Here is a 57,671-nt window from a genome sequence, read left to right on the forward strand (position 1 = left end):
AGTAGTGCTTGATGACCAATTGCAGCATCATAAAAAGAAGCTAAATGCCTTGAAACACTTGACTTCTGGTAGAAAAAAACATGGGTGAGAAATCACTCATGTTTTTTACATCCAACCTAATGCACTTACAGCTGCATATACAACTGATCCAACCATTAAAATGACCATTAACCACGACATAACTAAAATCATTTTTTCAATGCGCGTGCGTGATTTTTTTTCGATTTTAGGGACGCGGTGCTGATTGAGTTGTGCATCAATCTCTGCTTGTAATTTTGCGTTTACCGGTCGTTTATTTTGGTCATCTGCCATTGATTTCACCTCTAATTTATTCTTATTTAGTGTATCATAAGTCACAAAAGATTTGAAATTTTTTATAAAATTAGTTAGAGTTAAAACACGAGGTAATTAAAAATGCAATGGTGGTATTGGCCATTAGGTGGCTTACTTTTTTGTTTGATATTAATAGGTGCTAATCAGTGGACAGCGATGAAAAAAATACGCTTGCATGTTTTGGACGTTATTACGTTACCTGTCTGGGTAATTGCACATTACACGATGGGATATGCGCTAGGCGTTAGCTATATCGAGTGGATTTTGCTTTTCTGGTTTGCTTTTGGGGCTATTTTAGCTTGGTTCTTATTACAAAAAAATTGGGATTGGCGCCATTTTTGGCATCGATATTGGCAATGGAGTGGCCTTTTTGGCATTGCGGTCATAATAGTTGTCATGATTTTGGGCTTTATTAACCACTGACCCCCACTTTTATAAAAGCAGTACTGTCATTGATGGTACTGCTTTTTTTACGTGAAAATTTACTGATTGATGACAAATTTCAAAATAAGGTGGAGAGAAGTGGTGGAATGTGGTAAATTAATAGTATAGAATTTTAATGGAGGTGGTCCTATGTTTATGGGCGAATATTCACATACGCTCGATACGAAAGGACGCCTAATTATTCCGGCAAAATTCCGTAATCAACTTGGTGAAAAATTTATTGTTACTAAATGGATGGAAAAGTCTTTACGGGCTATGCCATTATCCGTTTGGGAAAAGTTAGAAAATCAGTTGAATCAATTACCAACTGGAAAAAAAGACGCGCGCTCGTTTAGACGTTTTGTCATGGCCGGCGCATTAGAAGCTGAGTTTGATAAGCAAGGTCGAATTATTGTACCAAGTAACTTACGAGAGTACGCATCACTAGAAAAAGATGTTATTGTAACTGGCGTTGGTGATTCTTTCGAAATTTGGAGTGCTGATACATGGGCTGCGTACACAGCTGAGACAGCCGAAAACTTTGATGATATTGCTGAGGGGTTAGTTGATTTTGATTTTTAATGTAACCAAATAGGTTGCCAGAAGGAAAGTGAGCTGAAATGACATTTGAACACGTTACGGTGCTATTGCATGAGGCCATTGAATTATTAGATATCAAGCCTGACGGTATTTATGTGGACGCAACGCTTGGAGGCGGCGGGCACACGGGTGAGATTTTAAAGCAATTAACAACTGGCAAGCTGTATAGTTTTGATCAGGATGATACAGCAATTCAATACAATATGACCCGCTATGCAGATGACATTGCACAAGGAAAATTAGTTTTGATTCATCAAAATTTTAGGACATTAACTTCGGCGCTAGCAACACGTAATATTCAGAATGTTGATGGCATTGTTTATGATTTGGGTGTCAGTTCAGTTCAATTTGATGATGGACAACGCGGTTTTAGCTATAACTACGATGCTGAATTAGACATGAGAATGGATCAAAGACAAACTTTGACTGCTAAAACAATTGTCAATGAATGGTCGTTTAATGAGCTGTTAAGAGTGTTGAGTCGCTACGGTGAAGACCGTTTTCCAAAACAAATTGCCCGTAAGATAGAGCAACATCGAGAAAACGGCCCTATTAACACAACGTTTGAATTGGTTGACATCATTAAAGAAGCAATTCCAGCGCCTGCCCGCCGTAAGGGAGGACATCCTGCTAAAAGAACATTTCAAGCGTTAAGAATTGCGGTTAATGATGAATTGGGTGCATTAGAAGACTCTTTAACGCAGGCATTGGACCTAATTGATCATAACGGTCGCATTAGTGTTATTACATTTCAATCATTAGAAGATCGTCTTGTAAAGCAAATGTTTCGTGAAAAAACTAGCGCACCTGAATTACCTGCCGGTTTACCTGTATTACCCGGACAATTTGAAGCTGAGTATGACGCACTGACCAGAAAACCTATTTTACCAAGTGCTGCCGAAATGAGTACTAATCATCGATCGGAATCAGCTAAACTACGCGGTATTCGACGCAAATAACTTAATTTAAGTTTTAAAACTAATTGTTACATCATCAGATTTTTGGAGAAAAAGCTATGGCACAAAATGCATACGAATACTCATCAGCTGCTGCACAACAAGCACCACTCACGCAACCACGCTATCGCCAACGCAAAGCAATTAAATATAAAGCAGCAGTTTGGACCAAAAAGGAACGTGGGCTAGTTATCTTTGTGGCTGCAGTTGTCTTGTCATTGATGGTTGGTGCTGTTTTTACTAGTATGCAAATTACAAAAGCGACTAATAGTACGACGGCTATTGAAACAAAAATAAGCAATACGAAACAAAACAATGATGATTTACAAACTAAGATTCAAGATGTCACTAGTAAATCAAATCTAGATAAGGTTGCAAAAAAATACGGCATGACACTGTCAGATGATAGTGTACGCAATATTAATCAATAATTATGAAAAATAAAGTGAGACGGATACCAAATAAAAGAATCACGAAGAATGCCAAAATTTTTGGTGGGTTGTTGCTGTGTGGCACAACAGTGGTGATTTTAATGCTTGGTATTCGTCTTTTTGTTATTGCAGGGAATAAAGCCGTTGATGGGCATAACCTAACAAAAGCGACACGAGAAGCTTTTATGGGGAAACAAAACATTATTGCTAATCGTGGTAAAATTTTTGACACCAATGGACAAGTATTAGCCGAGAACACAACGGTTTACAATGTCTACGCAGTCTTGGACAAAAATCAAAAAGACGCTGACGGCAAACCAGATTATGTGACGGATGCGAGTGAAACAGCTCAGAAATTAAGCACGGTCATTAACCTAAAAGAAAAAGCGATTTACAAACGATTGAAAGCTAAGCAATTTCAAGTAGAGTTTGGATCAGCTGGTAAAAGTCTGACAATTGCACAACATAAGAAAATATTGGCTATGAAGCTTCCAGGCATAAAATTCACATCACAAGCAGCGCGTGTTTACCCCAATGATCAAATGGCATCTCATCTGATTGGAAACATTAAGTATAGTGAAAATGTCAGTGGTCAGTCAACAATGACTGGCATGATGGGAATTGAAGCCGCCGAAAACTCGGTATTAACTGGTAAAAATGGTATTAAAAGTTACGAAGGTCAAAAAGAGAATAACAAAAATAGTCGAACCGTAAAAAATGGGGATGACGTGTATCTTACTTTAGATGACAGTTTGCAAAACACATTAGAAACCCGTATGGATACATTGATTAAAGATACGGAGGCAAAAACAGCAGTTGCAGTATTGATGGAAGCAAAAACAGGGCGAATTGTTGCAGCAACACAAAGGCCAAATTTTAATGCTAATGACAAATCTTCGAATCCGGAAACTTGGCAAAACCTACTTGATCAAGGTGCCTTTGAGCCTGGTTCAACTATGAAAGCTATCACGTTGTCGGCTGCTATTGATACAGGAGAGTGGCGACCCAATGATACCTATCAATCGGGAACATTTTTAATTGATGGCAAGAAAGTTGTTGATGCTTTTGGCCAAGATGCTGGTATGTTGACCTATCGGGAAGGATTTTGGCGATCGTCTAACGTTGCTTTTGCCCGCACTGAACAAAAGTTGGGTGCGGTAACATGGCGTAAGTATTTGACTCGGTTCCGTTTTTTACAGTCTACTAAATCAGGTCTCAATGGTGAAGAAGCTGGTTCTATTTCATTTACTTATCCGATTGAACAGGCCAATACAGCTTATGGTCAAGCCATCAACGTGACACCATTACAACTGATTCAGGCGTTTTCAGCGATTGCCAACAATGGTAAGGAAATTAAACCTTATTTTGTCGATAAAGTAGTTAACTCTGCGACTGGTGCAATTGTCAAGGAAGGAAAAACAACAACTGTTGCCCACCCAATTAAAGCAAGTACGGCTGAAAAAGTTCGTGAATATATGATTGATGTTGTAAATCAGTCTACTGGAACTGCTAAGGAATTTGATTTGCGAGATGCTGGATATCAGATTGCTGCTAAAACTGGAACTGCTCAAGTGGCAGAAAAAGGTCAATACCTAGATGGTCTGAAAAATGCAATTCATTCAGTCGTTGTATTAGCACCGGAAAAAGATCCAAAATATATTTTTTACATGGCTGTTAAACAACCAAAAGTTTTCCCAGATGCAACAATTCAAACCACAATGAACAAAGTATTTAGGCCGTTAATGCTTCAAGCTTTGAATAATAGCAGTAGCGCTGTAAAATCTAAGACAACGAAACAGACGGTGCCTAATGTTGTGGGCCAATCAATCACTGCTGCCAAAACAACATTAACTAAAGCAGGTTTCCGAGTGGCTGTTGTTGGGACAACTGGAAAAATTAAATCGCAATCGCTGTTACCTGAACAAAAAGCATTGACCAATCAATTAGTCATATTAAAAGCGCAGGGTACCACGAATATGCCTGATATGACAGGGTGGAGTTTAACAGATGCACAGTCGTTTGCAAAGCAAATTGGCTTCACGTTGACTTGGAAAGGGTCTGGCTACATTACGAGTCAAAGTGTTGGTGCTAATCAGTTGGTTGTCAAAAGCAGTCAAGTAGCGATTGTATTGAAAGAGAAGGAGTAACAGGGAGAAATGACAGAAAATCTATGGACTTTCGCACGATCGTTTATCGTGACAGTTATTTTTATGCCAGCATTGATTAACTTTTTGAGGCATTCTAAGGAGCAGGCAGTAATCCGTAAACTGGGTCCTGATCATCAGGCCAAAGCAGGGACACCAAGTATGGGCGGTGTATTATTTGTATTAGCTGCTGTGATCAGTGCCGTTGTTGGTGGGGTAGCAAGTGAGGGGTGGCATGGCTTCATGTTACAATTGATGCCGATTTTGGCATTTGTGGCGTTTGCCATTATTGGAGGTGTGGATGACACACTGAAAATATTGAAACATGCAGATGATGGTTTTAGGTTTAAGCCAAAATTGTTAGCACAAACACTTAGCGCTTTGGTAGTCATGATTGTTATGTGGTTTATGAATGTGCCGTTTGTACTTAATGTACCGTTTGTTGGCCATATTTATTTGGGTGGTTTTTATTTCATTTTCATGTGGTTCTGGCTGGTAGGGTGGTCAAATGCCACTAACTTAACAGATGGGCTTGATGGGTTACTAACTGGTATTAGCATTATTGTTTATGGCACCTATACATGGATTGCAATGGCAATGCATAGTCAGTCGATCGTGATTTTTAATATCGCAATTATTGGTGCATTGGTTGGCTTCTTGATTTATAACAAACCTAAGGCCAAAATTTTCATGGGAGATACAGGATCGCTAGCTTTAGGCGCTGGATTGGCAATTGAGACAATCTTGTTGGGTATTCCATTTTCTCTAGTTTGGTTTGGTATTGTCTTTGTAATCGAAACGTTATCGGTCATTATTCAAACCATAGGTTATCACTTTTGGCACAAGCGAATCTTCCCAATGGCACCAATTCACCACTCATTTGAAAAATTTGGTTGGCGTGAATGGCAAATTGATATACTATTTTGGATTGTAACTCTCCTAGTAAGTATTGTAGGGATTTTATACATGAGTTGAGACGGTGATAGCCGTGTACATAAATAAAGAAATCAGGTTAAATCATGCAGGCACTGGATTTTAAAAATGAAAAAATTATGGTTTATGGTTGGGCACGTTCTGGCAAAGCAGTGACTAAGCTTTTATTAGCACTTGGTGCTGATGTTACTGTTGCAAATGACGGCGATTTTCAAGAAGACGATGATTTTCTGACTTTGCAATCTCAAAGAGTTACTTTTATATCGCAAGCTCAAGATGTGCATCTTGATAACAGTTTCAAATATCTGGTGAAAAATCCAGGTATTAATTACGACCAGCCATTGGTACAAAAGGCGCTTGTCTTGAAAATTCCAATTTTAACAGAGGTTGCCGTGGCGTTGAGTACATTCAATGGCCGATTAATTGCGGTGACAGGATCCAATGGTAAAACGACAACGACTTCCTTGATTCGTGATATGCTCAAGTCGGATGAACAGCCGGTCACGACAGCCGGCAATATTGGCACGCCGGTCAGTGAAGTCGTTGCTAATTTAACTGAAAAAGATACATTATTGTTAGAATTGTCCAGTTTCCAACTAATGGGTATACCAGATATTCGACCAGATATTGCTGTTGTGACCAATATTTTTTCTAATCACTTGGATTATCACAAAACTAGAGATAATTACGTAGCTGCCAAATTTCAGATTACACGCCATCAAACTAAAAATCAGTATTTAATTTTAAATGCTGATGGCCCAGATACCCCAAATTTTGCTGCTAAAACGCACGCGAAAGTGCTAACGTTTTCTCGTCAACAAAGTGGTTTGCAGGCAGAAATTAAAGATGATCAACTATTGATTAACGGCGATGCAATAATGCCTGTAACTGACATAAAGCTAGTGGGACCCCACAATTTGGAAAATGTTTTAGCAGCAGCAACAGCTGCCAAACTAGCTGGGGTGAGTGATCGCGCGATTAAAGATGTGTTGAAGACTTTTGGAGGGGTTGAACATCGTTTGCAGTATTTATTTACTGTGAATGGTGTAAAGTACTATAATGATTCAAAAGCCACCGACATTGAGGCAACACAGACAGCATTAAATAGCTTTGATCAACCAACAATATGGATTGGTGGTGGGTTATACCGCGGTGATGATTTGTCACGCATGGTACCTAATTTAAAACATGTGAAAACCGTAATCGCTGTTGGACAAACGCAACAAAAAATTGTTGATTTGGCAAACCAAGCCGATAAAACAGTCATTACTGTTAAGGATGTTATGGCAGCGGCGCCAGAAGCAGTGAAGTTAGCACGTCCGGGCGACGTGGTATTACTATCACCAGCTCATGCCAGTTGGGATCAATTTAAGACATTTGAAGAACGCGGTGAAAAGTTTGTCGCTGCACTAAAAGAAGCACTTAAAATTTGAAAGGAGTCGTTATGAAAATTATTTTATCTGGTGGTGGAACAGGTGGTCATATTTATCCGGCGCTTGCTTTAGCTGAAGTGATTCAAAAGCATGAACCCGATACAAAATTTTTGTATGTGGGATCAGAGCGAGGTGTTGAATCTAATATTGTTCCTGCAACAGGAATGGCATTTGAGCGCCTAACTGTTCAGGGTTTCAAGCGGTCACTATCTTTAGATAATGTTAAAACGATTTCTCTGTTTTTAAGAGCCGTTCGTGAGGCAAAAAAAATTCTTAAAGAGTTTCAGCCGGATGTCGTCGTTGGCACTGGCGGATACGTCAGTGGGGCAGTTGTTTATGCAGCCCAACGATTACATATTCCAACGGTCATTCATGAACAAAATTCAGTTGCTGGTGTTACAAATAAATTTTTGTCTCGTGGTGCGACGCGTATCGGTGTTGCTTTCGATGTTGCGTTATCACAATTTCCCAAAGGAAAAGCAACGGTGGTTGGAAACCCAAGAGCACAGCAAGTTGCTTCACTCAAGTCAAATTTCTCATGGCAACAGATTGGCTTGCGCGATGACAAAAAGACTTTGCTAATATTTGGTGGGTCTCAAGGTGCGCCAGCTATTAATTTAGCAGTTATTGATGCTTTAGAAACATTTAATCAACGAAGCTATCAAGTTGTGTTTGTTACTGGGCCAAAACGTTATGATAATGTCCTTGCAAGAATGACTACACAACCAGCTGAAAATGTCAGAATATTACCTTATATTGACAACATGCCAGAAGTTATGGCACAAACTGATGCGATAGTGGCAAGGGCTGGCGCGACATCAATAGCAGAAATTACAGCGCTGGGTATTCCGTCTATTTTAATTCCGAGTCCCTTTGTGACAGGTGATCATCAGACTAAAAATGCGCAAAGTTTGGTTGATGCTGGTGCTGCATTGATGATTTCCGAGCCATCTTTGTCAGCAGTTACGCTAACTCAAGCTGCCGATACATTGTTATTAAATGACAAGGTGAGTGAGGCGATGGCAGCTCAGGCAACTAAAATTGGTGTGCGCGATGCTGGCGAAAGACTTTATGCACTGATTCTTGATGCAATTGGAGAATGATGAAAGAAGATGTACCACAATTAAAACATATTGTAAACAAGAAACGACCGTTACAACTTTGGCTGAGTTTAGCGGTTTTTGCTGTTTTGATTGGCGGTTTAATATTGATTTTACAACCTTGGCGTACGATTAAAAATGTGTCAGTTGCGTCAACGGTCGTTTCTAAAGAGCAAATAAAAAAATATGTTAATGTTGATCAAACGACACCGTATTGGCGTTTGGTTGGACAACAAGCTTTTATTGAAAATCGACTGCAATCACAAAACAATAAAATAGACTCGGTAAAAGTGACTTTAAATGATGGCGATGTGTTGTTTACTGTTGTTGAAAGAGTCAATGCTGGATTTGTTCAACAAAAAGGACAGTGGTATGCTATCAATCAGCAAGGAAATCGTCATTCAGTCAGTCAACCAGATGGTGATGCACCAGTTTATACAGGCTTTAAGAGCGATGACACATTGGCTAAAACGGCTGTCACATTTTCCAATTTTGAAGCATCTTTGCGACAAAATATTAGTCAAATAATATTTTCGCCTACAAAAGAGAACCCGAAACGCCTAAAAATTATCATGGCTGATGGTAATACTGTGCTGGCAACGACAACAACATTTGGTCAAAAGATTGTTTATTATCCTGGTATTGCAGCACAAATGAAAGCAAAAGGTGTGGTTGACCTACAATTTGGCGCTTTCTCATATAACTATAAATCTTAAATATGAAACGTACTGAAAAACTAGAATTGGGTCGCAAAATATTGCGATTTTATGTTACTATTAATATTAGGTATATTTTGTAAAAATAATTAACAAAGGGGCACAACGCATGAATAATTCAGGCGTGACGGTTGGATTGGATATTGGAACCACTTCAATTAAAGTTGTCATTGAACAAACTGCTGGGAATCAATTTAATGTGATTGGTGCGGGAAGCGCCCCTTCACGTGGCTTACGCCGTGGCGTGATTGTCGATATCGATACGACTGCCGCTGCGATTCGTGAGGCGATTGATCAGGCACAAGAAAAAGCAAATATTAAAATTACCGATGTTGTGGTTGGTGTTCCAGCTAATCAAGTTGAAATTATCAATGTTAATGGTCTGGTATCTATTGCCAACCAAAATAAGCGCATTACTTATCAGGATGTTCAAAATGTAGCGCAACAAGCATTATCAAATGGCTTGCCCGCAGACCGTGATGTGATTGAATTAGTCGCTGAAGAGTTCGTTGTTGACGGATTTGATGGCATTAAAGATCCTCATGAAATGATAGGTGTAAGGCTTGAAATGCATGGGGTGGCCTATGTTGGACCTAGCAAGATTCTTGATAATACGCGAATGGCAATTCAAAAGGCCGGACTAAATTTGCAAGAATTTATTCTGTCACCATTGGCTCTTGGTACAACTATCTTGAATGACGGCGAGCAAGACTTTGGTACTGTTTTGATTGATTTAGGTGGCGGACAGACTAGTGCTGCTGTTATCCATGATCGCAAATTGAAGTACACGTTTGTCGATATTGAAGGTGGTGATAGTGTCACCAAGGATATCTCAACTGTGCTTGGCACTTCTTACATCAATGCTGAAAGAATAAAACGTGATTACGGCTTTGCTGATCCATTGCAAACCGACCAAGACAACGATTTTCCAGTCGAAGTTATTGGTGAGGTTGTACCAAAACAATTTGACGAGAAGTATTTATCGGAAATCATTGCGGCTCGCTTAGAGCAAATGTTTACGCGAATATTTGATCATTTACAACAGGTTAATGCTTTGAATATGCCAGGAGGCTTTGTTTTAACTGGTGGCAATGCAGCGCTGCCAAAAATGGTTGATTTTGCCAAACAATTATTGGGCGATAATGTTCGTTTGTTTGTACCAGATCAAATTGGTTTGCGACATCCTTCGTACACGCGTGCTTTGGCATACTCAGTGTTTGCATCTAGAGAAAACATGGTGCAACAGGTGATTAAACAAACGATTATGAACCGTCGTGAGGTTACACCTAATCCTGAACCAACACCAAGTGAGGCACCACAACAAGAATCATATGACAGTTATCAATACGTCGATGATGCCACTGTGGCACCTCGTGAAGGCTGGTTTGGAAAAATTCGCCAAAAGATAAACAATTTATTTAACGAAGATTAAAAAGACACTTAAGGAGACAACTCATGGATTTTTCAATTGATGATACCCAAGAAGCGGGTGCAATCATAAAAGTTATCGGTGTTGGTGGTGGTGGCTCAAATGCTGTTAACCATATGATTGAAGAAGGCGTCAGTGGCGTTGAATTTATCGTAGCCAATACTGATGTACAAGCACTAGATAAGTCAAAAGCCGATACAAAAATTCAAATCGGTCCTAAATTAACCGGTGGCTTGGGAGCAGGCTCGAATCCAGAGCGTGGTACTAAAGCTGCTGAAGAATCAACTGAAGATATTGCTAATGCCTTAGCTGGTGCCGATATGGTTGTGATTACTGCAGGTATGGGTGGTGGAACTGGTAATGGTGCAGCTCCTGTCGTTGCACGTATTGCTAAAGAACAAGGCGCATTGACCGTTGCGGTCGTTACACGACCATTTAAATGGGAAGGCCCAAAGCGCGGACGTTTTGCTGCTGAAGGATTACAGGCTTTGTCAGAGTCTGTTGACTCATTAATCGTGATTACTAACGAACGTTTGAAAGATCGTATTGACCTTCGTACACCACTATCTGAAGCATTTAAAGTAGTTGATGAAGTTGTGGCACAAGGTGTTCGAGGCATTTCTGAGCTGATTACCAATCCTGGTTTCATTAACTTGGACTTTGCTGATGTGAAAACTGTCATGCAAGATGCCGGACCTGCTTTGATGGGTGTTGGTCAAGCAAGTGGCGAAACCCGTGCAGCTGACGCAACAAAACAAGCTATTTCGTCACCGTTGCTTGAAGTCGACATGTCAGGTGCGGAAGACGTTTTGCTTAATATCACCGGTGGTCTAGATATGTCGTTGTTTGAAGCACAAACGGCTTCAGAAGTCATTAGCCAAGAAGCAGGACGTGACGTGAACGTTATATTTGGAACATCAATTGATGAAGATCTTGGTGATTCAATTCGCGTGACAGTTATTGCGACTGGTCTTCAAAATACTAACGATAAATCCAAACAATCTGCAGCCAAGAATGTAGCACCAGCTGCTTCAGTTTTTGGCACAGCAACGTCGACTGAGTCGGCAGCGCCTTCGTCTGCTTCATCAGTTTTTGAAAAACCAGCGACAGCATCACCAGCCCCCAAAGTGACACCAACACAAAACGATCCATTTGCTGATTGGAATATTGGCGGCACAACCAAAGACGCGTTTGCTGAAGATGATCGTTTTGATGGCGTTCAGAAGCAATCATTTGATGTCTTTAATACACCGAGCTCAAGTGCTGCGGTGGATTTGGGCAATGATGACGACACTGACCAACCACCATTTTTCAAGAAACGTTAAGGAGAACTCATGGCATTAGGGGACACAATTAAACGTCTATTTAGTAATGAGGAAGATTATTACGAGGATGAAGGGTATGATCAACGATCATACCAAGAACAGCCACAACCACAGCCTGTTCAGCAACAAGCAAATACTTCCCAACAACGATTTACACGACCATCAACTACTACACAACAAGCCAATTCAGACTTTAATAGTGCGAATAGTAAAATTGCATTGTTTGAACCAAAAGTATATTCTGATTCTCGAGCGATTGCTTCACAAATTTTGGGTGGTGAAGCAGTGATTGTCAATTTCACGCAGATTGATGAAGCACAAGCTAAACGAATTCTTGATTTTCTGGGTGGTGCTGTTTATGCTGTTAACGGTGAAATCGAACGTATTGGACAATCAATTTTCTTGGTCACACCAAATACGTTTGAAATTTCTGGAACTTTGACAGATAATCTTGAGCCCAACAGTAGGTACTAATTCATGATTGCAGAAATTGTCATATGGTTGTTTCGATTAGTGCAATATTATGAATATGCAATTGTTATTTATATTTTAATGTCTTGGCTACCAGGGGCTCGTGAGTCTGGCTTGGGCCGATTCTTGGGCCGTATTGTCGAGCCATATCTACGAATTTTTAGGTTTATTCCACCAATTGGGATGCTTGATTTTTCACCGATTGTCGCAATTTTGGCTTTGAATTTTGCACGTAGTGGTTTGCTACATTTAGTTTCGATATTCCTATGAGTAATGACGTGCTAAGTATTTCACAACATTTTCGTGAGTACGAGCAGCCTTTCATACAACAAGTTCTGGATTGGGTAAAACAGGCTGATGATGACTATCGCTTAATTCTGACGCGATTTTTAAATCCGAGAGAACAATACATTCTACAAACATTGATTAACCGTCAGTCTGGATTGCGAAGTTATTTGTATGGTGGTGTGGATGGCGCCGAAAGTCAAAGGGCAATCATTGCACCAGAAGTATTTGAAGTAAAACAAGAAGATTTTGAAATTGGGTTACTAACTGTACAATATCCAAAAAAGTTTGCCACGTTACATCATTCGACAATTTTGGGCAGCTTAATGCACTTGGGTATTAGTCGGGATGTACTTGGCGATATCCTATTTGATAATGAAGAAACGAATTGGCAAATCATTGTCGATCAGAAAATGTTAGCTTATATCCAGCAAACCGTTACAAAAGTTGGACGAGTTGCTGTTAATCTGAAAGCGCAATCGTTAAGTGAAGCCCTGCCTGTTTTAACTAATTGGCAAGAGCAATTTGCTTTAATGTCATCTTTGCGACTTGATGTTGTCATATCATCTGTTTTTCAACTGTCACGTAGTGATACTAAGACACTTATTGAAAGTGGTCAAGTTCATGTGAATTGGATGCTTGCGCAAAAAACCAATTTGGAAATTGCTGTAAATGATTTGATATCAGTTAGAAAACATGGTCGTGCACAAATCAAGTCACTAGATGGTCGGAGTAAAAAAGATAAATTGAAAGCAATTGTCAATGTTGTACAAAGATAGTAATGTCAGGCTTCTATCTAATTTAGACTAGGCATGATAAAATTATGAAGTACAATCATGTTAAAGGAGAAAGTTATGGCATTATCACCAGATGAAATTTTAAATCACGAATTTACAAAAAAAGGCAGTAAGGCTTATGTTGCGACTGAAGTTGATGCTTTTTTGGATCAAGTCAATAGTGATTATGAAGCGCTAATTGCTGAGCGAGATGCGCTTAAAGTACAACTTGAGCAGTCGCAATCGCAAGTCGAGGCGCTAGAAGCCAAGCGTGAGCAAGTTAATCAGTCTATTTTTGTCGCACAAGAAGCAGCTGACCGATTGAAAAAAGACGCTGATGTTGAAGTGAAAAAGCAATTGACGCATGCACAAGAAGCGGCTACTAAAATCATCAGTGATTCTCGTGTTAAGGCAGAAGCGGAAGCAGAACGTTTAGCACAAGAAAACGCAGAATTAACTAATGAGCAAAACCAATTACGTACAGAAGTTGAAAGTTTTAAAAATTCCTTCTTGCAATTATTAACAGCACAGCGTACACTATTAGAAAATGATGAGTTAGCAGAAGCTGTTCATCGTTTACCAATTGGTCAAGTAACAGCCAATCGCATTGGTAAAGTTGCTGAAGCAGCACCAGTTGAAGTTTCAAGCCAGTCAGAACAAGAGTCAGATGAACAGGAAACAGCAGAAGCCCAAGGGCCGGTTGTAGTGTTTCCAGAATCAGAAGACCAAGCGGACAATCATTAATAATTATAAAAAGCGTAACACAGCAAAGTTGGCATATATACGTGCAGCGAGTCATGGTGGTGGAAGATGACCGTCCCTGATGCCAATCAGATCAGTTACTAGTTTTGTTTAGCTGAAATTTTAGTAAGCTAGAACGGCGCAGGCCGTTAATACTGATTTGAGAGTAATAATGAAGATTAGTTATTACTAAACATTGGGTGGTACCACGTGAAAACGTCCCTATGCAGATGATGCATAGGGACTTTTTTTATCATTATTTTAAATGATTGTTGTCGATTAACTTTTTTAGGAGAATGAAATATGAAGTATAAAGATACGTTGAATCTTGGTAAAACGGCTTTTCCAATGAGAGGGTCGTTGCCTAAGACGGAACCAGAACGTCAGGCAAAATGGTATGAGGAAGACTTGTATCAGCAACGTTTGGCCCAAAATGAGAAGAAACCTCATTTTAACCTACATGATGGACCGCCATACGCAAATGGTAATATTCACATTGGTCACGCCATGAATAAAATTACCAAGGACATTATTGTACGTTATAAGAACATGACTGGCTTTTATGCGCCTTATGTTCCCGGTTGGGATACTCATGGTTTGCCAATTGAACAACAATTGACAAAAGCAGGTCATGATAGAAAAAGTATGCCTAAATCAGAATGGCGTAATTTAGCTAAAGAATTTGCTTTGCAACAAGTTAATAAGCAACGTTCGGATTTTAAACGTTTGGGTGTGTTAGGCGATTGGGAAAATCCATATATTACATTGAAGCCAGAATTTGAGGCAGCGCAAATTAGAGTTTTTGGTGCAATGGCTGGGAAAGGCTACATCTTTAGAGGTGCGAAGCCAGTGTATTGGTCATGGTCGTCTGAGTCAGCTCTTGCTGAAGCTGAAATTGAATATCATGACATTGATTCAACATCATTGTTCTATGCCAATAAAGTAAAAGATGGCAAAGGTATTTTGGACGATAATACTTACTTTGTGGTCTGGACAACAACGCCGTTTACTGTTACAGCCTCTCGAGGTATTACGTTAGGGCCTGAATTCGAATACTCAGTTGTGATACCAGCTGGCGATACGAGACAATTTGTTGTTGCGACTGAACTACTCGATTCAGTCGCACCTAAGTTTGGTTGGGAATCATATGAAACGGTCGCAACCTATAAAGGCCAACAGCTTGATCGCATTACAGCCTATCATCCTTGGGACAGTGAGCATGAAGAATTAGTGATGAATGCTGATCATGTTACGCTTGATTCAGGAACTGGCTTAATTCATACAGCACCCGGATTTGGTGAAGATGATTACAACGTTGGAAAAAAGTATGGCTTACCCGCTGACGTAACAGTAGATTCAAAGGGTTATATGACAGCCAACGCGGGTGCTGACTTTGAAGGCAAATTCTATGATGATGTTGTTGGTATAGTCATCAACAAATTAACGGATGCTGGGTTGTTCTTGGCAAAAGAAAAGATTACCCATTCTTACCCATTTGATTGGCGTACCAAAAAACCAATTATTTGGCGGGCAGTGCCCCAATGGTTTGCTTCTGTGGCCAAGTTCCGATCAGAAATTTTAGCCGAGCTTGATAAGGTTACATATTTCCCAGATTGGGGTAAAGTTCGATTGCACAATATGATTCGCGATCGCGGTGATTGGGTTATTTCACGACAACGTGTTTGGGGTGTACCATTACCAATATTCTACGCAGAAGATGGTACAGCTATTTTGGACGAAAAGTTGATCAACCACGTCGCTGATTTATTTGCTGAGTATGGTTCGAATTATTGGTTTGAACATGATGCTAAAGAACTTTTGCCAGAAGGTTATACTAATGAACATTCACCAAACGGTGAATTTACTAAAGAAGAGGATATCATGGATGTCTGGTTCGATTCTGGTTCATCGTGGAATGGGGTTTTGAATACACGACCTGAATTAGATTATCCTGCTGATATGTATTTGGAGGGGTCTGATCAGTTCCGTGGTTGGTTTAATTCTTCTTTGATCACATCTGTGGCCGTAAATGGCATTGCGCCATACAAATCTATTTTGCACCAAGGCTTTACATTAGATGGTAAAGGCAACAAGATGTCCAAATCTCTAGGAAATACAATTTCGCCACTTGAAGTAGCTGACAAAATGGGAATTGAAATTCTGCGTCTTTGGGTGACGTCGGTTGACACGTCACAAGACATGCGTGTTTCAAATGAAATTTTGAAACAAGTGTCAGAGAGTTATCGAAAGTTGCGCAATACGTTACGTTTCTTGCTGGCAAATACCTCTGATTTTGATCCAAAAGAAGATGGTGTGTCATATCAATCATTGGCAGCACATGATCAATATTTCTATGCCTTAGAAAATAATTTTGTTAAAGATGTGCGCAATGCTTATGATAATTACCAATTCAACGATGTTTTTAAGCGTGTGATTAACTTTGTCAACGTTGATCTATCAGCCTTTTATCTTGATGTGGCTAAGGATGTTGTTTATGTTGAGGCACCTACTGGGCAAGCTCGTCGCTCAATGCAAACAGTCTTCTATAAGATTTTGACTGATTTGACGCGATTGTTGCTACCAATCTTACCTCACACAGCTGAAGAAGTATGGGAATATCTTCCTTATGAAACAGCACAATTTGCTTATTTGACTGATATGCCTGATGTTCAAGATCTAGGTGATACGACAGTTTTGTTTGAACAGTGGTCAACCTTTATGAGTCTTCGTGACGCTGTCAACAAGGCACTTGAAGAAGCACGTGAAACCGACTTAATTGGTAAAAATGCTGAGGCTTCTTTGACGCTTTATCTGACGACTGAACAACAGTTATGGTTAAAAGATTTGAATGCGGATGTCCGTTTGTTGTTAATGGTGTCACAACTTCATTTGGAATCATTGGAAAGTGCGCAAAATGTACAAGACTTTGCAGGTTGGCACATTACTGTTGCTCACGCCACAGGTCAAGTATCGCCACGAGATCGCCTGTATCATGACGATATTGGTTCTGACACTGATTTTCCAGAATTGTCAAAGCATGAAGCAGATATTGTCCGTGAGTTTTATCCAGAAGCCCTAACTGAGGGACTAGAATAGTATCAAAAAACATCACAATTCACAATTGTGATGTTTTTTTGATCGTTTTGGAAAAGTATGAACAAACTGTGAAAGCGTTTACATTTGATTGAAAACATGCTATGATAAGGCTATAAACGAAATGATTTTTTAAAGGAGAAACATATTATGGCAACTAAAACAATTATGCTAGCTTGTGCAGCTGGTATGTCAACATCATTATTGGTAGCAAACATGCAAAAGGCCGCCGCGGCTCAAGAAAAGGATTACGATATTTTTGCAACTTCAACGTCTGATGTTGACGCTAAGCTAAAAGAAAAGCATCCTGATGTTGTGATGCTTGGACCTCAAGTTGCTTATATGAAAAATGAGGTTAAGGGACACACAGATGCCGCTGGTGTGCCAATGGATGTCATCAATATGATGGATTATGGCATGATGAAGGGCGACAATGTTTTGAAGTCTGCCGAAACATTGATGGGAGTTTAAGATGGCCGATTTGATGCAAGACGAAGCACGAATGCAAGTTGTGATGGGTCTGATTATGCATGGTGGCAATGCCAAGTCGCAAGCTTTTCAGGCAATTCAGTTGGCTAAATCAGGTGATTTTGAGGGTGCACAAGCAGCAATTGATGAAGCTGATAAATCACTTAAAGAAGCACATGATGTTCAAACGGACATGCTAACACAAGAAGCACAAGGTAATCATACTGAAGTTGACTTGTATATGGTTCATGCCCAAGATCATTTGATGAATGGTATTACTTTTCGTGATTTAGCAGTTGAAATCATTGCACTTTATCGCAAATTGGCAGAGAACTGATTGAAAGCTCGCTTTTGCGGGCTTTTCTTTTACAAAATAATTGCTAAATGAACCTAAGAACTGGAGAAGATAACAAATGACAACAGGTTATAAAATGCCACAAGATTTTTTATGGGGCGGTGCAGTAGCAGCACATCAACTAGAAGGTGCTTGGAATGTTGACGGCAAGGGTGTCTCAATTGCTGATGTGATGCTGCCGGGAAAAAACGGTGTTAAACGCGTTGTAACAGACACTGTTTTACCAGATGGTAATTATCCTAATCATAGAGGCATTGATTTTTATCACTCGTTTCCGCAAGATTTTGCATTGATGAAAGAATTGGGGATGAAAGCGTTTAGAACATCTATTGCTTGGACGCGAATTTTTCCAAACGGTGATGAGGAAACACCTAATGAAGCTGGCTTGGCATTTTATGATAATATGATTGATACGATGATTGATAATGGCTTAGAGCCAGTCATCACGTTATCTCATTTTGAAATGCCATATCATTTAGTGACTGAGTATGGTGGATGGCGTAATCGTAAAATGATCGACTTTTTCACTAAATTTGCACGTGTGGTATTCGAACGTTATGGTGATCGCGTCAAGTACTGGATGACTTTCAATGAAATTAATAATCAAACCTCTTGGATGGATTCACATCCAATGCTACAAAACTCTGGGTTGAAAGATTATCCAGCAGAACAGGCACAAGAATTGATGTATCAAGCCTCACACCATGAGTTAGTTGCCTCAGCCTTAGCAACTAAAATTGCCCATGAAATCAATCCAAACATCATGGTAGGCGATATGATTGCGATGAACCCCGTTTATCCTGCAACATCAAACCCAGAAGATATTTTGATGGCACAGAGAGCGATGCAAACACGTTATTATTGGGGTGATGTCCATGCGTTGGGAGAATATCCTAACTGGCTGTTGAAATTCTGGTCACACAAAGGGTTCGATATTAAAATGGCACCTGAAGATGCTAAAATCTTAAAAGAAAACACCGTCGACTATGTGGCGTTTTCTTACTACATGAGTTGGACTGTTTCTGCAACTGGCGATGACTATTTAGAATATGATGAAGAAGCTAACCACGGCGATAATCCTTACCTTAAACAATCAGATTGGGGTTGGCAAATTGATCCAACAGGTGTTCGTTATGCGATGAATTGGATGTGGGATCGTTGGCATAAAAAAATGATGATTGTTGAAAATGGTTTTGGTGCTTATGATAAATTGACCAGTTCAGGTGAAATACATGATCAGTACCGGATTGATTACTTCAAAGGACATATCAAGTCCATGGAGCAAGCAGTTGCTTTAGATGGTATTCCTCTAATCGGGTATATGCCGTGGTCTGGTATTGATATTGTTTCCGCTTCAACTGGCGAAATGGCCAAACGTTATGGTTTCATTTATGTTGATTTAGATGATATGGGCCAAGGTACGGGAAAACGCTACAAAAAGGATTCATTTGATTGGTACCAAAATGTCATTGCAACCAATGGTGAAGTATTATAAACTTTCAAAAGCTGGTGAAATGCTAGCTTTTTTGCATTCGATACATGGCTTTGATACACTGAATATTATAAATGTCTAGTATTTGGGGGAGAAAAATATGATTCCAGAAAAAGCCACGCAGCTGCCTAAAACGGCTAAAATTGTTTGGTTAATTCATGATGTCATCGCTTTGTTGTTTTTAGTAGTCGTGGAAATAATTATTTACATGCTTTTTTTGCGCGGTAATTTTCATCAACTAGCAATGATGATTTTAATCATTATGGTTTTGATAGCTATTTTGCCTGTTATACACATGACGCTAATCCCTTATTTTTATCGATTTAGACGTTACGTGATTGATGATCAGGCGGTTTACATTTATCGTGGTTTTATTTTCAGAAAGTCTGAATCAATTCCACTGAATCGTATTCAAAATGTTGATACCAAACAGGGACCGATTTTACGTTATTTTAAATTAATGGATTTATCTATTGAAACAGCGGCACATGGGTTCCAAATTGAGGCTATTGGTGAAGTAACAGCTAAAAAGTTGAGAGGTCAATTAGTCGAAGCGGCTTTACACGCCCGTGAGGTAGCTTCAGATGACTAAACAGCATCAAAGTTGGTTTGCCATTGTTGTTAATTTTTTTAGTCACATCAAAATAATGATTTGGCCAATTATATTGGGCTTGTTCAATATTAAAAACGATGGCGTGATTTTTTTGCCTTTGATAGTATTAGGTATATTTGTCGTATTTGTTGGTAGCGCTTGGATTCAGTGGTTATTTTTTACCTTCGAATTTGATGACAATGAGCTATCAGTAAAACAGGGTATTTTTAATAAAAAGCAAGTTCATGTGCCTTTTGAGCGTATTCAAACTATTTCTAGAACGATGCCATTTTATTATCAACCATTTCAATCCGTGCGTTTACAAATTGACACTTCAGGGCAAGGAAAACCAGAAGTGGTCTTTGATGCTCTGAGTTTGACACAAGCTGATATTATCGAACAAAAAAGACGCAGTGCCCAAAATAAAAAAACCAGTGTTGAAGAAATTAGGCCAAAGCAATCTATATCAGAGCTAAGATATCATGTGACAAATAGGGACTTAATGTTATACGCTGTTACCTCACTGAGTGGTCTCGGTGGCTTTTTAGCTTTATTCACATTATGGACGCAAATTGACGATATTTTACCAAAACATCTCAAAGCGACATTCACGGATTTTGTGAATCATCAATCTATGATAGTATTGAGTTCTTTGATTGTAATTGGTCTATTTATAGGTATTGTCGTTGGATTTTTCAGGATTTATAATCAATATTTTGATTTTAAAGTTTTACATGAAGAAAATCATCTTGTGATTTCGCGCGGTTTACTAGCACGTAAAAGTGTCCAACTTAAGTTTAGTAGAATTCAGGCTGTTCAATTGCGACAAACTTTGCTGAGAAGAATGGTTAAGTTGATGAGTGCCAACGTTTTGCTTTCCGCAAGTCGAGATGAAGATGATAAGAAAACTGTACTGATTCCAGTAGTCAGTAGTCAAAAGGCAACAACTACGTTGCAAAAAGTTTTGGGAGTTGATGACTTTGATATCAAGCAGTGGCAACCTAGCGCTATTAAGACAGCTGCATGGTATCAGGTTAGATTTAGTTTATTGCGGTTGGCAACTATGATTGTTGTTTTGAGTGGTATTGTGATGATCTGGCTACCAAAATATTGGGATTGGCATAATATATTGCTCGGTATTTTGATTGCTTTGGTCGTGGTAGTGTTTTTGATTTTAAAAAACATAATGACAATCAAAGATCAAAAAATAGGATATTGTGAGTCTGTTATTTACTTGCAACGTAGCAATGGCTTAACTAAAGAGGGTTACTTTATCACGCGTGATAAAATACAAGGACTTAATACGCATGGTTTGTATACATTAGCAGCAAAAAAAGCAACACATCTTGACATTATTGTTCGTGATGATAATGGTGAGCACACCATACGGTTACGATATGTACCTGAACAGACAATAACAGTCCTTAACAAATGGCTATTTTTGTAACCAACAACTCATTTTTTAAAATTTTGATTGTAATAATTTAATCTTATGAAGAATTTTTGTTATTTTCTTGTTAATTTGGTAGAATAAATGATATATCAACTGGAGGATTTTTTTATGACGGAAAATGAGCAACTCACTAGTTGGCAGAATCAGCTTGTAAAAATTATTAATGATTTAAATACACCACACACGCTTGGTGGGATTACTAATGAGGCAAATCGCAAACATGATTCTTTTTTGGCGCGCCGTGCTTTAGATAATTTGATTATTTTGAGTGAAGAAATCAATATTGCACGTGAACAGCAAAATGATGTCAAGTAAAAACCCTTGACATAACTTACGAGTAGTGGCATAATTATCTAGTAGAATAAATGTGTATAAACACAAAGATAATTGGAGGACTACCACATGGCAGTTAAAATTCGTTTGAAGCGTATGGGTGCAAAAAAGCGTCCGTTCTATCGTGTCGTTATTGCTGATTCACGTTCACCTCGTGACGGTCGTTTTATTGAAACAGTTGGTACTTATAACCCAATCGCACAACCTGCTGAAATCAAGTTGGATGAAGACAAGATTTTGTCATGGTTAGGCAATGGTGCACAACCATCTGACACAGTTCGCAACTTGTTGAGCAACGCTGGTATTTTGGCAAAGTTTAATGACTCAAAGTCAGGTAAGAAGCCAGCTGCAAAGTCAGCAAAAAAGGCCACTACTAATCCTGCTACTAACAAGCCAACAGAAAAGAATACAGTTGCTGAAATCAAAGCATATTTGGATGCACAAGGTACTGAATATCCATCTTCTGCAAAGAAGGCTGATTTGTTAGCACTTGTTTAATTCAAAAAGTTAAAAAATGTTGCCATTAATTTGGCACATTTTTTTTTTGCCAAAAAATAGATTTTGATTTGTGACAATAGCTAAAAAACTACTGTTTCCAACCACAATTGCAGGTTATTTCTGTTAAAATAGCAGTAAATACTAAAAGGGGATAACAACGCATGGCATTTTTACAAGTTAATTATTATTCGCAGGTTTTGGGAATGGATCGACACATGAATGTGATTTTACCTGAATTATCTGATCACAATCCGAGTTGGACACCCGAAATGTTGCAAGATATACCAGTATTGTATTTGTTACATGGCATGTCTGGCGATCAAGATATTTGGCAGCGTCGTACGTCAATTGAACGATTAGTTCGTCAAACAATTGTGGCTGTTGTGATGCCTTCCACTGATTTGGCATGGTATACGAACACAACATATGGCTTGAATTATTTTGATGCGTTGGCAGAGGAGTTGCCCAAAAAAGTAGCCTCATTATTCCCACAACTATCAACAAAACGCGAAAAAAACTTCGTTGCTGGCTTATCAATGGGTGGTTATGGTGCCTTCAAACTTGGATTAGGAACCAATCACTTCAGTTATGCAGCTTCATTGTCAGGCGCGTTAGTAGGAGAACCACAATTTGGCGCTATACCTGATGAGACGACGCAAGATTATTGGACAGGTATTTTTGGTGATTTGGATAAATTTGTCGGTTCGGACAATGACTTGCTTGCGTTAGCTAAAAAAAATACCCAAAAACCACAGTTGTATGCTTGGATTGGTGAACAAGATTATCTAAAACCAACTAATGATGATTTCATTCCAAAGTTGCGCGATTTAGACTATGATATCACTTTTGAAACGGCACCCGGTAAGCACGAATGGTATTATTGGGATAAAAAAATTGAGCGTGTCTTAGAGTGGCTACCAATTAATTATGTACCTGAAGAAAGGCTAAGTTAATGACGCTCAATATTTTAATGGGGCGTGCTGAGCATGACATGCGTGGTGACATGTTGGTTGATATTCAAAAACATCTCCAAAAAAATGCTAGTTTAACCATATATTATATTGTCCCTAATCACGTTAAATTTGACAGTGAAGTTGATGTGCTTCAACGTTTTTCTGTAATCAATGGTCATAGTCAGGCGCAACGTTATTCGCAGAGTCGGCTGCAGGTATATTCTTTAACACGGCTGGCTTGGGCCCTCATGAAAAATACACCGACAAAGCAGCCGGAAACAGTTTCGACAGCCGGATTATTTATGCTGGTGACTGATATTTTGCGAGAGAAAGCAAGCCAATTACCAGTTTTTGCACGTCTACAAGCCAAGAGTGGTTTTGTAACAGCTTTAGTAGCGCAACTGATTGAGCTACGTGTCAGTCGTATATCACCTCAAGATTTGCTTGATATTGTTGCCAAATCTGCGGATAATATTTTTTTACGACAAACTTTAAACGCTAAACTTCGTGATTTGGCGATTGTCGCTGAAGCATTCGAACAAAAACTAGGGCAACAACGAATAACTGCACAAGAATCTTTGTTGCATTTTGTCGGGGAATTGAATGACTTAGAACTGTCAAATACGATGTTTTATTTTGATGGTTTCAATGGTTTTACAAGTGCGGAACAAGCTGTTGTGAATGCTTTGATTGCTCGTTATCCGGTGACAATAGCACTTCTGGGTGATATATCAAAATTAGGGACACAGCAAGCTGGAGATGTTTTTTTTAAGCCGATGACAACTGCCCAACAGTTGATTGCATGGGCATCAAGCAACCAACAATCAGTGAATACTCGTAGTGCAAGCACTTTACGAAAACTATCTTCCGCTAATTATCAAGTCTTATCAGCATGGGAAAAGTTAGGGGAATATCGTTCATTTCAAGTGACCGATGATAAAACTGCATTCAAGGCTTTTGTAGCTGAAACGCCGATTGTGGAAATTCAGGAGGTAGCCAGACGCATCAGGCGCGCTTTACAACAGGATCCGTCGTTACATTTAAGGGATATTTTGATTTTAGCCCGCGATTTGGGACCCTATCAATCACATATTCCAGCCGTGATGGCTGCATTTGAGCTGCCCTTTTTTCTGGATACTGATGTCACAATGATGAATCATCCATTGGTAGAGCTGATTCTAACACTTTTGTCACCACAAAAATTTAATTATCAAAATGTATTAGCAATTTTAAAGACAGGTTTGTTGTGCCCAACTATCGATGGCAAGTCTGTTGCTAGTGATGAATTTTTTGATATTGTAGGTTATTTGGACAATTATTTATATGCTTATCGACCCTATGAGTCCACTTGGCGTCGGTTTGATCGGCCTTTTCAACTATTCCAAGTGACTCGTGATAATGATGAAACAGAAATTTCACAAGATCAAAAAATTAATCAACGGCTCGAGTTTTTGCGTCGCTTTGTGGTTAAATCGTTTGATCAGTTAGATGATGGCCTTAAAAAAGCAACGACATTCCGTCAAGCAGCTACTGCGTTGATTGAATGGCTACAAAAAAATCATGTTGTTGATGTTTTGATTAATCAACGCGATAATTTAATGGCGCAAGGGGATTTAGTACACGCCCAACAACACGACGAAGTCTGGCAGATGTTTAGCCAGACATTAGATGATATGGTTAGTTTTAAAGGCGATGATGATTTCGTTTTGACGGACATGGTTGATATTTTGGTTGCTGGCTTTTCCGGTGCTAAATTTTCAGGCATTCCAAACAGTCTAGACCAATTAACAATATCTGAAGCTGGAATTGTGCAAAGTACGAGCTATCGGGAATTATTTTTTATTGGCGGTACGCGCCAAAACTTGCCGGCACAAACTAAAACAACAGCTTTAATTAATGATGCCGAACGAACAATGGTTATGCCAGACTTACAGTCAGGCGACCAGCCACGTTACCTACAAAATACAGCGCAGCAGCAGATGGCCGAAGAAAACTTGTTATTTTATGGTAGCCTGATGTCAGCGACTGACCATATCACGTTATCTTACCCAATCTTGGATAGCAGTGGACAAATAGCAGAAATGTCGCCATTTTTCAAACGTTTGGTTGATACCTTTAGCATTGAAGTGATAACCGTCAGTGGACAGCCAGTTTCTAGTTCAGCCTTAATTAAACACTATATTGGAACGCCGCAAACAACGTTATCTGAATTAGTGAAAATTTTACCAGTTGCTAGGCAAACTTCTGCGTTTAAATCATTGAAATCCTTGCTTGAAACCACGGTAAAATCACGACTCACTCGTGTTTTTTCTGCACCAAATTATCAAAATAAGCCAGTCCAATTGCGCCCAGAATTTGTGGCAGCACTATTTGGCGAACAGTTAAATGTCTCAATTTCTCAATTAGAAAGTTACTATCATAATCCGTATGCTTACTTTTTGCAGTATGGGCTGCATTTAAAAGAACGCACAACAAACACACTAGACGTGGCGCAAACAGGCACACTCTATCATGCTATTTTTGAAAAGGTGTTAGCGCACCTCATTCAAAATAATTTAAGTTTGCGTGATTTGACCAGCGATGATATCAAACATTTGGTGTCCAAACAAATGGGGCAGTTAATGACGTCGCCAGTTTTCGAAATACTCACCGAAAATGGTAAAATGCGTGCTACCAGTGAGTATTTGACACGTGTTAGTGACATTCTATTATTGAATTTGCAAGCAGCGGCACGTGAAAACACGAGTCGGCCATTAGCGGTTGAACAATTATTTGGTTTTCCAAAAGCTTCTTTGCCAGCATTACAGTTGCCAAAAATACATGTCCGTGGTAAGTTGGATCGTTTAGATTTGCAAGACAGTGCGGGTGAATTTGGGACAATTATTGACTATAAATCAAATGGCAAACTATTTAGCTGGGCACAAGCTTATGATGGTTTGCAAATGCAATTGTTGACTTATTGGGATGCTGCGCAGCAAAGTGCTAATCAACTCGGTTTTGATAAAGTGGGTGGTGCTTTCTTTGCAAAAATTGTACCTGATAAGACATCATTAACGAGTAGCACGGACATTGATGCGCTGTTAGAAGGTAGAATTTTACCAGAAAACTTCAAATACCGCGGTTTATTCATTTCAGATTCAGCTTATGTTGATGCGCTTGCTGACATTGAACCATCAGAAAAGTCGCCACATTATCCACTGGCGCGTCTCAAAAATGGTGATTTAGGAAAATCAGGTGTTGACGCTGTATCACCTGAAGAATTTGAAGCACTCTTAAAACGGAATCGACAAAACATTGTGACAGCAGGACAACAAATATTAGCTGGTCACTTTCCACTTTCGCCAGTTGAGGGTGGTTTAACCTACTCACCATATCTTGATATTATGCGTTTTGATCGCGCGCTTGGTGACCGTTATCGTGAGCAAACCACGGGTGATAAGAATCGTATTTTAGAATTATTGAAAGATGAGGATGAATAATGGCGACCACATTTACAGCTAATCAACAACGCGCTATTGATGAAACAGACCATAATATTCTGGTGGCTGCCTCAGCCGGTTCTGGTAAAACAACAGTTTTAATTGAACGCATTATTCAAAAAATTTTGGCCGGGACGAGCGTTGACAATTTTTTAATTGTGACATTTACTAACGCCGCTGCTCATGAAATGCGACAAAGACTAGAGGTAGCCATTGAGAAGCGTTTAAAGACGGCAACTGGGAAACAAAAACGATTTTTACAAGAGCAGTTGTTGTTGTTGCCCGCAGCTAATATTTCCACTATTGATGCGTATGCTTTACGACTTATTGAAATGTACTATCACGTGATAGGCTTAGATCCACAATTCCGTCTTTTATCTGACACAGCCGAGCGTGAGCTGATGCGTCAAGATGTTTTAATAGAAGTGTTTGCTGAATTTTATGCGGAAGAAAATGACAACCACCAAGATTTTTTAGCCTTGGTCAACAATTTTGGTAATCCAAATCATGATGATGCGTTGCAAAATATTGTCCTAAAATTAGCGGATTTTGCGGAAGCACGAGCTGATGGCACGCAATGGTTAGAAAATTTACGCAATCCGTACCGTATTACTGGTGAACCGTTGGCGAAAACTGATTTATTTATCAAACACATCAAACCATTTTTGAAGGCGGATATCGCTGATTTAACGCAAAAAGTGCAGCAGATTCAGCTCGGTGCTGATGGTGTTGACGAATTACAAAAAACACAAGATGCTTTTGAAGAAATAGCGACATACCTGTCGTCAGTTGCTCAGCAGATTGAAAAGGGGTCTTGGGACGCATTGCAATCTGCTATTTTAGCGGTGCCAGCTGCTAAAATGAACACGCAAACCAAAGCAATTAAAGAAGATCCTGATCTGTCTGCATTGGTGGCCGCCGCGCGGCAAGTACGGACACAAGTCATTGGGTCAAAATCACAATTAAAGCCATGGTTGGAAGACTACTTCATATTAAACGAGTCGGCGTGGTTACGTGTTCAAGGGCTGGCCTTTCAATTAATTGACACGTTAGTTATTGTGACGCAATCTTTCCGGAAGTCCTTTGAGCAAGCAAAACGAGACGCGAAGTTACTCGATTTTCCAGATTTGGGGACGTTAGCCTTACAAATTTTATCTGATGACGTTACTAAACAAACGATACAAGGCCAATTTCAAGAAATTTTAGTTGATGAGTATCAAGATATTAACCAGCTCCAAGAAACTTTACTAACCAGTGTTTCCAACGGACACAACATGTACATGGTTGGCGATGTGAAGCAAAGCATTTATGGTTTTCGTCAAGCAGAACCATCATTATTTACTGCCAAGTACAAAAAGTTTGCACAATCGGGAAATAATGACAGTCGGATAGATTTGGCTGATAATTTCCGTTCACAAAACAATGTCACGCGTGTGACGAATTTAATTTTTACCCAACTTATGGATGAAACGTTGGGCGATATTGCTTACGTCGGGGATGCCAAATTAGTTCCCAAAGCTTCATATCCGGAGGAAGTCGCACCTGTCTTTCATCTTGATATCATAACCCAAGATAATGATGACGAAACGAGCGAAGAAGATACATTTGAAAAACGTCAAGCACAATATGCCTTACTGGCCAACAAAATATTAGCTTTACGCGGTACAACTATTTATGATCACAAAGCTGAGCCAGCGGGAATGCGACCGGTTGCCTATGGTGATATTGCAATTTTAACGCGTTCTAAAACTGGCTATATTGATTTGGTCGCGACGTTGCGACAAGCAGGTATTCCAGTCCAAGTGGATGGTGTTGGTAATTATTTTCAGGCTATGGAAATATACTTGATGTTGGATGTACTACGTGTCATTGATAATCCACATCAAGATATTCCGTTAGTAGCAATATTGCGTTCGCCAATGTTTGAATTTAATGAGAATGATTTGGCAGCCATTCGGACGGCGGATCAGCAACATGATTTTTGGACAGCATTCAATCGCTATGCCAAATCAAACGAACAAGCTGAAAAAGTGATTGCATTGATTAACAAATGGCACGATATTGCGATTCAAAATGACCTCGTGACACTTATTTGGACCATTTATGACGAGACAGCTTGGTTGGATTATGTTGGGGGGATGGCGGGTGGTTCCCAGCGCCAAGCTAATCTACACGCTTTGTACACGTATGCGCAAAGCTACCAAAATAACACACATGCTGGGTTATTTCGATTTATTCGTTACATTGAACAATTGCAAAGTTCTGATGGCGACTTGGGTGAGGCACCACAAGAAGCTGACGCACAAGCGGTTCGTTTGATGACGATTCACGCGTCAAAAGGATTAGAATTTCCGATTGTCATGTTACCGGAAGCGGATAAAGCTTTTAACACCAAAGACTTGAATGGGGGACTATTAATTCAAAAAAATGCGGGTGTTGGTCTGGAATATTTGCAACCCGATGCATTGGTTACGATGCCGACCTTGCAGAAATTAGTTGTCAAACAAGCCTTAAAACGGCAAAGCTGGTCCGAAGAAATGCGTTTACTGTATGTCGCATTAACTCGCGCTGAGCAACAACTTTATATTGTTGGGACGATCAAAATTAAAGGTGAAGAGGGCAACGAAGCAATTAAAGCATTATGGCAATCAGCGAAGCAAACTAGCGGTCAATTTTTGTCAGAAAACTTACGATTACAAGCAAATTCATATTTGCAATGGTTGCTGATTAGTTTTGCACGAACTGAGAATCAAGTATTGGACGCGTGGTTAGGCGACGATAGTCTACCGCGTTTGATGGGAAATGAAACACCAACCAACGCAACAGCATCGGTTGCCATCATACCGCAAACAGATATTGTTGCGCCGAATATATCGTCAGAAAGCTTGTCTAATGAAACAGAACAACAAGATGATTACACAGCTGAAGACTATACTCAAGCTAAAGCATTGCTATCGTACCGATATCCCAATATGACAGCAACAAAAACGGCAGCTTATCAATCTGTTAGTGAAATTAAGCGTTTATTTGAAGATCCTGATCGCTTGAATATGAGCACACTGATACTTGATGAACAGGGCAATACACAAGCTGCTAATGCCTACGTGTCAGAGACCTTGCCGTTACCTAATTTTTTGAGTGATGGTCTGCAAAAGCCTTCAAGCGCCGCTATTGGCACAGCCACACACTTGTTGTTGCAACTGATTGATATAACGCAACCCATTGATGCTAAAAGTATTGACGATTTATTGACAAAATTAGTGGCTAGTGAACAAATTTTGCCTAGCGTGGCATCGCTGATACAAGTTGATGATATCTTACGTTTTGTACACACGCCATTTGCTCAAGAAATTGCAGCACATCAGCGTACGTTGCAACGAGAAGCCACATTTGCCATGATTGTACCGGCTAATCAAATTTATCAAGAAGTCAGTGACGACGCGCCTGTACTCATACATGGTATCATCGATGGTTATTTTGTTGACGAAGCGACTAAAAGCGTGACGTTATTTGATTACAAAACAGATTTTGTGCAACCAACGCGCCTTGCAGAAGGATTAGCACAACTAAAGCTACGCTATAAAGGGCAGCTTAATTTATATCAAGAAGCACTAGGACAAGAATATCCAGAATATAAAATAAACCCACCTAAACTGATTGCTTTGAGCGTGGGTGAGGTGATGGATATTGGGTGACTGTAAAAGTTCACAATTTAAGTTAATGAATTGTGATATTCTGAAGTGAGAAGGGATTAAAAATATGAAATATAGTGTTGGATTAGATATTGGAACGGGCTCTGTTGGTTAGGCTGTCATTGGTGAAGACTATCGACTGAAGCGCACAAAAGGCAAGAATTTGATTGGGGTACGCCTGTTTGAAGGAGCTGATACTGCTGCTGAACGACGTGGTTATCGTACTACACGCCGTCGTTTATCACGTCGTCGGTGGCGTTTGCGATTGCTGAATGATATTTTTGCATCGGAGTTATCTAAAATTGATGAAAACTTTTTGCCACGCTTAAAATATAGTTGGGTTAATAAAAATGATACTGATAATGTACACTTTGGTGTAGGGGTTTTTGATAATTCTGAACAAGAAAAGGCTTTTTATCAAGATTATCCAACAATTTATCATTTGCGCCAAAAGCTGATGACAGACAATCGACAACATGACTTGCGTGAAGTTTACTTAGCGATTCACCATATTGTTAAATATCGTGGCCATTTTTTGAATTCAGGTGAAATTAGTGCAAATAGTAGTTTTGATGCGCAAAAATTTCTGGAATTATTGCGTGAATTTGATAATACTTTTTATCCCGATGCTGTTAAGTTTTTAAACTTAGATCAATTGGATTTACCAGATAAAATTTCTTCTGAAATCAGTGATTCGAAAATAAGTAAAAGTGAACGAGTTGACAGGGTTTTGCAACATGTACAATTAGCGAACTCTGGTGCGAAGAAGATACTGAAAGCCATATTAAATGCTGTTGTTGGTAACTCAGTTGACAGTGTTGCTATGTTTTCGCTTAGTGATTTGGATAAGGAAGAAAAGAAAAAAATCAATCACCCTGTAACTGATAGTAAACCCTTTAAGTATTCTGATAAAGAGGTTGAGGCTAAGTTGGATGAGCTCTCTAATTTATTACAAGATGAGCAGAAAATTGAATTCTTGTCGTTGTTGAAATTATCTTTTGATGGATTAACTTTAAAAATGTTACTTGGTAACGCTAAATCTGTGTCTGAAGCGATGGTTGAACGTTATAAAGTGCACAAGGACGATTTAAAATTCATTAAGGAAAATATTTTAAATTCATTTAGTAAGGATAAGAAGAAAGAATTTGATAAATACTATGAGGCTCATTTAGCGGAAAAAGACGTTGATAATGTTGATAAGTATTTTAAGAAAATAATTGACGACTCGATAATTTCAAAGGATAAGAAAATTGAGTTATTGCAGAAAATTGATGATCATGATTTTTTGCCGTCACAACGAAGCAAAATTAATGGGGCTATTCCGCATCAACTACACCGTAATGAATTAGATAAAATTATTTCGCAACAAAGCAAATATTATCCATTTTTAGCCGATTCGTATACACAAAATGGTAAAACTGAAACAAAGCTCGCCGGATTGGTTAATTTTAGAGTGCCATATTATGTTGGTCCACTCGTTTCTAAAGAAAATGCTGATCGTAATAATCCTGACGGTGGGCAAAATCACTGGGTAGAATTTAAAGAAAATACTAGTTTATCTAATCTAACACCATGGAATTTTAATGAAATTGTTGATAAAGATAAGTCAGCAGCGAAGTTTATCGAGCGATTGACAGGAATGGATACTTACTTAATTGGTGAACCGACTTTGCCGCAAAACTCGTTGCTATATCAAAAGTATAATGTTTTGCAGGAACTTAATAACATCCGTGTAGATAATCACAAATTAGATGTGAAAATTAAGCAAGATGTTTTTGAACATTTATTTAAAACCCAAAATAGTGTTTCTGCTAAGGATGTTAAGAATTATTTAATTGCCAATGGTTACGCTGCGCCAAGTATACAAATCACAGGCTTATCAGATACGAATGAAAAAACTTTTAATAGTAAATTGTCTAGCTACAATTATTTGGTTGATAAGCTGGGTAGAACTTTTGTTGAGTCAGTCAAATCAGATGTCTTGGAAAAAATCATTGAATTGCAAACTGTTTTTGAAGATAAGACTGTACTGTTAAGACAATTATCAATGATTTCAGAATTAACATTGGCGCAAGCAAATCAATTAGCTGAAAAACACTGGACCGGCTGGGGACGGCTATCTCGCAAGTTGTTATCTTCAAAAGTAGTTGATGTTAATAAAATCACAAATTCGACATTTTATCCTGCAACAAGTAGACAAACTATCATCGACACACTGTATCATACACAACTTAACTTAATGGAAATCATTAATAATGCAGAGGACTTATATGGTGTTCGTCAGTGGATTAGTGAACAAAATAAAAGTGATAGTTCAGATACTAATGATGTCTATGATCAAATTCAAGAACTAGCTGGAGATAAAAAGATTAAGCGTGGTATTACGCAAAGTTTTCGAATACTTGATGATATTGTTAAGGCGATGGGTGGGGAACCTGAACGGGTTTATTTAGAATTTGCCAGAGAAAATCAACAATCTGGTGTATCTTTTTCTAGGAAAAATTTACTGTCAAAATTATACGAAAATGATTCTCTAAAACAAACATTCAAAGAACTTAAATCTCAACTTGAGAGTGAAACCAAAGAAAATCTACAAAATGATCGCCTATATTTGTATTATTTGCAACAGGGACGAGACATGTATTCCAATGATGAGTTAAATATTGATCAGTTATCTAGCTATGATATTGATCACATTATTCCTCAAGCTTACACCAAAGACAATTCGTTTGATAATCGTGTTTTAGTTTCATCAAAAGCAAATCGCCTAAAACGAATGCTTCTGTGGTACCCAGTGAAGTTGTCGAAAAAATGAAACCACTATGGTTACGAATGAAAGATCAAGGCTTTATTAGTAAGCGCAAATTTGAAAATTTGACACGTCGAGGTGATTTTTCAGAACAACAAAAAGAACGTTTTATTGCTCGAGCACTGGTTGAAACGAGACAAATCATTGTTAACGTATCTTCATTGATTGATTCTCACTTTAATCATACAAAGGCAGTTGCAGTCAAATCAAATATGACGACAGATATGCGCCATTATACGAAAGTGCCAAAAAATCGTGATATTAATGATTATCACCATGCCCATGATGCATTGTTCGTGGCAACAGTTGGTCAGTATATTGAAAATAAAGGCTTTATGAAAGCCGGAAAGTTATCAGATAGCGTCGGGAATGAGTATAATCGTTATACGAAAAAATGGATTGAAACAGCTCGTAAAAACACCAACTATGGTCGTGTTAATCCGTTTGGGTTTGTGGTCGGTTCTATGCAAACGGCAACCCGAGGCAAACTTGACTATGAAACTGGTGAACTGAAAGTTGTTAAAAATAACTATTGGTCAAAAGATGATTTAGATTACTTACTAAAAGTGGTGAGTTATAAGAAAATTTTAGTGACAACAAAGCTTCAAGATAATAAAGGTGCAATGTATGATGCGAATTTAATTAGTGCTAAAGGATCTGGAAAAAAGAAAGCACAATTACAAATTTCAAAGAGCAAAAATATCGACTTATATGGTGGATTTAATAAACTGCAGAATGAATATTCAGTTTTGATTTTAAACCACGATGAATACAGGTGGCTTTCTATACCAATGTATGCTCGCAATAGCAGTGAACAATATCTTCACGATAAATATCCTGATGCAAAAGTGATTTTGAACCATATTCTTGTGGGACAGCCAATATTATTAAGTAATAGTTCAGATCCACAAAAATCAAAGTTTGCTAGCTTGAGAATCGCAACAGGTGGAGATTATCATAATAATTTTGAATTTGTACCTAGTGTAGATGTCAAAAAAATATTGGATAATATTTATCTTAATCACTCAGTAACTGATGATGAATATAAGAAAGTTTTTGAGTCTTTGCTGGCAACATTACACGATAAGTTTGTGTTTGGCATTCATCAGGTTATGTACAACAAAATATTTGATAATAAGTATCTATTTGACAAAATGCCTGATGAAGCAAAGAGAAATGTTATAAATTCCTTACTAAAATTTATGAACATATCAAAAAATCAATTAGGTGCAGTAGGAAAAATTGGCGGTAAAGTTAACGGCGTGCTGTATGGATTCAAAACTGAAACAGAAAAAGGAACGAGTGCTGGTCAGTTAATAAGTAATGGTAAAATGCAGCCACATGACATATTCATTTTCCAGTCGCCAACGGGCATATTTGAAAGAAGAGTCACTGTAGCTGAGTTAGCTAATGTAATAAAGGATGAATAAAGATAAATCCCGTGTTGCAAAGGCAACACGGGATTTTATGTACGGCCATAGGGCCACTCGTAAAGAGTCAATAAGCTTGGCTGACGCCTTGCGTTACTTCAACTTTGTATGTCAGATCAATGGTTTCTATACCCTGAGAGATGACTAGTCTCTCTACGACTATTAAAGCATATTTTAGGAGCGAAAACAAGATGGCATGGCGAAATATCGTTATTACACAACATTGTAAGATTAAGTATAAGCTGAATCAGTTAGTTGTTCAAACTGACTCAGATGTTTATCAAATACCACTTGAAGACATTCAAGCAATTGTGATTACAACAACGCGCGCAGTCATTACAACATATGCGATTGCTGAAATTATTAAGAGCGGTATTAAAATTGTGTTTTCAGATCTTAACGGGGCCCCGATTGGTGAAATTAATGCTTATCATCTTAACAGTAATCGTAATCAGAATATTCATAAACAAATTGAATGGGGAACAAATGATAAAGCATTATTATGGTCAAAAATTGTGAAATGTAAAATTCAAAATCAAGTCGCATTACTTAATGAATATCGAGTGACAGATATTGAAAGTATCAATGCACTTTTGGCAACAATTGAAGTAGGTGATACTAGCAATCGTGAAGCAGTTGCAGCCAGATTATATTTCCCAAGATTATTTGGGAATGATTTTGTTCGTTCAGGAGAAAATATTGGCATCAACGATATGCTTGATTACGGTTATTCTATATTGGCGGCCGCGGTAGCAAGAGAAATTTCTGCTGCTGGGTATCTTACTGAGTTAGCAATTCACCATGAGGGTCCACATAACCACTATAATTTAGCTTCTGACTTTATGGAACCCTTTCGGCCAATTATTGACCGTACTGTTAAACGCTATGCAATGGAGGCACAATTAACAAATGAAATAAAATTTGAGCTAATTGATGTACTAAATCAAAGTCTAAACATTAACGGAAAAGAAATGTTGTTAACTCAGGCCATTGGTGATATTGTACGTACATCTGTTGGTTATTTAAATCATGAATCTGCTTTTCCAGATTGGAATTTTGAAATATGAGGTATCGTATCATGCGATTGATGGTAATGTTTGATTTGCCAGTTGAGACAAGTGAAAATCGGCGAAATTATCGTCAATTTAGAAAATTATTGTTATCAGAAGGTTTTTTAATGATTCAAGAGTCAGTGTATGTACGTGTCACGACAAATAAACAATCTGCAGCTTTACTAGAAAAACGTTTAGCAAAATCAGCACCGTCCGATGGGTTAGTTCAAACACTCATTATCACTGAGAAACAGTATGCTAGCATGAAATTTCTGACCGGTGAATCAAAACAAGATGTACGTAACACGAACGATAGATTGGTGATTATATGAAAATGACACTTTATCCCAATGAACCTATTATAGTTAATGAAGGCGTTACTTTTGTCAATTTCCAGACCGCCAGATATTATTGGCAATGGATACAGGAGCTACAAGTGGGAGATCAATTGATATTTAGTGAAAATGGTCAATTAATTTCCCTTAATAAAGCAGTACAGTACATTGGTGGCATTGAAAATAAAATTGATTTGAGTAAAATTTATGCTAAATCTATTTTGAGTCTTATTGCATGTCATGCTGATGAAGATAATTTAATGCAGCTAGCACGATATGATATGGCGATTAAAACGATTTTCCAACAAATACTTTTTGATAATGATTTACCTTTACGTATTGAACGAGAATGGGATTTTAATGAGTTGATCAAATCACAAAAGGTGCTAATTGATACTATCAATAGTGGGTCGGCATATGATAAAATAGTAGACGTGGTACGTATTATGTCTGACTTTTCAGAGCAGCGCATTTTAGTCTTTAATAATATACATCTCTATTTAAAGCCACTGGAAATTTTGAGTTTACATGATTTTAGCATGACTCACGGCATGAAAGTATTATCCCTTGGAATGGCTGCGTCACCCATCAAAAAAAATGGCGAGGCATACCACGAAGTCTTCTTTGATGAAGATTTTGTTCAATTTGGAAGTGACTAGCCAATGCGAACAGGTGGTCTGCTTCAGATGTATGTCAGATCAATGGGGCTTTATACTCTTTGTATCGCCGGTTGAATACCCCTTTGGCTTCAGATGTATGTCAGATCAATGGGGCTTTATACTCTTTGTATCGCCGGTTGAATACCCCTTTGGCTTCAGATGTATGTCAGATCAATGGGGCTTTATATATTATGGTAATAAAGACGCAGCAAGCCTACGCTTCAGATGTATGTCAGATCAATGGGGCTTTATACAAAACCATAGTTCCCCAAAACAATGCTTCAGCTTCAGATGTATGTCAGATCAATGGGGCTTTATACTCAAACTTTATATAACCGTTTTAAAAAGAGCTTCAGTGGGGCAGGCCAATAATATATTATCCGAATACTTAAAAACCCGCAATTATTTCAAATCGCAATCAAGTTTCAGTGGGAAGCATCACCCAAAATAATTTTTATTTTAATCCTAAAAAAGATTTAAATGAGATATCTATTACAAAAATTTAATGATATTATAAATGGTAACTAAACAGCAGTTTAGCAATTAATATTATCGCAGAATGGAGAAATATTATACCTGCATTTATATTTGCTATATTTTTAACAACTGTTATTGTCATTTTAATTCCCGATATACTTATTATTGAAGTTTTTGGCGGTTTTTTGTTGGTCTTGGGTATTGCTTATCTGCTATGGAAAGTCTTCGGTACTGATTTTAATGAAACAGAATCTGATACATGCAATTCACGAATACGTAAATTATTAAGCCAACTCACATCGCTTAAAGTTGAAAAAAATAAGTAAAACTATTTTGGCAAATAGGGTTAACTTTTAATGCAACAAAATTGTTGAATCATTACCATCATGATAAACTAAACATATGATTAAGTATGAAACAATTACATTTTTGGATGGTCATTTAACTCTTTTTGAGCATGATGGACATTTAGTTTTTATCAGTTTGGCAAACGATGGGGTAGCTGAGTTTCTGTCTGAATATCAGGGATATGAGTTAGAACAAGATACACTGCCGGTTGCGCAACTGTTCCACGAATATGAAAACGGTTTGCCAGTTGACTGGACGCGTGTGCCAATTGATTTTCTTTCGGGTACTGAATTTCAAAAATCAGTCTGGCGAATGCTTAATCAGTTCAAAGGCACATTGACTTATAGTCAATTAGCAGCAAAAGTCGGTCGTCCTAAGGCGATTCGTGCTGTTGCAAGCGCTGTTGGTAAAAATCCACTGCCAATTATTAATGCTTGTCATCGTATTTTGCCTAAAAGTGGTGGCGCTGGCAAATTTCAATATGGTACTTTAGTCAAAACCCAACTATTAACCCTAGAAGGCATTAAAATTGATTGACATGGAGTATAGGTTGTTACTTAAAAACCTGATACAATAGAGTCATGACTAATACAGATAATTTTTTTAAAGTTGGCACAATTGTTAATACGCATGGTATCCGTGGCGAAGTCAAAATTATGGCTATCACCGATTTTGCAGAAGAACGCTTCCAAAAAGGAGCGTCTCTTTTTATTGATACAAAACAAGGTCGCGTACCGGTAACAGTTAAATCCTCACGTTTACACAAAAATGCTTGGTTGGTACTCTTCGACGGTGTCAGCAATATTAACGAGATCGAAAAATACAAAGGTGATGACGTTTATGTAGAAGGTAATTCACGTCCAGAACTTGGCGATGATGAATATTATTATGATGAAATCATTGATAGTGAGGTTGTTGACTTATCAGGCAATCATATCGGTATCGTTAAAGAGATTATGACCACTGGCGCTAATGATGTTTGGATTGTTAAACGTGAAGGTCAATCTGATGCGCTCATTCCGCTGATTGATGATGTTGTAAAGGAAATAAACGCTGACGACAAATTGATTACCATTGATGTTTTAGAAGGGTTGTTAGATTAATGCGAATTGATGTTTTAAGCCTTTTTCCAGATATGTTTGCGCCAATGCGCCAATCCATTATCGGAAAAGCGATTGACAAACAAGCACTTGATTTTAATGTGACTGATTTCCGAGATTTTACGGACAACAAGCATAATAATGTTGATGATTATCCATTCGGTGGTGGTGCGGGCATGTTATTGATGCCACAACCAATTTTTGATGCGATGGCCGACGTTGAAAAAAAAGCCGGTGATAAGGGACATGTGATTCTACTGGATCCTGCTGGACGACAGTTTAATCACGCTGTTGCACAAGAACTGGCGCAATATGATCATTTGACATTTATTGCGGGTCATTATGAAGGCTATGATGATCGTATTCGTGAGTTAGTGGATGATGAAATTTCACTTGGAGATTATGTTTTGACTGGTGGTGAACTGGGTGCGATGGTTATTATTGATGCCACAGTGCGCTTCTTACCAGAAATTCTTGGTAACGCTTCAAGTGCTGATGATGATTCCTTTCAAAATGGACTACTTGAATTTCCGCAATACACTAGACCGGCAGACTTTAGAGGACGACAAGTGCCGGAAGTTTTAACTAGCGGTAATCATGCTAAAATTGCAGAGTGGCGTCTGAAAGAATCGCTACGACGGACCTACTTGCGACGACCGGATTTGCTAGAAAATCGTCAATTATCCGCACAAGAACGTGATTTACTCGATGACATTAGAACTGAAGAAATGACGGAAGGCTAAGAAAAATCTTAGCCTTTTATTTTACTTATTAATGAGAAAATATGGTACGGTACTAATAAGTAAAGTGGAGGAAGTGTATCACAATCGCTACTGATTGGGTGATATGCAACAATAAATCATGAAAATTGCAATTGCGGGTTTTGGTGCATTGGGTGCGCGAGTTGGTGTAATGTTGCAACGCGCTGGTCATGATGTAACTGGTATAGATGGCTGGGCAGAACACATTGCAGCAATCAACACTAAGGGATTGACTGTGACAGAGGATGACGGGTCATCTAAAAAATATTTTATTCCAGTCATGACATCCAAAGAAGTTACTGGTGAATTTGATTTGGTGATTTTATTGACGAAAACGCCACAATTGGATCGTATGTTAACTGATATTCAACCGCTTATCACAAAACAAACGCAGTTATTAGTCTTGTCAAATGGACTAGGTAATGTTGAAGTAATGGCAAAGCATGTGTCATCACAACAAATTATTGCTGGGGTAACTTTGTGGACATCTGATTTGGTTCAACCTGGTGAAATTCATGTGACCGGTACAGGCTCCATCAAGTTGCAAGCGATTGATCACGCAGATATTACCGCTGTTGTCACTGCTTTGAATGAAGCAGGGCTTAATGCTGAGGTATCCGATAATGTTGTAGAAGCTATTTGGCATAAAGCGGGCATTAATTCTTTCCTTAACCCATTGACAGTCTTACTTGATGCTAATATTGCTGAATTTGGCACAGCAGGGAATGGTATGGATCTTGCATTGAACATTTTAGATGAGATTAAGCAAGTTGGTGACGTGGCTGGCGTTAATGTCGATGTGAATAGTATTTTAAGCGATTTGTCGAATTTGCTAAAACCAGAAAACGCGGGTAATCACTACCCATCAATGTACCAAGATATTCAAGCTGGTAAACGAACTGAAATCGACTTTTTGAATGGCTATTTTGCTAAATTGGGACGTGAAAATCATATCGCCACACCTTTTAATGCACTTGTAACACGATTAATTCATGCAAAAGAAGATATTGAACGTGTTAAATTGGCCAAACAACAAGAAACCTTTGAAATTTGATGACAATTAAAGTAAAATTAGAATAAAATCATTTTACTTTTAATTTGTAAGGAGAAAATAATGGCAATTGAAACAGCAGTATTTGCAGGCGGTTGCTTTTGGTGCATGGTGCAACCTTTTGATTCGTTACCGGGAATTGAAAAGGTCCGTTCTGGGTATACAGGTGGACACACGGTTAATCCAACTTATGAGGAAGTATCATCACACACCACTGGTCATACAGAAGCAGTTAAAATTTGGTTTGATCCCGAAAAAATAACTTATGCAGAATTAGTTGAGATCTATTGGGAACCAACAGATCCAACTGACGCAATGGGGCAATTTCAAGATCGTGGTGATAACTATCGACCTGTTATCTTTGTTGCTGACGAAAAACAGCGCCAAATTGCCGAACAATCTAAAGCGAAATTAGCCGCGTCTGGCCGATTTACCGATCCAATTGTCACAACGATTGAAGATGTTAAACCATTTTATGAAGCTGAAGAGTATCATCAAGAATTTTACAAGAAAGATCCGACTCGCGAAGCGCTTGAGATGGAGCAACGATTAGCTTTCAAACTAGCTAATTGGCAACAAGATTAACAGATTGTTAGGATACTGAAAAACAGTGAAAATGAGCGGAGACGCTTTTTTTTTGTTATAATTGATTTCGTTATGAACGTTAAAAGGAAAGCACGCCGTAGGTAAAAAAACATGCAACTTGAATTTCTTGGAACTGGGTCTGGCCAGCCATCTAAATTTAGAAATGTGACTAGTATTGCTTTACGGTTACTGGATGAACGAAATGCTGTCTGGCTTTTTGATGTTGGGGAAGCCACACAACACCAAATTTTAAAAACGACAATTCGACCACGCAAGGTTGAAAAAATTTTTATCTCTCACTTACACGGGGATCATATTTTTGGCCTTCCTGGTTTTTTGAGCTCTCGCTCTTTTCAAGGTGCTGATAAAAATGAACCATTAACGATCTATGGCCCTAAGGGCATTAAAGATTTTGTCCAGACTGCTTTGCGTGTTTCTGAAACACGCTTGTCTTATCCTATCAATTATGTGGCTTTGCAGGAGGGAATTATTTTTGATGATCCGACTTTTCAAGTGATTGCCGCACCTATGCGTCACCGCATTGAAACTTGGGGATTCCGCGTCGTTGAAAAAGATCATCCAGGAGAACTCTTGGTTGACAAGTTACGTGCTGAAAATATACCTTCTGGGCCCATATATGGGCGATTAAAAGCTGGTAAAACCGTGACATTAGCTGACGGACGCACGATAAGCGGACTGGATTACATCGGGGAAACACAAAAAGGACGTGTCGTGACATTGATTTTAGACACGCGGCCCAATGATAATATTGCTTTATTGGCCCATCATGCTGATGTATTAGTTCATGAAAGCACTTATGGTGCCAGTGATGAAGAATCAAAGATGGCGAGAGCACACGCTCATTCAACTAGTATTAACGCAGCTAATGTGGCGAAAAAAGCCCAAGTTGGCAAGCTAGTGCTAACACATTTATCAGCACGATATGTTGGTCCATTGGTCAAAAATCTCATTCAAGATGTGCGCAAAGTATTTCCAAACACGTATGTTGCACGAGATTTGGATGTGATCGAAATTCCATTTAAGAAAGAAATTCATGAGTCAAAGTAACTGGCATATGTTGCCAAAACCAAATGACAAAGTTGTTAAGCAACTGGTGTCACAATTGAATATTAGCCAACTTTCCGCGATGATTGTTGCGCAAAAAGGTTATGATTCGCCTGAGGCTGCTTTTCAGTATTTAAAGCCTAGTATGTCTACGCTCCATGATCCGATGGCGCTCCATGATATGGCGATCACAATTGAACGTTTGCAGGAAGCCGCGTTTGGCGGAGAAAAAATTGTTGTATATGGCGATTACGATATGGATGGCGTTACTAGTTCAGCCATCATGGTCGAGGCACTAGAGGTTTTAGGCGCTGATGTGACGGCCTATATTCCAAACCGCTTTTCTGATGGTTATGGCCCTAACCTAGCGGCGTACCAAAAACTAATTGCAGACGGTGCGCAGCTAATTGTGACAGTTGATAATGGTGTTAGTGGTCATGAAGCTGTTGAATATGCAATGGCGCAAGGGATTGATGTCATTATTACTGATCATCATGAATTACCCACAAAACTGCCAAACGCTTTTGCAATTGTACATCCAAGACATCCTGAAGGGAACTATCCATTTGGTGATTTGTCAGGAGCTGGTGTGGCATTCAAAGTGGCGCAGGCGTTACTCAGTGATGGTCAAACTGCCGCTGATATTTCTGAGCTACCCACAGAACTTTTAGATTTGGTGGCATTAGGCGAATTAGCAGATATGGTGTCACTAACCGACGAAAATCGTGTCCTTGTTGCGCTTGGTTTGCATCAAATCAATCAAGCGCCACGTCCAGGCTTGAGTGCCGTTTTAAAGAACGCTGGGCAAAAAGATAATGAACCAGTGATTTCAGAAACAGTCGGCTTTAAGATTGCACCACGCATAAATGCGGTGGGACGACTTGGAGATGCTGATTTATCATTAAAACTGTTGATGAGTCAAGATCCAGATGAAGCCACTACCTTAGCTTCTGAGGTTGAAGCATTGAATGCTCAGCGACAAGAAATTGTTGAGGAAGTTTTGGGCGCAGCGAAACAAGTTGCTTTGTCAGATAAATATCAGCAAGATAAAGTGATTATTGTAGCAGGGGATAATTGGCACCAAGGTATTTTGGGAATTGTTGCTAGTCGATTGGTTGATATGCTCCAAAAACCAGTGATTGTTTTGAGTTTAGTTGATGGTATTTATAAAGGATCGGGCCGAACATTTGGTGATTTTGACTTGTATCAATTGATGAATAACTATCGCCATTTATACGAAACGTTCGGTGGGCACAAAAGTGCTTTGGGTTTGGCAATAAAGCCAGATAACTTAAAAAAGTTAATTGAACAAATACGATCACAAAATAATCAAATTATTGTGAAACCTGAGCCAATTGATGTCAATTTAGTTTTGCCACCTGAAGCGATGACAACTGAAATTTATCATGATTTGCAAATGATGGAACCATTTGGAACAGATAATCCACAGCCTGTCTTTGCTTTGAAATCACCAAGTGTTGTTAGTGCTGTCACAATAGGCAATGCTAAACAACATATCAAGTTAAAATTACAAAATAATGTTGAGGTACTTGGTTTTAATCACCCTGACTGGTTGCCGGTAGTCGCACAGCCTAATGGTCATGCCATGGTTGGTACGTTAGGTTTGAATTATTTTCGAGGCAAAAAAACATTACAATTATTATTACTTGATGTTGATTTACCGGTTCAAAAAGATGATAATGAAGAGCATAAAAGGTTTTTTGCAAGTTTATATAAATTTATTTATCACAATCAAACCTTGAATTTTGCCGAAAATTTGGATAAAATTGCCAAACAATTCAATATTAGCAAAACGGACCTAAATATTATGGTGCAAGTGTTTATCGAGTTAGATTTTGTGTCGGTACATGACGGTTTTGTCAAAATTAACCCAAATGCCGCACAAAAATCGTTAACGACTTCCAAAACATATCAAAAATATTTAGCTGGTCGATAATTTAGAAAGTATGAGCTTTGGCTCAGAGAAAAAGAATGACAGTAGATTTACATGATTACGTTGCAACAGTAGAAAACTTTCCTGAACAAGGCGTTAATTTTCGTGACATTTCACCACTGATGGGGGATGGCGTTGCTTACAAACAAGCGGTTGACGCGATAGCAGATTTTGCCAAGCAATTGGATGTTGCTTTAATTGCAGGTCCTGAGTCGCGTGGCTTCATTGTCGGGTCACCATTAGCCTACACTTTGGGAATTGGTTTTGTTCCAGCGCGCAAAGGTGGCAAACTTCCGCGTAAAGCTGTCAGTGCCTCCTATACACTTGAGTATGGTGGCGTCAACGAACTTGAAATTCATGAGGATGCTATCAAACCAGGTCAGCGTGTTTTGATTGTTGATGACTTACTCGCTACTGGTGGCACAATTAATGCGACACGAGAAATCATTGAAAAATTAGGTGGTATTGTTGCCGGTGTTGCTTTCATTATTGAGCTAGAAGATTTACATGGTCGTGAGAAGATCATGGAAGCAGGGGAAGTACCATTTTTAGCGTTGATGGAATATTAAAAGTTTCAAAAATGGGATAGTGGCAGAGCTTGACACCTTCTCATTTATCCTTTAATCTTAATGCTATGGAAAAAAAACAAATTACGAATTGGTTTATTCGCTTTATAAAAGGTGTTTTTATTGCCTTAGGTTTTATTTTACCAGGCGTTTCAGGCGGCGTTCTTGCTGCTATATTAGGGCTTTACGAGCGAATGCTCAATTTTATGGCTCATATTCGTCAAAATTTCAAACGAGATTTTGCGTTTTTTTTGCCAGTCGGTTTGGGTGGAATTGCTGGCATTATTTTACTCAGTCGACCACTTGAGTTTTTACTGGTCTCTTATAAAGCAATGGTGCTTTGGGGATTTGCTGGTGCAATTGTTGGTACATTGCCTGCACTATTCAAGGAAAGTGCAAAAAAAGGGCGCAGTTATCGTGATTGGATCATGTTTGGTGTAACAGCAGTTGTTGGCGGGTTATTTTTGTATAACATGACTGCTATTTTTGGACAAATGCCAATTAATTTCTTCTCTTGGTTGTTGGCAGGGGCTCTCATTGCGCTCGGTGTGATAGTGCCAGGCTTAAGTCCGTCGAATTTTTTGTTATATCTTGGCCTTTTCGATCCAATGTTAGCTGGCTTCAAGCGCGCGGATATGGGTGTCTTCATACCAATTGCTGTGGGGGCAATCGTGACTTTAGTTTCTTTTTCTAAAGTCATGAGTTATCTGTTACAACATTTTTATTCACTTGTTTACCACTTTATTTTGGCGATTGTTGTGGTTTCAACAATCTTAATTGTCATCCCACCAGTTGCTGATTATAGTGGTTTCAACATGACCAGTGTCATAGTTAGTGCGATTTTGTTTGCTTTAGGTATCGTATTAGGCTACTGGATGAGCAGTTTAGAAAAAAAATACAAATAAAAAAACGATTACGTGAGAATTCGTAATCGTTTTTATTTGACTAACCAAACAGCGTCTTTGATAGTATCAAAGGGTTGATGGTTTTGATTGAGAATTTCTGGTTCCGATAAAATTGCATTTTGCCAAAAGTCAGGAGAATTTGTGACACCATTTTGCTCACCAATGACAATAAAATCCCCTGTAAATCCTTTGCTACGCAATGCAGTCAGAACTTGCCAGTCAATGTTTTGAGTGTCAGGAGCCCAACTTAAAATTAAAACATCAAAGGTTCTCTGTTTGACGCTTTTAAGTGCATCTTCTTGTTCAACATAAGTCCATGGTTCTGGTGCCAAAATATCCTGACCGCGCCAATCAAAATTGTCTGTACTGGCAACTTGATCATTGAGTTGGCGAAGCCCAGCAGAAATGACAGCATTGCCAGCCATGATTTCTAATACTGAACGGCCACTGATAAAATGATGTAAGTCCATCAACCATTGTTGATTAGGAATATGCCAAAGCCCGAATGTTGTAATAATTTCTTGTCGAAACATGGCTAAATCATCATCCAGTGGCATTAAAGCAAAATTACTAAAAATGTCTCTTTCTGAAAATGATAATAGGGGTAAGTTGCTTTTAGGTAATTGATGTTGATTCAAGCAGATCATAGCTTCTTGAGCTGCTTGAATTTTAAAAAGAATATCAGAAGTTGTTTCAAACTTTTTGGCCCATTGATTGAGCAGTTCAAGATAGGCTATCATTCTTCAGTCACGTCGCGTCGATTTTTAAAGCTTGCGCCTTTTTTATCAATGTGGACGTTATAATGTTTACCATGATGTTCAAAGTCAAAATCATTGTTTTTGATATCACGTCTAAAGCGCCACATTGTGAGCATAGCGATAATACCACCAATAGCTGCGACAATGAGAGCAAATAATAGTGCAATACCAATGATACTCAAAACAACTGGCACAGCGACACCGATAACGACCAGTAGAATAGGGATGAGAATCAGTAATACAACAATGATTGTGACAATAGCACCAATGAATTGAAATAATTTTTTCATAGATAAACCCTCCAATCATTCAATTATACTACACTTTTATTAGAATTTAGAAAAAGTATTGACATGTAAATATTAGTAGTGTATATTAATATTCATAAAGTAATAGCGCATTCGTCGCTCAAATATAAGGAGTCGTATCATGACAAAGCACATGACCATCAAATTCAATAACGCCCTCCTCCTCAACCTCCAACTCATTTGAGTCTAGTAGGTTGTTATTTGAGCAACATCAGCTACTAGACTATCGTCATTGATAAGTTTGGTGGCTGGTTAGGTAGGAATGTCCTAACGAGCAATCGTTGGGACATTTTTATTTTTCTCAACGATTGTGGGCTCACATTGGAGAACACACATTTAAGGAGAAAGAATTATGGCACAAAATGCAATTACAGCAAAACAGGTAAAATCAGCAAGTAACAAAAAGTCAGCAGCGGTCGACAAAGAATCAATTCGCGATACAGTGTACAAAGTCAGCGCCGCTGTCTCTAATGCAATATTGGTGACGTTGGGTATGGGCCTATTGTTGCAAACAATTGCAGGATTTATTCACTGGGCACCAATGGTACAAATGGGTGCCATCACAAAAGTAATGTTGCCAGCTGCTTTTGGCGCAGCGATTGCTTCACAAATGAAGACCAATACAATGGTTATGTTTAGTGCTATGGCTGCATCAGCGGTTGGTGCTAACGCTGTATTTTTCACTGATAAAGCTGTGCAAGGTGTTACCGCAACTGGTTATGCCGGTGCACAAGCTGCTGGGTCAGCAATTATTACAACTGGACAACCGATTTCGGCTGTATTGGCTGGTTTGATTGCCGTGTTGTTTGGTAAATGGTTGAGTGGAAAAACACCATTGGATATGGTGATTGTCCCTGCTGCAACAACAATTGTTGGAACAGTTGCGGGTTACTATTTGGCCGCTGTAACAACACCAATTTTGGTTGCTATTGGTGCTTTCATTGCTTCAAGTGTTGCAGTTAACCCAATTATTGGAACAGCTGTTGTTGCGATGGTATTCGGTGCTTTGACAATGACACCAGCCTCAGCCGCCGCATTGGCAGTTGCTATTGGTGCCACGGGTGTAACGTCGCCGGAAGCAGCCGGTGCTATCTTGATTGGTACAACCGCAGTATTCGTTGGTTTCCCTGCAATGTCATTCCATGAAAACAAGATTGGGGCAACCATTGCACAAGGTATTGTAACACCAAAAATTCAATTCCCTAATTTGACAGAAAATCCAGCTTTGATTATCCCACCAATGATTGGCGCCGCAATTGCTGCGCCAATTGCAACAATGGTCTTCCATGTGACGGCACCATTCGCGATGGCAGGTATCGGATTTAACTCATTCATTGTGCCATTGGCATTGGCAGGATCTAACCCAGTTGCATTTGCTGCTTATATGGGTGTCGGCGTTGCTGTACCAGTCGTTGTTTCATTTATTGGCTATCGCATTATGCGTAAAATTGGTTGGGCTAAGCCACAACAGTTGCACTTGGAAATGATCTAATTTAACCAAGCTCTAAAATAATAAAAACCACCAAATTTCATTATTCAATGAAAAAATTGGTGGTTTTTTAGTGTATTCTGGTTGTTAATTTGTAGGTACGATTTTGGCCTGGTAGCCATTTGATAGCCGTTAGCGGGTTAGATTTTACACCCCAAATGTCCAATAGAGCAGCAATAGCGATATGAACTGGTGCTTGTGAGTCGAAAGTGACGGTTAACTGATTATAGATACCATCAGGACGACTTTCGGGTTTGACACTGAGTAATTTTTTGGTATTGTGGTAGATGAGGTAGCGATTGGCAATAAAATTACCTGAAATTAACCAACCAAGATGACGAACATAAACAATATCACCGAGATGCCCAAAAGTAAAACTGATGGAGCCAACAATATGGCCACGGTAGTTAAGGGTGAAGCGTGGTAAAATGCCATAAGATGTTTGACGAATACGTACTAGCACATTGCCTGACATGTCTTGAACGTGAAGTTCATCAGACTTTTTACCGGAGCGACCTGAAACAAGGTAAGATGCCTTAAAGTCGGAATCAAAAACGATATTGACACCATCATCAATACTATGTCGCTGTCTCAAATAATATTTTGTCATCTGCTAAGTACCTCTCATTCACCTATTATTTTATCATGAAAGAAGAAAAAAATGCCGTTAACTCATACAACTTGGGCACCAGCCGTCAAAGCAAAACTTACTTCGGATTATTTAGATCGTGTGGCAATGTTTATTAATCAAAACTATCAGTTCGAAGAAAATATTTTTCCGCCTAGAGAGAAAATTTTTGCTGCACTGGAAACACCACCACTTCCTGGGACTAAAGTCGTGATAATGGGGCAAGATCCATATCATGAAATTGGTCAAGCACAAGGTCTGAGTTTTTCAGTTCCTGATGACGTTCCTGCGCCACCGTCCTTGCAAAATATTTTAAAAGAACTGTCAACAGATATCGGGCAGCGTCAGTCTCATGATTTAACCAGTTGGGCAGAGCAGGGCGTTTTATTGCTCAACGCTGTACTAACTGTTCCGGAAGGGCGTGCTAATGCACATCAAGGTTTAATTTGGGAACCATTAACTGATGCTTTGATTCAAATTGCTTCAGAAGATAGTGCACCGAAAGTCTTTATTTTGTGGGGAAAATTCGCCCAATCGAAGCGGCGCTTTGTTGATGAATCAAAGCATTTAGTTATCACGAGTGCTCATCCTAGTCCGTTATCGGCATATCGTGGCTTTTTTGGTAGCCAACCCTTTTCAAAAGCCAATGCTTATTTAAGCACACACAATCGGACGGCCATTGATTGGCTGAAATAGTTAAAACATTCACAAAATAACAACAAAATCGCAGACAATTATGAATTGGTCTGTTACAATTAAGGTGTAAATGAAAATTTAATGATTCACAGTGGTGAATTTGGAGGAATTATGGAACTATTTGAGCAGCTTAAAACTAAAATTAGTGGTCAAAATAAAACAATTGTGTTTCCTGAAGGAGAAGATGTCCGTATTCAAGGCGCCGCAGTAAGATTGGCAGCGGATGGCCTTTTGAAGCCAATTTTGTTGGGAGATAGCAAAGCCATAGCAGCTACTGCAACCGCTAATAATTTTGATTTGTCCGGTGTAGAAGTAATTGATCCTGCCAACTATAACGAAACCGCACTATCTCAATTAAATGCTGCGCTGGTTGAGCGTCGTAAGGGTAAGACAGATGCTGAGACTGCTGCTAAGTGGCTAAAAGATGTTAATTATTTTGGCACAATGCTTGTTTACACAGGCAAGGCTGATGGCATGGTTTCTGGTGCAACACATCCAACAGGCGATACGGTTCGTCCGGCGTTGCAAATTATCAAAACTGCACCCGGCTCAAGCCGGATTTCTGGTGCTTTCATTATGCAAAAGGGTGATGAACGCTACGTTTTCTCCGACGCTGCTATCAATATTGATATTGACGCGCCAACCATGGCGGAAATTGCTGTTCAATCAGCCAAGACTGCCAAAGTCTTTGAAATTGACCCTAGAGTAGCTATGTTGTCATTTTCAACAAAGGGTTCAGCTAAGTCACCATTGGTAGATAAAGTTGCAGAAGCGACCAAACTAGCTAAAGAGTTGGCGCCAGAATTTGCTGACGTGATTGATGGCGAGTTGCAATTTGATGCTGCATTTGTGCCAACAGTTGGTGCAGCTAAGGCACCTGATTCAAAGGTTGCTGGGCACGCCAATACGTTTATTTTCCCAAGTCTAGAAGCCGGAAATATTGGCTACAAAATTGCCCAACGCCTAGGTGGATATGAAGCAATTGGTCCCATTCTTCAAGGTTTGGCAAAACCTGTTTCTGATTTATCACGTGGCGCCAATGAAGAAGATGTCTATAAGGTTGCTATTATTACTGCAGCACAAGCATTGGCCTAAATCGTTTAATTGATAAAAAAGGAATCCAAAAATTATTTTGGATTCTTTTTTTGTGTCACTATGAGCGACGTTCGTTGGTTAAACGTTGAAAATGTGGCTTGTTCATCATCTTTAAAAATTGAAAATAGTTCGGTAGCATTGCTTTCAGAAAGTGACATCGACCAATCACCAATCGTTAAAAAATACTGATCAGCCATGTCGTAAAATTGCAGTTTCGCTATTTTATCTTGATGATCAACCATCAAATCGTATAAAGTCTTTTTTGTCATAAAATTATTCAAATTGGGCATCGTATAGTCGTTTATATATACCTTTCTGCTGCAAGAGAGAGTCATGTGTACCAGTGTACCAGCTTCAGCAACTCGACCATCATTCATCACAATAATTTGATCGGCCTTATGAACAGTGCTTAGTCGGTGAGCAATGACGATTGCCGTCTTTGCAATCATTAAATTGTCAAGCGCATGTTGAATCGTTTTTTAAGATTCATTGCCGCTTTAAAACGGATTCAAACACGAACCGTAACATTTCAACGGCTGTTGTGTCAGAATGGGCGAGTTGCTTTTTAATTTCTGTGGGACTCATACGTCCATTTGGATTTCTCATAATGAAGCCATTATACGCTATTCCATGGGAAATTAGCTACCAATCCATAATTGAACGACCAATGACGATAAGCTCAAATAATAATAAAGCACATAAATAACTAATGCCAGCCATTAACCACCAAGTAATTCGCATATTATCGCCTCCTCAAAAAGTATTCTCTCACTTAAATATAATGCTAAATTGTGAAAAATCAAAGAAAGCGCACTGCCGTTAAGGAAGTGATAACTTTTTTTAGAGATTCTTTATGAATTGAATGACCAACATCAATTACGGTTCACAACAGTGAATTTTTTTGAGGTAATATTAAAAGGCTATTTATTTGACAAGAAAGCGCTTTCATGATAATTTCTAGGTAATCTATTACTAGAATTTTAATGAGCGTAGGAGAGTAAAATGGGAATAAACAATGTTTTGCATCGTCGGCAATATAAAATTGTAATTGATGACACAATTAACGGGTTAAACCTAGATACATTAGGCAATTTAGGTATCTGGAGTAATCCTAAAAACAAACATTATCTTGTCACTTTAAGATCAAATGAAGATCCGAATACGGATATTGGTACATTTATCAAAGCTTTTGAAAAAAAGACCGGATTAACATCGGACAATTTTACAATTCAGTCCCAAACCGGTCCATTAACTTTGCAAAGAGCAGTTGATGATGAGTGGTTCTAAATCATCGAAAAAAACGACTCAACCATGTTTGTGGTAAGGTCGTTTTTTGTTTGAAAAGCAGGGTTTCAGTGATGATAGATGAGATCAAATGGTCTGACGACATATGATTGATAAATTATTAAACCAACATTGATGCAAATAAAAACCGTTCCCTCAACATTTGTGAGAAAACGGGGAATATGCCGATGACAGGAATCGAACCTGCACGATGTTGCCATCATACCGACCTGAACGGTACGCGTCTGCCAGTTCCGCCACATCGGCAAATCAACTCTTTCATTATACCCGAAAAAAAGAGGGTTGACAAATTTTCTAAATAAGGTATTCTAGTGTTACGTAAGAAAAGGAAATTGTAATGACAGAATTCAAAGTCAACTTAGCTTCTTCCTCCACTCAATCACTCGTGTGATTGGGATTCTTTGCGTATGATAACGTGGAATTGCTGACGACATGAGTTTAACAACTGATGTCGTCTTTTTGTATACTGAAAGGAATGGTCATGGCAACGTATAATTTTTCGGCGGGTCCGGGTGTACTTCCGACCCCAGTTATTTCCCAAATAAAGGCAGATTTGGCACAAAATGAATTCACACATCTGTCCATTTTGGAAATTTCACATCGTTCGGCACAATTTGAAAAAATAATGGCCAGCGCGCAGCAACGCCTGCGTGATTTGATGTCTATTCCCGACGAATATGGTGTTGCTTTTGTTCAAGGTGGTGGTTCGTTACAATTCGAAATGTTACCGTTGAATCTGGCAACACACAAACAAAGCATTGCGGTACTTGACTCGGGCAATTTTGCTGCCAAAGCGGCGCAAGCTGCTCAAATGCTGGGCAAAGAAGTGACAATTGTTGGTTCAAGTAAATCACAGCATTATCGTTATTTACCACAATTGACGGGTGATTTTGATGCGAATGCTTATGATTACTTGCATATCACTACCAACAACACAATTGAGGGCACAACCTATCATCAAGATATGTTGCCTCAGACAACTGGTCGTTTAACGGCTGATATGAGCTCGAACATTTTGGCAGAACCCTATGATATCACACAATTTGATGCTGTTTTTGCAGGTGCTCAAAAGAATCTCGGTCCTGCTGGCGTCACACTCGCCATTGTCAAAAAAGATTGGTTAGCTTCGCAATCAATTGAAAACGTCGGTCCAATGATGCGTTATCAAAATTATTTAGATAAAGATTCAATGTATAACACACCGCCAGTATTTTCTATTTATGCCCTTGACCTAGTCTTGTCTTGGGTACAAGCAGAGGGTGGCGTTGATGAAATGACGCGTCGTAATCAATTAAAAGCAGCTAAGTTGTATGATTTCTTGGACGAATCTCGTTTGTTTGAGGCACCAGTAAAGACCTCAGATCGTTCATTGACCAATATTGTTTTCACGACAAATGACGCAAAGCGTGATGCACAAATAACTGCTCAAGCAAAAGAAAATGGTTTATTTAATCTTGGTGGTCATCGTTCTGTTGGTGGTTTTAGAGCTTCACTTTATAACGCTCAGCCAATGGCAGCCGTTGATGCACTGATTGAATTTTTAAACAAAGTAGAAAAAGGATAATCAATGACTAACATAAAAACGTATAATGCAATTAGCCACAAAGGATTGGATTATTTAGCGCAACATGGCTACGATATTAATTCAACAGAACAGCCTAAGGCAATTTTATTACGTTCACAAAATTTATTTGATGAAGTGATTCCAGATACAGTCCGAGCTGTTGTTCGTTCGGGGGCGGGTTTTAATAATATTCCGATTGAAAATTTGTCAAAGCGGGGCATTGTTGTCTTTAATACGCCGGGTGGCAACGCAAATGCTGTCAAGGAATTAACAATTGCTTCATTGATTTTAGCAGCTCGTCCGGTGGTTGGCGCGATTAGGTTTGCTAACCAAACACGTGGTGGTGATGTGTCATTGCGGACTGAATCAAATAAAGGCGGTTACCGAGGCACAGAGTTAGCTGGTAAAACACTTGGTGTGATTGGATTGGGAAATGTGGGATCTAAGGTAGCCAACACAGCTTTGGCTTTGGATATGGATGTGATTGGCTACGATCCGGGTCTAAATGCTAATACAGCATGGCGAATAGACCGACACATTGCTCATGCGCGTAATGTTGAAGAGGTTTTGCGCCGAGCCGACTATGTGACCGTCCATATTCCAATGGAAGAAAAGAACGACCACTTTATTGATGCTGGCAAATTGCAATTAATGAAGCCAGAAGCAGCACTATTGAATTTGTCACGTGGTGGCATTGTTGACGATCACGCGGCTAAAGCCGCATTAGATAGTGATCAACTTCGTATGTATATCACTGATTTTGCCGATGATGTTTTGTTTGATAATCCTAAAGTTATTATTACACCACATATTGGGGGCTCAACAATTGAAGCCGAAGATACTAGCGCCTTGATGGCAGCCAAGGAGCTAGATGAATATTTGACTACTGGAAATATTATTAATTCTGTGAATTATCCTGATGTTAATGAACCATTTACAACCAACTATCGCGTCGGTATAATTCATGAAAATGTACCAAACATGATTGGGCAAATCTCTGCCTTTTTTGGAGATAATGGCATTAACATTGAACAATTGAGCAACCGTGCTGTTGGACAATACGCTTATACTTTGGTGGCAATCAATGATTTTACAGCAGCACAACAGGAACATGTAAAAACAGCTTTGGATGAAATTCCACACGTGATTTTGACAAGACGCTATCAAAATCCAAATATGACAATTGGTGATTAAAGGAGATATCATGACACAAGAATTACAAGAGCAAGCCATTGCGCAGTTAGCAAAGCGTGGCGTTAAAATTGAAGATATTGCAGAAGGCACTCGTACATTTTTGACTGATAAATATCATGATGAACTTGATGAACAGACATTGGCACAAGCTATTTCACGTGTGTTACACAAAGATGAAGTCGCAGATATTATTTTGACAGCGCTTTATTTGGATGAACAAGCAGAAACAATGTCAGATGATCAACCGTTAAAGCCTCGCTTGCAACGAGATGCTAATGGGCACAATGTTGATGAAATTTTAGCGATTGCAATTACCCAGCAATTTTCTGCGGCAGCAACGGTTCATTACGGTTTGTTAGATGATTTAAAGCCAGGTTTGATTGGTGTCATCAACGATAAAACAGATAGTATTAATGTTTATCTTGACGATATTTTAGCAGCATTGATTGCCAGTGCTGCTATGACGTACTTGGAGTTACTTGGTGGTAATAACTATTAAACGCAGTAATGCGTTTTTTTTGGACGCAATTTCTTCATAATACTTAAAATTCTTACTTATCTCAACATGATTAGTTCAATAATTATTCACTTTCATTTTTTAAAATAGAAATATAGTATGACTGGTCAAAAAATGAAGGGGAGAAAGAAGAATGGATAAGGCACCTCAAAAACATTATGTTTGGGTCAATCAGCGACGAACAATTGCATCACTAATGTTAGGGAAAGAAAAAGATTGGGAAGAAAAGATTGATAAAGTTTCTGACAGAAATGCCGCTGAATTTTCGAATCAATTCGATTTTGATTTAATTTTTCATCCTGATGAAAATGTCCGAGATGAAGTGCTTGAGTCAACGCGAAGATTGCAAGTGCCACCACATCTAGTCAAGAATATTGACGTTCAAACTGCTCTGGAAAAATTAAAAAAATGTTTAAGTACAGCAAAATCCAATGATGGATTAATAACAGCTCGTCGATACTTACACGACACAATGCTTGCAGCAGAAAAAGTATATCAGAAGACACTCCGGCAAGCTAAAATGACACTTTATGATGTTACACTAGTTGGTAATGAGACAAAGGTTAGGCAAACAGTATTGGCGTTATCACAGTTATTGCTCCGCCCTGAATCTCATGTTGATGAATTAAAAGCAGCGAGTTCTAAATTGACAAGTACAACTGTTTTGGCACGAATTGATAGAAAAATAGCTTTAACAGACTTGAATGCTGGGCCAAGTATTGGGTTATTTAAAAAAATGTCTGATGAACAGTTATTGCAAACAAACCAAATTAGTGATTTAACAAATTTAGCACCCAAATATCGTCGTGATTTAGGCGCATTGTTAAAGCGTTATAAGCTTTTATCTTCCGAAAATGTATACCAACAGTTAAATACTAAGTTGCTTCAAGCAGCCAAAAAATGCCATGAAAATTGGAATGAATTGTATCAAAATGCTGAAAAAGAACTTGCTGTATTATTGCAACAACGTGAAAAATTTGATCTTCATTTAGAAGAGACAGTGGCAAATATGATGACAAGCAGTGTGGCAATGGAACCTGAAGTGAAAATTGTCATTGAATTTATTCAGGCGATGTATAAGGGCGCCATGGCAGATGAACAATTTGTTCTTAAGTTATTATCTGATCGGGTGACACAAGCAACAGTTGAACGTGAAAAAGCTGTTAAATTTGCTGAAACATACCTTAATGGTCTTAACATGAGTCGTTGGTCGGAAGATAATGATGTCCAAATTGATGCACTCGTACTAGACAATACATTGTACGACAGCAAGGCGACAATTGCTTCAATCTATTCTTTAACCAATCGATTAAGAGCATCTGTAAGACGGAAACAAGCAGAATTGGATGAGGCGTTGAAGCTGGCACGGCAATTGCTCATGACAATCCATGGATCTCATCAAGATAAAGAAATTATTAGCGAGATCAATTATCTAAAGCACACTATGAAGTCGGTTAATTCAAAAGCCATCATGGCTGCCTATCAGCAATTGCAAGCCACTCAAAAAATGATTAATGCATCAACTAAAACTGAGAAAAGTCAGTTAGATATTCTTTTGGAGGAAGTTTATCAGAGTAGTGTGGCCAATGAACCCACGTTACAAAAACTAATTGGTCGCATTCATACCTGTGAAGGATTCGCCGCCATGAAAAAGACACACCGTGATTTGTCAGAGACATTTATTGATTTGCAAACGGCTAGGCAAGGCGTGACTGCAATGGCAACAATGCTATTGAAACAATCAAATAGGCGTGTATTTAAGAAAGAATTAATTGTGCAAGAAGCAAAGAAACAGTTGCTGTCTACCTTGGATGATTCATCAACAACTGCTGAAATTTTGGCTGCTGTTAAACGGTTACGTGGTGCCCTTGATCAAGTAAAATTGAGGTTACAACGGTTAGCTCGATAACTATCATATCGGTCAAGCTGGTAAATCGTTCGTTTTTTTGATAAAATAGATTGAATATTTATATTTCAAGGAGATGACACAATGTCAGGACATAGTAAATGGCATAACATCCAAGGTCGTAAAAACGCCCAAGATGCTAAGCGTGGTAAGATTTTTCAAAAGCTGGCACACGACTTATATGTTGCTGCAAAGGCTGGCGGTGCAGATCCAGAGATGAACGCATCATTGCGTTTGGTTGTTGAAAAAGCGAAGGCAGCTAACATGCCAAAAGATAACATTCAACGTGCACTTGATAAAGCATCTGGTGCTGGTGGTGCAAAGTTTGAAGAAGTGACCTATGAAGGTTATGGCACAGCCGGTGTCGCTGTGTTAGTTGAAGCATCAACGGATAACATTAATCGTACAGTTTCTACCGTTCGTAATTCATTCAAACATGCTGGCGGTGCTTTGGGCACATCTGGTTCAGTTGCTTTCCAGTTCGACCGAAAAGGTTACTTAGCAATTGATCGTGAAGCATATCCTGATTTGGATGAAGACACTGTTTTGGAGGCGGCGCTGGAAGCCGGTGCTGAAGATGTTCAAACAGCTGATGAAGTATTTGAAATTT

General features: G+C 38.8%; 54 protein-coding genes, 1 tRNA gene, 1 pseudogene and 1 CRISPR repeat array (1 of these 57 running past the window's edge). Of the genes and pseudogenes, 49 read left to right on the top strand and 7 right to left on the bottom strand.

The genetic code is table 11. The features are described 5' to 3' along the window. Nucleotides 1-105 precede the first annotated feature (105 nt). Nucleotides 106-312 (bottom strand): DUF4044 domain-containing protein, encoded by a 207-nt coding sequence (locus IEU71_RS01540; RefSeq protein WP_004914784.1) that lies wholly within the window; start codon nucleotides 310-312, stop codon nucleotides 106-108. Between the two features lie 102 nt (nucleotides 313-414). On the opposite strand from IEU71_RS01540, the gene IEU71_RS01545 reads away from it, so the two are divergent. The 40 genes from IEU71_RS01545 to IEU71_RS01740 all read left to right on the top strand — a co-directional run bounded on the left by IEU71_RS01545 (nucleotide 415) and on the right by IEU71_RS01740 (nucleotide 45,601). Continuing rightward, nucleotides 415-756 carry a DUF3397 family protein gene (locus IEU71_RS01545; RefSeq protein WP_004914782.1) on the top strand — a complete coding sequence of 114 codons (342 nt, stop codon included), beginning with the start codon at nucleotides 415-417 and terminating at the stop codon, nucleotides 754-756. 150 nt (nucleotides 757-906) lie between these two features. Next, complete coding sequence (mraZ, locus tag IEU71_RS01550) at nucleotides 907-1,338, top strand: division/cell wall cluster transcriptional repressor MraZ (protein WP_004914780.1); 432 nt, start codon at nucleotides 907-909, stop codon at nucleotides 1,336-1,338. Nucleotides 1,339-1,376: 38 nt separating this feature from the next. Beyond that, nucleotides 1,377-2,315: a 16S rRNA (cytosine(1402)-N(4))-methyltransferase RsmH gene (rsmH, locus tag IEU71_RS01555; RefSeq protein ID WP_004914778.1), complete on the top strand. Its 939-nt coding sequence runs from the start codon at nucleotides 1,377-1,379 to the stop codon at nucleotides 2,313-2,315. A gap of 56 nt (nucleotides 2,316-2,371) precedes the next feature. Next, the gene (gene ftsL / locus IEU71_RS01560; RefSeq protein WP_004914775.1) at nucleotides 2,372-2,743 is read left to right on the top strand and encodes a cell division protein FtsL; all 372 of its coding nucleotides are present in this window, start codon (nucleotides 2,372-2,374) and stop codon (nucleotides 2,741-2,743) included. Nucleotides 2,744-2,745: 2 nt separating this feature from the next. Further along, nucleotides 2,746-4,890, top strand: a complete 2,145-nt coding sequence (locus IEU71_RS01565) for a PASTA domain-containing penicillin-binding protein (protein WP_004914773.1) — start codon at nucleotides 2,746-2,748, stop codon at nucleotides 4,888-4,890. A gap of 9 nt (nucleotides 4,891-4,899) precedes the next feature. Then, the gene (mraY, locus tag IEU71_RS01570) at nucleotides 4,900-5,862 is read left to right on the top strand and encodes a phospho-N-acetylmuramoyl-pentapeptide-transferase (RefSeq protein ID WP_004914772.1); all 963 of its coding nucleotides are present in this window, start codon (nucleotides 4,900-4,902) and stop codon (nucleotides 5,860-5,862) included. Between the two features lie 44 nt (nucleotides 5,863-5,906). Next, on the top strand, nucleotides 5,907-7,253 hold the full coding sequence (gene murD, locus IEU71_RS01575) for a UDP-N-acetylmuramoyl-L-alanine--D-glutamate ligase (RefSeq protein ID WP_004914770.1): 1,347 nt from the start codon (nucleotides 5,907-5,909) through the stop codon (nucleotides 7,251-7,253). 11 nt (nucleotides 7,254-7,264) lie between these two features. Further along, nucleotides 7,265-8,356: an undecaprenyldiphospho-muramoylpentapeptide beta-N-acetylglucosaminyltransferase gene (gene murG / locus IEU71_RS01580; RefSeq protein WP_004914768.1), complete on the top strand. Its 1,092-nt coding sequence runs from the start codon at nucleotides 7,265-7,267 to the stop codon at nucleotides 8,354-8,356. After that, nucleotides 8,356-9,069, top strand: coding sequence for a cell division protein FtsQ/DivIB (locus tag IEU71_RS01585; protein WP_004914767.1), 714 nt, complete (start codon nucleotides 8,356-8,358; stop codon nucleotides 9,067-9,069). Before murG ends, IEU71_RS01585 begins: the two co-directional genes overlap by 1 nt. A gap of 109 nt (nucleotides 9,070-9,178) precedes the next feature. Beyond that, the gene (gene ftsA / locus IEU71_RS01590) at nucleotides 9,179-10,501 is read left to right on the top strand and encodes a cell division protein FtsA (protein ID WP_004914765.1); all 1,323 of its coding nucleotides are present in this window, start codon (nucleotides 9,179-9,181) and stop codon (nucleotides 10,499-10,501) included. 23 nt (nucleotides 10,502-10,524) lie between these two features. Then, entirely contained in the window at nucleotides 10,525-11,823 is a 1,299-nt protein-coding gene (gene ftsZ, locus IEU71_RS01595; protein ID WP_004914762.1) for a cell division protein FtsZ, read from the top strand. Nucleotides 11,824-11,832: 9 nt separating this feature from the next. Further along, entirely contained in the window at nucleotides 11,833-12,297 is a 465-nt protein-coding gene (locus tag IEU71_RS01600) for a cell division protein SepF (protein ID WP_004914760.1), read from the top strand. A gap of 3 nt (nucleotides 12,298-12,300) precedes the next feature. Then, entirely contained in the window at nucleotides 12,301-12,564 is a 264-nt protein-coding gene (locus IEU71_RS01605; protein ID WP_004914758.1) for a YggT family protein, read from the top strand. Next, entirely contained in the window at nucleotides 12,561-13,358 is a 798-nt protein-coding gene (locus IEU71_RS01610) for a YlmH family RNA-binding protein (RefSeq protein ID WP_004914756.1), read from the top strand. The genes IEU71_RS01605 and IEU71_RS01610 overlap by 4 nt, the downstream gene beginning before the upstream one ends. Before the next feature lie 75 nt (nucleotides 13,359-13,433). Next, on the top strand, nucleotides 13,434-14,099 hold the full coding sequence (locus tag IEU71_RS01615; RefSeq protein WP_080519685.1) for a DivIVA domain-containing protein: 666 nt from the start codon (nucleotides 13,434-13,436) through the stop codon (nucleotides 14,097-14,099). Nucleotides 14,100-14,399: 300 nt separating this feature from the next. Further along, complete coding sequence (gene ileS, locus IEU71_RS01620) at nucleotides 14,400-17,192, top strand: isoleucine--tRNA ligase (RefSeq protein ID WP_004914749.1); 2,793 nt, start codon at nucleotides 14,400-14,402, stop codon at nucleotides 17,190-17,192. A 147-nt stretch (nucleotides 17,193-17,339) separates the two neighbouring features. Continuing rightward, a complete protein-coding gene (locus tag IEU71_RS01625) occupies nucleotides 17,340-17,660 on the top strand; it encodes a PTS sugar transporter subunit IIB (protein WP_004914747.1) in 321 nt (106 codons plus the stop codon). Between the two features lie 13 nt (nucleotides 17,661-17,673). Continuing rightward, nucleotides 17,674-17,994 (top strand): PTS lactose/cellobiose transporter subunit IIA, encoded by a 321-nt coding sequence (locus IEU71_RS01630; protein ID WP_031941278.1) that lies wholly within the window; start codon nucleotides 17,674-17,676, stop codon nucleotides 17,992-17,994. 76 nt (nucleotides 17,995-18,070) lie between these two features. Beyond that, entirely contained in the window at nucleotides 18,071-19,507 is a 1,437-nt protein-coding gene (locus IEU71_RS01635; RefSeq protein WP_004914744.1) for a 6-phospho-beta-glucosidase, read from the top strand. A 97-nt stretch (nucleotides 19,508-19,604) separates the two neighbouring features. Continuing rightward, complete coding sequence (locus tag IEU71_RS01640) at nucleotides 19,605-20,096, top strand: PH domain-containing protein (protein WP_004914742.1); 492 nt, start codon at nucleotides 19,605-19,607, stop codon at nucleotides 20,094-20,096. Beyond that, a complete protein-coding gene (locus tag IEU71_RS01645; RefSeq protein ID WP_004914741.1) occupies nucleotides 20,089-21,543 on the top strand; it encodes a PH domain-containing protein in 1,455 nt (484 codons plus the stop codon). The genes IEU71_RS01640 and IEU71_RS01645 overlap by 8 nt, the downstream gene beginning before the upstream one ends. A gap of 114 nt (nucleotides 21,544-21,657) precedes the next feature. Next, nucleotides 21,658-21,864 carry a hypothetical protein gene (locus IEU71_RS01650; RefSeq protein WP_004914739.1) on the top strand — a complete coding sequence of 69 codons (207 nt, stop codon included), beginning with the start codon at nucleotides 21,658-21,660 and terminating at the stop codon, nucleotides 21,862-21,864. 87 nt (nucleotides 21,865-21,951) lie between these two features. Next, the gene (gene rpsP, locus IEU71_RS01655) at nucleotides 21,952-22,380 is read left to right on the top strand and encodes a 30S ribosomal protein S16 (RefSeq protein WP_004914736.1); all 429 of its coding nucleotides are present in this window, start codon (nucleotides 21,952-21,954) and stop codon (nucleotides 22,378-22,380) included. Between the two features lie 161 nt (nucleotides 22,381-22,541). Further along, nucleotides 22,542-23,333: an alpha/beta hydrolase gene (locus IEU71_RS01660; RefSeq protein ID WP_036068186.1), complete on the top strand. Its 792-nt coding sequence runs from the start codon at nucleotides 22,542-22,544 to the stop codon at nucleotides 23,331-23,333. Beyond that, complete coding sequence (locus tag IEU71_RS01665) at nucleotides 23,333-26,812, top strand: PD-(D/E)XK nuclease family protein (RefSeq protein ID WP_080534211.1); 3,480 nt, start codon at nucleotides 23,333-23,335, stop codon at nucleotides 26,810-26,812. Before IEU71_RS01660 ends, IEU71_RS01665 begins: the two co-directional genes overlap by 1 nt. Further along, the gene (gene addA, locus IEU71_RS01670; RefSeq protein ID WP_004914727.1) at nucleotides 26,812-30,507 is read left to right on the top strand and encodes a helicase-exonuclease AddAB subunit AddA; all 3,696 of its coding nucleotides are present in this window, start codon (nucleotides 26,812-26,814) and stop codon (nucleotides 30,505-30,507) included. The genes IEU71_RS01665 and addA overlap by 1 nt, the downstream gene beginning before the upstream one ends. Before the next feature lie 160 nt (nucleotides 30,508-30,667). Then, nucleotides 30,668-33,319, top strand: a complete 2,652-nt coding sequence (cas9, locus tag IEU71_RS01675) for a type II CRISPR RNA-guided endonuclease Cas9 (protein WP_004914726.1) — start codon at nucleotides 30,668-30,670, stop codon at nucleotides 33,317-33,319. Next, nucleotides 33,316-34,743: a type II CRISPR RNA-guided endonuclease Cas9 gene (cas9, locus tag IEU71_RS01680; protein ID WP_051000484.1), complete on the top strand. Its 1,428-nt coding sequence runs from the start codon at nucleotides 33,316-33,318 to the stop codon at nucleotides 34,741-34,743. Before cas9 (IEU71_RS01675) ends, cas9 (IEU71_RS01680) begins: the two co-directional genes overlap by 4 nt. Nucleotides 34,744-34,934: 191 nt before the next feature. After that, nucleotides 34,935-35,810, top strand: a complete 876-nt coding sequence (cas1, locus tag IEU71_RS01685; protein WP_004914722.1) for a type II CRISPR-associated endonuclease Cas1 — start codon at nucleotides 34,935-34,937, stop codon at nucleotides 35,808-35,810. A gap of 11 nt (nucleotides 35,811-35,821) precedes the next feature. Next, a complete protein-coding gene (gene cas2, locus IEU71_RS01690; protein WP_004914720.1) occupies nucleotides 35,822-36,127 on the top strand; it encodes a CRISPR-associated endonuclease Cas2 in 306 nt (101 codons plus the stop codon). After that, nucleotides 36,124-36,789, top strand: coding sequence for a type II-A CRISPR-associated protein Csn2 (gene csn2, locus IEU71_RS01695; RefSeq protein WP_036067090.1), 666 nt, complete (start codon nucleotides 36,124-36,126; stop codon nucleotides 36,787-36,789). The genes cas2 and csn2 overlap by 4 nt, the downstream gene beginning before the upstream one ends. A 20-nt stretch (nucleotides 36,790-36,809) precedes the next feature. Next, a CRISPR array of direct repeats spans nucleotides 36,810-37,108; the repeat unit is 35 nt; unit sequence GCTTCAGATGTATGTCAGATCAATGGGGCTTTATA. 560 nt (nucleotides 37,109-37,668) lie between these two features. Continuing rightward, nucleotides 37,669-38,151 carry a methylated-DNA--[protein]-cysteine S-methyltransferase gene (locus IEU71_RS01700; protein WP_004914714.1) on the top strand — a complete coding sequence of 161 codons (483 nt, stop codon included), beginning with the start codon at nucleotides 37,669-37,671 and terminating at the stop codon, nucleotides 38,149-38,151. Between the two features lie 44 nt (nucleotides 38,152-38,195). Next, nucleotides 38,196-38,717, top strand: a complete 522-nt coding sequence (gene rimM, locus IEU71_RS01705) for a ribosome maturation factor RimM (RefSeq protein ID WP_004914712.1) — start codon at nucleotides 38,196-38,198, stop codon at nucleotides 38,715-38,717. After that, nucleotides 38,717-39,457 (top strand): tRNA (guanosine(37)-N1)-methyltransferase TrmD, encoded by a 741-nt coding sequence (trmD, locus tag IEU71_RS01710; protein ID WP_036068191.1) that lies wholly within the window; start codon nucleotides 38,717-38,719, stop codon nucleotides 39,455-39,457. The genes rimM and trmD overlap by 1 nt, the downstream gene beginning before the upstream one ends. Before the next feature lie 118 nt (nucleotides 39,458-39,575). Further along, nucleotides 39,576-40,529: a ketopantoate reductase family protein gene (locus IEU71_RS01715; RefSeq protein WP_004914706.1), complete on the top strand. Its 954-nt coding sequence runs from the start codon at nucleotides 39,576-39,578 to the stop codon at nucleotides 40,527-40,529. Between the two features lie 60 nt (nucleotides 40,530-40,589). Next, entirely contained in the window at nucleotides 40,590-41,111 is a 522-nt protein-coding gene (gene msrA / locus IEU71_RS01720; protein ID WP_004914704.1) for a peptide-methionine (S)-S-oxide reductase MsrA, read from the top strand. A 111-nt stretch (nucleotides 41,112-41,222) separates the two neighbouring features. Further along, complete coding sequence (gene rnz / locus IEU71_RS01725) at nucleotides 41,223-42,179, top strand: ribonuclease Z (RefSeq protein ID WP_004914702.1); 957 nt, start codon at nucleotides 41,223-41,225, stop codon at nucleotides 42,177-42,179. Further along, complete coding sequence (recJ, locus tag IEU71_RS01730; protein WP_004914700.1) at nucleotides 42,166-44,133, top strand: single-stranded-DNA-specific exonuclease RecJ; 1,968 nt, start codon at nucleotides 42,166-42,168, stop codon at nucleotides 44,131-44,133. The genes rnz and recJ overlap by 14 nt, the downstream gene beginning before the upstream one ends. A gap of 35 nt (nucleotides 44,134-44,168) precedes the next feature. Further along, entirely contained in the window at nucleotides 44,169-44,699 is a 531-nt protein-coding gene (locus IEU71_RS01735; RefSeq protein WP_004914696.1) for an adenine phosphoribosyltransferase, read from the top strand. 65 nt (nucleotides 44,700-44,764) lie between these two features. Next, entirely contained in the window at nucleotides 44,765-45,601 is an 837-nt protein-coding gene (locus tag IEU71_RS01740; RefSeq protein ID WP_080519666.1) for a DUF368 domain-containing protein, read from the top strand. 32 nt (nucleotides 45,602-45,633) lie between these two features. Here the strand turns inward: IEU71_RS01740 and IEU71_RS01745 are convergent, their stop codons facing one another. Next, complete coding sequence (locus IEU71_RS01745) at nucleotides 45,634-46,341, bottom strand: hypothetical protein (RefSeq protein WP_004914693.1); 708 nt, start codon at nucleotides 46,339-46,341, stop codon at nucleotides 45,634-45,636. After that, a complete protein-coding gene (locus IEU71_RS01750; RefSeq protein WP_004914691.1) occupies nucleotides 46,338-46,649 on the bottom strand; it encodes a hypothetical protein in 312 nt (103 codons plus the stop codon). The genes IEU71_RS01745 and IEU71_RS01750 overlap by 4 nt, the downstream gene beginning before the upstream one ends. A gap of 370 nt (nucleotides 46,650-47,019) precedes the next feature. Between IEU71_RS01750 and IEU71_RS01755 the strand changes: the two genes are divergently transcribed. Beyond that, a complete protein-coding gene (locus IEU71_RS01755) occupies nucleotides 47,020-48,159 on the top strand; it encodes a PTS sugar transporter subunit IIC (RefSeq protein ID WP_004914689.1) in 1,140 nt (379 codons plus the stop codon). Nucleotides 48,160-48,226: 67 nt separating this feature from the next. Here IEU71_RS01755 and IEU71_RS01760 read toward each other — a convergent pair whose 3' ends face one another. Continuing rightward, nucleotides 48,227-48,766, bottom strand: coding sequence for an LURP-one-related/scramblase family protein (locus IEU71_RS01760; protein ID WP_004914687.1), 540 nt, complete (start codon nucleotides 48,764-48,766; stop codon nucleotides 48,227-48,229). Between the two features lie 51 nt (nucleotides 48,767-48,817). Here IEU71_RS01760 and IEU71_RS01765 point away from each other — a divergent pair, with 51 nt between their 5' ends. Next, nucleotides 48,818-49,480 (top strand): uracil-DNA glycosylase, encoded by a 663-nt coding sequence (locus IEU71_RS01765; protein ID WP_004914686.1) that lies wholly within the window; start codon nucleotides 48,818-48,820, stop codon nucleotides 49,478-49,480. Between the two features lie 111 nt (nucleotides 49,481-49,591). Continuing rightward, nucleotides 49,592-50,575: a phosphate acetyltransferase gene (gene pta, locus IEU71_RS01770; RefSeq protein WP_004914684.1), complete on the top strand. Its 984-nt coding sequence runs from the start codon at nucleotides 49,592-49,594 to the stop codon at nucleotides 50,573-50,575. Between the two features lie 32 nt (nucleotides 50,576-50,607). Here pta and IEU71_RS01775 read toward each other — a convergent pair whose 3' ends face one another. Further along, nucleotides 50,608-50,844, bottom strand: a complete 237-nt coding sequence (locus IEU71_RS01775; RefSeq protein WP_036067095.1) for a hypothetical protein — start codon at nucleotides 50,842-50,844, stop codon at nucleotides 50,608-50,610. 4 nt (nucleotides 50,845-50,848) lie between these two features. Continuing rightward, a pseudogene (locus tag IEU71_RS01780) lies at nucleotides 50,849-51,054 on the bottom strand (ABC transporter ATP-binding protein); the annotation flags it as partial. A 523-nt stretch (nucleotides 51,055-51,577) separates the two neighbouring features. Here IEU71_RS01780 and IEU71_RS01785 point away from each other — a divergent pair. Continuing rightward, nucleotides 51,578-51,862 (top strand): hypothetical protein, encoded by a 285-nt coding sequence (locus IEU71_RS01785; protein WP_004914679.1) that lies wholly within the window; start codon nucleotides 51,578-51,580, stop codon nucleotides 51,860-51,862. Between the two features lie 180 nt (nucleotides 51,863-52,042). On the opposite strand, the gene IEU71_RS01790 is transcribed toward IEU71_RS01785, so the two are convergent. Next, nucleotides 52,043-52,126 (bottom strand) — tRNA-Leu (locus IEU71_RS01790). Nucleotides 52,127-52,361: 235 nt separating this feature from the next. Here IEU71_RS01790 and serC point away from each other — a divergent pair. From serC to IEU71_RS01815, 5 genes are all read left to right on the top strand, one after another. Continuing rightward, nucleotides 52,362-53,444: a 3-phosphoserine/phosphohydroxythreonine transaminase gene (gene serC, locus IEU71_RS01795; protein WP_004914677.1), complete on the top strand. Its 1,083-nt coding sequence runs from the start codon at nucleotides 52,362-52,364 to the stop codon at nucleotides 53,442-53,444. 3 nt (nucleotides 53,445-53,447) lie between these two features. Beyond that, nucleotides 53,448-54,638, top strand: coding sequence for a 3-phosphoglycerate dehydrogenase family protein (locus IEU71_RS01800; RefSeq protein ID WP_004914674.1), 1,191 nt, complete (start codon nucleotides 53,448-53,450; stop codon nucleotides 54,636-54,638). Between the two features lie 10 nt (nucleotides 54,639-54,648). Beyond that, the gene (locus tag IEU71_RS01805; RefSeq protein WP_004914672.1) at nucleotides 54,649-55,137 is read left to right on the top strand and encodes a phosphatidylglycerophosphatase A family protein; all 489 of its coding nucleotides are present in this window, start codon (nucleotides 54,649-54,651) and stop codon (nucleotides 55,135-55,137) included. Nucleotides 55,138-55,288: 151 nt separating this feature from the next. Continuing rightward, a complete protein-coding gene (locus IEU71_RS01810; protein WP_004914670.1) occupies nucleotides 55,289-57,064 on the top strand; it encodes a hypothetical protein in 1,776 nt (591 codons plus the stop codon). 81 nt (nucleotides 57,065-57,145) lie between these two features. Next, nucleotides 57,146-57,671: the 5' portion of a YebC/PmpR family DNA-binding transcriptional regulator gene (locus tag IEU71_RS01815; protein WP_004914668.1), read on the top strand. 197 nt of this gene lie beyond the right edge of the window; the window shows 526 of its 723 coding nt (coding positions 1-526); the start codon lies at nucleotides 57,146-57,148; its stop codon lies beyond the right edge, outside the window.

It is taken from the genome of Leuconostoc falkenbergense (assembly GCF_014634805.1).
In the GTDB taxonomy this organism is placed as follows: Bacteria; Bacillota; Bacilli; order Lactobacillales; family Lactobacillaceae; genus Leuconostoc; species Leuconostoc falkenbergense.

Coding starts and splice junctions, on each gene's coding strand:
- IEU71_RS01540 (WP_004914784.1), bottom strand. CDS start 312: ATGGCAGATGACCAAAATAAACGACCGGTAAACGCAAAATTACAAGCA.
- IEU71_RS01545 (WP_004914782.1), top strand. CDS start 415: ATGCAATGGTGGTATTGGCCATTAGGTGGCTTACTTTTTTGTTTGATA.
- mraZ (WP_004914780.1), top strand. CDS start 907: ATGTTTATGGGCGAATATTCACATACGCTCGATACGAAAGGACGCCTA.
- rsmH (WP_004914778.1), top strand. CDS start 1,377: ATGACATTTGAACACGTTACGGTGCTATTGCATGAGGCCATTGAATTA.
- ftsL (WP_004914775.1), top strand. CDS start 2,372: ATGGCACAAAATGCATACGAATACTCATCAGCTGCTGCACAACAAGCA.
- IEU71_RS01565 (WP_004914773.1), top strand. CDS start 2,746: ATGAAAAATAAAGTGAGACGGATACCAAATAAAAGAATCACGAAGAAT.
- mraY (WP_004914772.1), top strand. CDS start 4,900: ATGACAGAAAATCTATGGACTTTCGCACGATCGTTTATCGTGACAGTT.
- murD (WP_004914770.1), top strand. CDS start 5,907: ATGCAGGCACTGGATTTTAAAAATGAAAAAATTATGGTTTATGGTTGG.
- murG (WP_004914768.1), top strand. CDS start 7,265: ATGAAAATTATTTTATCTGGTGGTGGAACAGGTGGTCATATTTATCCG.
- IEU71_RS01585 (WP_004914767.1), top strand. CDS start 8,356: ATGAAAGAAGATGTACCACAATTAAAACATATTGTAAACAAGAAACGA.
- ftsA (WP_004914765.1), top strand. CDS start 9,179: ATGAATAATTCAGGCGTGACGGTTGGATTGGATATTGGAACCACTTCA.
- ftsZ (WP_004914762.1), top strand. CDS start 10,525: ATGGATTTTTCAATTGATGATACCCAAGAAGCGGGTGCAATCATAAAA.
- IEU71_RS01600 (WP_004914760.1), top strand. CDS start 11,833: ATGGCATTAGGGGACACAATTAAACGTCTATTTAGTAATGAGGAAGAT.
- IEU71_RS01605 (WP_004914758.1), top strand. CDS start 12,301: ATGATTGCAGAAATTGTCATATGGTTGTTTCGATTAGTGCAATATTAT.
- IEU71_RS01610 (WP_004914756.1), top strand. CDS start 12,561: ATGAGTAATGACGTGCTAAGTATTTCACAACATTTTCGTGAGTACGAG.
- IEU71_RS01615 (WP_080519685.1), top strand. CDS start 13,434: ATGGCATTATCACCAGATGAAATTTTAAATCACGAATTTACAAAAAAA.
- ileS (WP_004914749.1), top strand. CDS start 14,400: ATGAAGTATAAAGATACGTTGAATCTTGGTAAAACGGCTTTTCCAATG.
- IEU71_RS01625 (WP_004914747.1), top strand. CDS start 17,340: ATGGCAACTAAAACAATTATGCTAGCTTGTGCAGCTGGTATGTCAACA.
- IEU71_RS01630 (WP_031941278.1), top strand. CDS start 17,674: ATGCAAGACGAAGCACGAATGCAAGTTGTGATGGGTCTGATTATGCAT.
- IEU71_RS01635 (WP_004914744.1), top strand. CDS start 18,071: ATGACAACAGGTTATAAAATGCCACAAGATTTTTTATGGGGCGGTGCA.
- IEU71_RS01640 (WP_004914742.1), top strand. CDS start 19,605: ATGATTCCAGAAAAAGCCACGCAGCTGCCTAAAACGGCTAAAATTGTT.
- IEU71_RS01645 (WP_004914741.1), top strand. CDS start 20,089: ATGACTAAACAGCATCAAAGTTGGTTTGCCATTGTTGTTAATTTTTTT.
- IEU71_RS01650 (WP_004914739.1), top strand. CDS start 21,658: ATGACGGAAAATGAGCAACTCACTAGTTGGCAGAATCAGCTTGTAAAA.
- rpsP (WP_004914736.1), top strand. CDS start 21,952: ATGGCAGTTAAAATTCGTTTGAAGCGTATGGGTGCAAAAAAGCGTCCG.
- IEU71_RS01660 (WP_036068186.1), top strand. CDS start 22,542: ATGGCATTTTTACAAGTTAATTATTATTCGCAGGTTTTGGGAATGGAT.
- IEU71_RS01665 (WP_080534211.1), top strand. CDS start 23,333: ATGACGCTCAATATTTTAATGGGGCGTGCTGAGCATGACATGCGTGGT.
- addA (WP_004914727.1), top strand. CDS start 26,812: ATGGCGACCACATTTACAGCTAATCAACAACGCGCTATTGATGAAACA.
- cas9 (WP_051000484.1), top strand. CDS start 33,316: ATGAAACCACTATGGTTACGAATGAAAGATCAAGGCTTTATTAGTAAG.
- cas1 (WP_004914722.1), top strand. CDS start 34,935: ATGGCATGGCGAAATATCGTTATTACACAACATTGTAAGATTAAGTAT.
- cas2 (WP_004914720.1), top strand. CDS start 35,822: ATGCGATTGATGGTAATGTTTGATTTGCCAGTTGAGACAAGTGAAAAT.
- csn2 (WP_036067090.1), top strand. CDS start 36,124: ATGAAAATGACACTTTATCCCAATGAACCTATTATAGTTAATGAAGGC.
- IEU71_RS01700 (WP_004914714.1), top strand. CDS start 37,669: ATGATTAAGTATGAAACAATTACATTTTTGGATGGTCATTTAACTCTT.
- rimM (WP_004914712.1), top strand. CDS start 38,196: ATGACTAATACAGATAATTTTTTTAAAGTTGGCACAATTGTTAATACG.
- trmD (WP_036068191.1), top strand. CDS start 38,717: ATGCGAATTGATGTTTTAAGCCTTTTTCCAGATATGTTTGCGCCAATG.
- IEU71_RS01715 (WP_004914706.1), top strand. CDS start 39,576: ATGAAAATTGCAATTGCGGGTTTTGGTGCATTGGGTGCGCGAGTTGGT.
- msrA (WP_004914704.1), top strand. CDS start 40,590: ATGGCAATTGAAACAGCAGTATTTGCAGGCGGTTGCTTTTGGTGCATG.
- rnz (WP_004914702.1), top strand. CDS start 41,223: ATGCAACTTGAATTTCTTGGAACTGGGTCTGGCCAGCCATCTAAATTT.
- recJ (WP_004914700.1), top strand. CDS start 42,166: ATGAGTCAAAGTAACTGGCATATGTTGCCAAAACCAAATGACAAAGTT.
- IEU71_RS01735 (WP_004914696.1), top strand. CDS start 44,169: ATGACAGTAGATTTACATGATTACGTTGCAACAGTAGAAAACTTTCCT.
- IEU71_RS01740 (WP_080519666.1), top strand. CDS start 44,765: ATGGAAAAAAAACAAATTACGAATTGGTTTATTCGCTTTATAAAAGGT.
- IEU71_RS01745 (WP_004914693.1), bottom strand. CDS start 46,341: ATGATAGCCTATCTTGAACTGCTCAATCAATGGGCCAAAAAGTTTGAA.
- IEU71_RS01750 (WP_004914691.1), bottom strand. CDS start 46,649: ATGAAAAAATTATTTCAATTCATTGGTGCTATTGTCACAATCATTGTT.
- IEU71_RS01755 (WP_004914689.1), top strand. CDS start 47,020: ATGGCACAAAATGCAATTACAGCAAAACAGGTAAAATCAGCAAGTAAC.
- IEU71_RS01760 (WP_004914687.1), bottom strand. CDS start 48,766: ATGACAAAATATTATTTGAGACAGCGACATAGTATTGATGATGGTGTC.
- IEU71_RS01765 (WP_004914686.1), top strand. CDS start 48,818: ATGCCGTTAACTCATACAACTTGGGCACCAGCCGTCAAAGCAAAACTT.
- pta (WP_004914684.1), top strand. CDS start 49,592: ATGGAACTATTTGAGCAGCTTAAAACTAAAATTAGTGGTCAAAATAAA.
- IEU71_RS01775 (WP_036067095.1), bottom strand. CDS start 50,844: ATGACAAAAAAGACTTTATACGATTTGATGGTTGATCATCAAGATAAA.
- IEU71_RS01785 (WP_004914679.1), top strand. CDS start 51,578: ATGGGAATAAACAATGTTTTGCATCGTCGGCAATATAAAATTGTAATT.
- serC (WP_004914677.1), top strand. CDS start 52,362: ATGGCAACGTATAATTTTTCGGCGGGTCCGGGTGTACTTCCGACCCCA.
- IEU71_RS01800 (WP_004914674.1), top strand. CDS start 53,448: ATGACTAACATAAAAACGTATAATGCAATTAGCCACAAAGGATTGGAT.
- IEU71_RS01805 (WP_004914672.1), top strand. CDS start 54,649: ATGACACAAGAATTACAAGAGCAAGCCATTGCGCAGTTAGCAAAGCGT.
- IEU71_RS01810 (WP_004914670.1), top strand. CDS start 55,289: ATGGATAAGGCACCTCAAAAACATTATGTTTGGGTCAATCAGCGACGA.